The sequence below is a fragment of the Oligoflexia bacterium genome, from assembly GCA_034439615.1.
GTDB lineage: Bacteria > Bdellovibrionota > Bdellovibrionia > JABDDW01 > JABDDW01 > JAWXAT01.
The window spans coordinates 1-57,671 of record JAWXAT010000028.1 but is presented as its reverse complement, the minus strand read 5'-3'; the positions used below and the strand labels follow the sequence as shown (position 1 = coordinate 57,671).

At 39.0% G+C, this 57,671-nt stretch carries 53 protein-coding genes (1 of these 53 running past the window's edge); 37 read left to right on the top strand and 16 right to left on the bottom strand.

Features of this window, described 5'->3' with window-relative positions; translation table 11 throughout:
- The 4 genes from SGI74_06260 to SGI74_06245 all read left to right on the top strand — a co-directional run.
- On the top strand, window positions 1-2,048 hold the 3' portion of the coding sequence (locus tag SGI74_06260) for an AgmX/PglI C-terminal domain-containing protein (GenBank protein MDZ4677098.1). It extends 70 nt beyond the left edge of the window; only the last 2,048 of its 2,118 coding nucleotides appear in the window; its start codon lies off the left edge, out of view; its stop codon occupies window positions 2,046-2,048.
- A gap of 117 nt (window positions 2,049-2,165) precedes the next feature.
- Window positions 2,166-2,813, top strand: a complete 648-nt coding sequence (locus SGI74_06255) for a MotA/TolQ/ExbB proton channel family protein (protein ID MDZ4677097.1) — start codon at window positions 2,166-2,168, stop codon at window positions 2,811-2,813.
- 6 nt (window positions 2,814-2,819) lie between these two features.
- The gene (locus SGI74_06250) at window positions 2,820-3,272 is read left to right on the top strand and encodes a biopolymer transporter ExbD (GenBank protein MDZ4677096.1); all 453 of its coding nucleotides are present in this window, start codon (window positions 2,820-2,822) and stop codon (window positions 3,270-3,272) included.
- Between the two features lie 50 nt (window positions 3,273-3,322).
- Window positions 3,323-3,895, top strand: coding sequence for a biopolymer transporter ExbD (locus SGI74_06245; protein ID MDZ4677095.1), 573 nt, complete (start codon window positions 3,323-3,325; stop codon window positions 3,893-3,895).
- Window positions 3,896-4,237: 342 nt separating this feature from the next.
- On the opposite strand, the gene SGI74_06240 is transcribed toward SGI74_06245, so the two are convergent.
- From SGI74_06240 to SGI74_06215, 6 genes are all read right to left on the bottom strand, one after another.
- Window positions 4,238-4,828, bottom strand: a complete 591-nt coding sequence (locus tag SGI74_06240; GenBank protein ID MDZ4677094.1) for a transposase — start codon at window positions 4,826-4,828, stop codon at window positions 4,238-4,240.
- A 422-nt stretch (window positions 4,829-5,250) separates the two neighbouring features.
- Window positions 5,251-6,168, bottom strand: coding sequence for a hypothetical protein (locus SGI74_06235; protein ID MDZ4677093.1), 918 nt, complete (start codon window positions 6,166-6,168; stop codon window positions 5,251-5,253).
- A 332-nt stretch (window positions 6,169-6,500) separates the two neighbouring features.
- Window positions 6,501-7,010, bottom strand: a complete 510-nt coding sequence (locus SGI74_06230) for a hypothetical protein (protein ID MDZ4677092.1) — start codon at window positions 7,008-7,010, stop codon at window positions 6,501-6,503.
- Window positions 7,007-8,635, bottom strand: coding sequence for a hypothetical protein (locus SGI74_06225; protein MDZ4677091.1), 1,629 nt, complete (start codon window positions 8,633-8,635; stop codon window positions 7,007-7,009). The genes SGI74_06230 and SGI74_06225 overlap by 4 nt, the downstream gene beginning before the upstream one ends.
- A 245-nt stretch (window positions 8,636-8,880) precedes the next feature.
- On the bottom strand, window positions 8,881-9,357 hold the full coding sequence (locus SGI74_06220; protein MDZ4677090.1) for a hypothetical protein: 477 nt from the start codon (window positions 9,355-9,357) through the stop codon (window positions 8,881-8,883).
- Between the two features lie 76 nt (window positions 9,358-9,433).
- Window positions 9,434-10,642 carry a CCA tRNA nucleotidyltransferase gene (locus SGI74_06215; protein ID MDZ4677089.1) on the bottom strand — a complete coding sequence of 403 codons (1,209 nt, stop codon included), beginning with the start codon at window positions 10,640-10,642 and terminating at the stop codon, window positions 9,434-9,436.
- A gap of 15 nt (window positions 10,643-10,657) precedes the next feature.
- Between SGI74_06215 and queG the strand changes: the two genes are divergently transcribed.
- The 3 genes from queG (at window position 10,658) to SGI74_06200 (ending at window position 12,590) form a co-directional block, all read left to right on the top strand.
- On the top strand, window positions 10,658-11,620 hold the full coding sequence (gene queG / locus SGI74_06210; protein MDZ4677088.1) for a tRNA epoxyqueuosine(34) reductase QueG: 963 nt from the start codon (window positions 10,658-10,660) through the stop codon (window positions 11,618-11,620).
- 7 nt (window positions 11,621-11,627) lie between these two features.
- Entirely contained in the window at window positions 11,628-12,275 is a 648-nt protein-coding gene (locus SGI74_06205; protein ID MDZ4677087.1) for an MBL fold metallo-hydrolase, read from the top strand.
- Between the two features lie 66 nt (window positions 12,276-12,341).
- Window positions 12,342-12,590 (top strand): glutathione S-transferase N-terminal domain-containing protein, encoded by a 249-nt coding sequence (locus SGI74_06200; protein MDZ4677086.1) that lies wholly within the window; start codon window positions 12,342-12,344, stop codon window positions 12,588-12,590.
- Between the two features lie 49 nt (window positions 12,591-12,639).
- Here SGI74_06200 and SGI74_06195 read toward each other — a convergent pair whose 3' ends face one another.
- Window positions 12,640-13,719 (bottom strand): hypothetical protein, encoded by a 1,080-nt coding sequence (locus SGI74_06195; GenBank protein ID MDZ4677085.1) that lies wholly within the window; start codon window positions 13,717-13,719, stop codon window positions 12,640-12,642.
- Window positions 13,720-13,740: 21 nt separating this feature from the next.
- Between SGI74_06195 and SGI74_06190 the strand changes: the two genes are divergently transcribed.
- Window positions 13,741-15,057: an MFS transporter gene (locus SGI74_06190; protein ID MDZ4677084.1), complete on the top strand. Its 1,317-nt coding sequence runs from the start codon at window positions 13,741-13,743 to the stop codon at window positions 15,055-15,057.
- Window position 15,058: 1 nt separating this feature from the next.
- On the opposite strand, the gene SGI74_06185 is transcribed toward SGI74_06190, so the two are convergent.
- Window positions 15,059-15,523 carry an SRPBCC family protein gene (locus SGI74_06185; protein MDZ4677083.1) on the bottom strand — a complete coding sequence of 155 codons (465 nt, stop codon included), beginning with the start codon at window positions 15,521-15,523 and terminating at the stop codon, window positions 15,059-15,061.
- Complete coding sequence (locus SGI74_06180) at window positions 15,510-16,466, bottom strand: DMT family transporter (protein ID MDZ4677082.1); 957 nt, start codon at window positions 16,464-16,466, stop codon at window positions 15,510-15,512. The genes SGI74_06185 and SGI74_06180 overlap by 14 nt, the downstream gene beginning before the upstream one ends.
- A gap of 30 nt (window positions 16,467-16,496) precedes the next feature.
- On the opposite strand from SGI74_06180, the gene SGI74_06175 reads away from it, so the two are divergent.
- From SGI74_06175 to SGI74_06150, 6 genes are all read left to right on the top strand, one after another.
- On the top strand, window positions 16,497-17,321 hold the full coding sequence (locus SGI74_06175; protein MDZ4677081.1) for a squalene/phytoene synthase family protein: 825 nt from the start codon (window positions 16,497-16,499) through the stop codon (window positions 17,319-17,321).
- 12 nt (window positions 17,322-17,333) lie between these two features.
- The gene (locus tag SGI74_06170) at window positions 17,334-18,473 is read left to right on the top strand and encodes a hypothetical protein (protein MDZ4677080.1); all 1,140 of its coding nucleotides are present in this window, start codon (window positions 17,334-17,336) and stop codon (window positions 18,471-18,473) included.
- Entirely contained in the window at window positions 18,466-19,440 is a 975-nt protein-coding gene (locus SGI74_06165; GenBank protein MDZ4677079.1) for a formimidoylglutamase, read from the top strand. Before SGI74_06170 ends, SGI74_06165 begins: the two co-directional genes overlap by 8 nt.
- Before the next feature lie 98 nt (window positions 19,441-19,538).
- Window positions 19,539-21,362: a response regulator gene (locus SGI74_06160; protein ID MDZ4677078.1), complete on the top strand. Its 1,824-nt coding sequence runs from the start codon at window positions 19,539-19,541 to the stop codon at window positions 21,360-21,362.
- A gap of 180 nt (window positions 21,363-21,542) precedes the next feature.
- Window positions 21,543-23,624 carry a M48 family metalloprotease gene (locus tag SGI74_06155; GenBank protein MDZ4677077.1) on the top strand — a complete coding sequence of 694 codons (2,082 nt, stop codon included), beginning with the start codon at window positions 21,543-21,545 and terminating at the stop codon, window positions 23,622-23,624.
- Between the two features lie 54 nt (window positions 23,625-23,678).
- Window positions 23,679-25,838: an oligopeptide transporter, OPT family gene (locus SGI74_06150; GenBank protein ID MDZ4677076.1), complete on the top strand. Its 2,160-nt coding sequence runs from the start codon at window positions 23,679-23,681 to the stop codon at window positions 25,836-25,838.
- 5 nt (window positions 25,839-25,843) lie between these two features.
- Here the strand turns inward: SGI74_06150 and SGI74_06145 are convergent, their stop codons facing one another.
- Entirely contained in the window at window positions 25,844-26,293 is a 450-nt protein-coding gene (locus tag SGI74_06145) for a hypothetical protein (GenBank protein ID MDZ4677075.1), read from the bottom strand.
- 181 nt (window positions 26,294-26,474) lie between these two features.
- On the opposite strand from SGI74_06145, the gene SGI74_06140 reads away from it, so the two are divergent.
- From SGI74_06140 to SGI74_06130, 3 genes are all read left to right on the top strand, one after another.
- Window positions 26,475-27,791, top strand: a complete 1,317-nt coding sequence (locus SGI74_06140) for a cytochrome c biogenesis protein ResB (GenBank protein MDZ4677074.1) — start codon at window positions 26,475-26,477, stop codon at window positions 27,789-27,791.
- A 3-nt stretch (window positions 27,792-27,794) separates the two neighbouring features.
- Window positions 27,795-29,411 (top strand): cytochrome c biogenesis protein CcsA, encoded by a 1,617-nt coding sequence (gene ccsA, locus SGI74_06135; GenBank protein MDZ4677073.1) that lies wholly within the window; start codon window positions 27,795-27,797, stop codon window positions 29,409-29,411.
- Window positions 29,412-29,743: 332 nt separating this feature from the next.
- Window positions 29,744-30,706: an HNH endonuclease signature motif containing protein gene (locus SGI74_06130; GenBank protein ID MDZ4677072.1), complete on the top strand. Its 963-nt coding sequence runs from the start codon at window positions 29,744-29,746 to the stop codon at window positions 30,704-30,706.
- Between the two features lie 146 nt (window positions 30,707-30,852).
- Here the strand turns inward: SGI74_06130 and SGI74_06125 are convergent, their stop codons facing one another.
- On the bottom strand, window positions 30,853-31,122 hold the full coding sequence (locus SGI74_06125; protein MDZ4677071.1) for a hypothetical protein: 270 nt from the start codon (window positions 31,120-31,122) through the stop codon (window positions 30,853-30,855).
- Between the two features lie 66 nt (window positions 31,123-31,188).
- Here SGI74_06125 and SGI74_06120 point away from each other — a divergent pair, with 66 nt between their 5' ends.
- The 14 genes from SGI74_06120 (at window position 31,189) to SGI74_06055 (ending at window position 46,110) form a co-directional block, all read left to right on the top strand.
- Complete coding sequence (locus SGI74_06120; protein MDZ4677070.1) at window positions 31,189-31,719, top strand: cytochrome c3 family protein; 531 nt, start codon at window positions 31,189-31,191, stop codon at window positions 31,717-31,719.
- 14 nt (window positions 31,720-31,733) lie between these two features.
- On the top strand, window positions 31,734-34,814 hold the full coding sequence (locus tag SGI74_06115) for a TAT-variant-translocated molybdopterin oxidoreductase (GenBank protein ID MDZ4677069.1): 3,081 nt from the start codon (window positions 31,734-31,736) through the stop codon (window positions 34,812-34,814).
- Complete coding sequence (gene nrfD / locus SGI74_06110; GenBank protein MDZ4677068.1) at window positions 34,811-36,199, top strand: NrfD/PsrC family molybdoenzyme membrane anchor subunit; 1,389 nt, start codon at window positions 34,811-34,813, stop codon at window positions 36,197-36,199. The genes SGI74_06115 and nrfD overlap by 4 nt, the downstream gene beginning before the upstream one ends.
- A complete protein-coding gene (locus SGI74_06105) occupies window positions 36,192-36,713 on the top strand; it encodes a DUF3341 domain-containing protein (protein MDZ4677067.1) in 522 nt (173 codons plus the stop codon). The genes nrfD and SGI74_06105 overlap by 8 nt, the downstream gene beginning before the upstream one ends.
- Window positions 36,710-37,285: a cytochrome c gene (locus tag SGI74_06100; GenBank protein ID MDZ4677066.1), complete on the top strand. Its 576-nt coding sequence runs from the start codon at window positions 36,710-36,712 to the stop codon at window positions 37,283-37,285. Before SGI74_06105 ends, SGI74_06100 begins: the two co-directional genes overlap by 4 nt.
- Window positions 37,282-38,460, top strand: a complete 1,179-nt coding sequence (locus SGI74_06095; protein ID MDZ4677065.1) for a molybdopterin oxidoreductase — start codon at window positions 37,282-37,284, stop codon at window positions 38,458-38,460. Before SGI74_06100 ends, SGI74_06095 begins: the two co-directional genes overlap by 4 nt.
- Entirely contained in the window at window positions 38,457-39,419 is a 963-nt protein-coding gene (locus SGI74_06090; protein MDZ4677064.1) for a COX15/CtaA family protein, read from the top strand. Before SGI74_06095 ends, SGI74_06090 begins: the two co-directional genes overlap by 4 nt.
- Complete coding sequence (locus SGI74_06085) at window positions 39,391-40,272, top strand: heme o synthase (GenBank protein ID MDZ4677063.1); 882 nt, start codon at window positions 39,391-39,393, stop codon at window positions 40,270-40,272. Before SGI74_06090 ends, SGI74_06085 begins: the two co-directional genes overlap by 29 nt.
- Window positions 40,253-40,756 (top strand): hypothetical protein, encoded by a 504-nt coding sequence (locus tag SGI74_06080; GenBank protein ID MDZ4677062.1) that lies wholly within the window; start codon window positions 40,253-40,255, stop codon window positions 40,754-40,756. The genes SGI74_06085 and SGI74_06080 overlap by 20 nt, the downstream gene beginning before the upstream one ends.
- An 86-nt stretch (window positions 40,757-40,842) precedes the next feature.
- Window positions 40,843-41,757 (top strand): SCO family protein, encoded by a 915-nt coding sequence (locus tag SGI74_06075; GenBank protein ID MDZ4677061.1) that lies wholly within the window; start codon window positions 40,843-40,845, stop codon window positions 41,755-41,757.
- The gene (coxB, locus tag SGI74_06070; GenBank protein MDZ4677060.1) at window positions 41,757-42,713 is read left to right on the top strand and encodes a cytochrome c oxidase subunit II; all 957 of its coding nucleotides are present in this window, start codon (window positions 41,757-41,759) and stop codon (window positions 42,711-42,713) included. The genes SGI74_06075 and coxB overlap by 1 nt, the downstream gene beginning before the upstream one ends.
- Window positions 42,714-42,723: 10 nt before the next feature.
- Window positions 42,724-44,340 carry a cbb3-type cytochrome c oxidase subunit I gene (locus tag SGI74_06065; GenBank protein ID MDZ4677059.1) on the top strand — a complete coding sequence of 539 codons (1,617 nt, stop codon included), beginning with the start codon at window positions 42,724-42,726 and terminating at the stop codon, window positions 44,338-44,340.
- On the top strand, window positions 44,337-45,005 hold the full coding sequence (locus tag SGI74_06060; protein ID MDZ4677058.1) for a cytochrome c oxidase subunit 3 family protein: 669 nt from the start codon (window positions 44,337-44,339) through the stop codon (window positions 45,003-45,005). The genes SGI74_06065 and SGI74_06060 overlap by 4 nt, the downstream gene beginning before the upstream one ends.
- A gap of 4 nt (window positions 45,006-45,009) precedes the next feature.
- A complete protein-coding gene (locus SGI74_06055) occupies window positions 45,010-46,110 on the top strand; it encodes a c-type cytochrome (GenBank protein MDZ4677057.1) in 1,101 nt (366 codons plus the stop codon).
- 26 nt (window positions 46,111-46,136) lie between these two features.
- Here the strand turns inward: SGI74_06055 and SGI74_06050 are convergent, their stop codons facing one another.
- The gene (locus tag SGI74_06050) at window positions 46,137-47,195 is read right to left on the bottom strand and encodes a hypothetical protein (GenBank protein ID MDZ4677056.1); all 1,059 of its coding nucleotides are present in this window, start codon (window positions 47,193-47,195) and stop codon (window positions 46,137-46,139) included.
- A 252-nt stretch (window positions 47,196-47,447) separates the two neighbouring features.
- Between SGI74_06050 and SGI74_06045 the strand changes: the two genes are divergently transcribed.
- From SGI74_06045 to SGI74_06030, 4 genes are all read left to right on the top strand, one after another.
- Window positions 47,448-47,894, top strand: coding sequence for a plastocyanin/azurin family copper-binding protein (locus tag SGI74_06045; GenBank protein MDZ4677055.1), 447 nt, complete (start codon window positions 47,448-47,450; stop codon window positions 47,892-47,894).
- Between the two features lie 154 nt (window positions 47,895-48,048).
- Window positions 48,049-50,295, top strand: a complete 2,247-nt coding sequence (locus SGI74_06040; GenBank protein ID MDZ4677054.1) for a glutamine synthetase III — start codon at window positions 48,049-48,051, stop codon at window positions 50,293-50,295.
- A 125-nt stretch (window positions 50,296-50,420) separates the two neighbouring features.
- Complete coding sequence (locus SGI74_06035; GenBank protein MDZ4677053.1) at window positions 50,421-51,032, top strand: PilZ domain-containing protein; 612 nt, start codon at window positions 50,421-50,423, stop codon at window positions 51,030-51,032.
- A gap of 210 nt (window positions 51,033-51,242) precedes the next feature.
- Window positions 51,243-51,533, top strand: a complete 291-nt coding sequence (locus tag SGI74_06030) for an SWIB/MDM2 domain-containing protein (GenBank protein ID MDZ4677052.1) — start codon at window positions 51,243-51,245, stop codon at window positions 51,531-51,533.
- Window positions 51,534-51,643: 110 nt separating this feature from the next.
- On the opposite strand, the gene SGI74_06025 is transcribed toward SGI74_06030, so the two are convergent.
- Together SGI74_06025 and SGI74_06020 are read right to left on the bottom strand one after the other, a co-directional pair.
- Window positions 51,644-52,699: a transketolase C-terminal domain-containing protein gene (locus SGI74_06025; GenBank protein ID MDZ4677051.1), complete on the bottom strand. Its 1,056-nt coding sequence runs from the start codon at window positions 52,697-52,699 to the stop codon at window positions 51,644-51,646.
- A gap of 5 nt (window positions 52,700-52,704) precedes the next feature.
- Window positions 52,705-53,697 (bottom strand): thiamine pyrophosphate-dependent dehydrogenase E1 component subunit alpha, encoded by a 993-nt coding sequence (locus SGI74_06020; GenBank protein MDZ4677050.1) that lies wholly within the window; start codon window positions 53,695-53,697, stop codon window positions 52,705-52,707.
- 144 nt (window positions 53,698-53,841) lie between these two features.
- On the opposite strand from SGI74_06020, the gene SGI74_06015 reads away from it, so the two are divergent.
- Entirely contained in the window at window positions 53,842-54,894 is a 1,053-nt protein-coding gene (locus tag SGI74_06015) for a polysaccharide deacetylase family protein (protein MDZ4677049.1), read from the top strand.
- On the opposite strand, the gene SGI74_06010 is transcribed toward SGI74_06015, so the two are convergent.
- Together SGI74_06010 and SGI74_06005 are read right to left on the bottom strand one after the other, a co-directional pair.
- The gene (locus SGI74_06010) at window positions 54,891-55,565 is read right to left on the bottom strand and encodes a hypothetical protein (protein ID MDZ4677048.1); all 675 of its coding nucleotides are present in this window, start codon (window positions 55,563-55,565) and stop codon (window positions 54,891-54,893) included. The two genes, SGI74_06015 and SGI74_06010, sit on opposite strands and share 4 nt — an antisense overlap.
- A 66-nt stretch (window positions 55,566-55,631) precedes the next feature.
- A complete protein-coding gene (locus SGI74_06005; GenBank protein MDZ4677047.1) occupies window positions 55,632-57,296 on the bottom strand; it encodes a hypothetical protein in 1,665 nt (554 codons plus the stop codon).
- A 195-nt stretch (window positions 57,297-57,491) separates the two neighbouring features.
- Between SGI74_06005 and SGI74_06000 the strand changes: the two genes are divergently transcribed.
- A partial coding sequence (locus tag SGI74_06000; protein ID MDZ4677046.1) for a hypothetical protein occupies window positions 57,492-57,671 on the top strand: 180 nt, incomplete at its 3' end.

The window sequence follows — 57,671 nt, the reverse complement described above, 5'->3', positions numbered from 1 at the left end:
AACAAGTATTTACGCAATATCCAATTAGTTTCGGGCGAAGTAAAACACTTCAAGTTCCCCTTGAATTCAGTTTTATGTCACGTGTTCACTGTTCTATTTCTGAAGAAAATGGTGAGTGGTATGTTCTTGATCTTAAAAGTAGCAACGGCATCAGGGTTGATAGTCAGAAAGTTGAACGCCACGATTTCAAAAATGATTTCGCTTTTGAAATCGCAAGTCTTCGTATAACAGTTGAAGTGTTGCCATCAACAGGGCTGGAACTGCATGAAAAAAGTGTTGATACTGTTGCGACTTTGTTGACTGAAAAAAAACTAGATTTCAATAAGGCATTTGATGCCAGTAAACTTTTGCAAACCGAAAGACTATCAGAAGAAAAACCAATTTCAGTACCACAATCACCTAAGCTTAATGCCCCCATGACCCGTCCGAAATCAATTCAATTAGAGCCGAGAATAAATAGTGCCTCGATGAGTGTGGGTGGCCGTGGTGTTGTTCCATTGGTTGGCATTCAAAATAATCACAAGCCTATCATCCCTCCAGAAGATCCATCTATTTTAACGGGGATGTTCGCGCCTGTTTCAACCAGAGATTTTTTACCTGACTTAACTGAGTACCACAGCGGTTTGTCTCAAGCGCGTGTACGAAGTGTTGAAGCTGTTATTATTTGGCATGATTTAGTTTATGATGTGAAGGAATTTGATGTAGGCGAAACAATTATTGTAGGGCCTGCTACACAAAGTAATTTACCACTTCCACTTTTACGCGAACCATGGCCGCTCGCCCGTGTAGCCAATGATTTCATTCAATTTACTATCCCCCAAGGAATCAATGTTTCACTCAATAGAGGTCATGAGGCCATTGCCATGGGTGATCTTGTTAGTACGGGGCAGCTGCGCGCAACGGGTTTTGGAAATACATTAAGAGCTGCGAATCATGAAATCGTACATGTAGATTTCGGACATGGGCTCAAAGTTCATCTGCGTTTTGTACCAGCATCAACGCCACTGGTAGCAAAAAGGATCTCTGATGCTGAAACTGCGGTAAAACAAGCTGTTGTTACTTCCGGTATTCTACATGCCGCATTGGTTGCCATGCTCATATTTGCGAATCCTCCACAGCTACCTGCTCCAAAACTAAAAAATGTACCTGAACGTTTTGCAAGATTATTGGTTGAAAAACCAAAGCCAACGCCAACGCCGAAACCGGAAAAACCAAAACCGACTCCCCCACCAAAAAAAGAAATTGCTAAGAAAAAACCTGAGCCTAAAAAAATAGTTAAAAAAGTGGAACCAAAACCTAAACCCATTTTAATTCCTGAACCAAAAAAAGTTGTAGTGAAGGTTCCTCAAAAACAAATACCACTTCCGAAAGTTATGGCTAATACGAATAAGTATCCAATCAAGGTCAATAAACCGCCTCCACCTGAACCACCTCCTGTAAAAGTTGAATCCCTTGGTGCGCTAGCAGCGCTTGGTGCAATATCAAACGCGCCTCAAGTGCGAGTGCCTGCTAATATTAATATCAATCAAAATGCTGGCGGCCCTACAAAAGTTAATACAAGTAATTTTGCAGGCACACTTCCTTCTACTCACGGCAATATACCTACGGGTGGTGGCTCAGTGAAAACAAAAGGCTTCGGTGTGGGTAGTGGTGAAGGTTATGGCGTGCAAGGTCTTAAAGGCAAAGCTGGTGCACGCAGTGTGGCCGGTGTTGTTGTGGGCGAACCAAAGCTTGCACAAAATGCAAAATATGAAGGACTAACTCGTGCCCAAGTATTAGCAGTAGTTAATAAATATCTCACCGAAGTTCAGCATTGTTATGAGCGAAGCCTACTGATGGATCCAAACCTTGCAGGGCGTATGGAATTTGAATGGGATATTTCATCTAGTGGGAGTGTAAGTTCTGTGCGCGTAAAACGCAGTACTGTCAACCAAGGCGACGCACTTGCTGAATGTGTAAAAGGGGTATTCACAAGTATGAAATTCCCATCAGCTAAAAATGGTCAAACGACAACTCCAGTCATCGGTTTTCCCTTCGGGCGACTCTAAGATTACAATCACTTAAGTCTAGTTTTTGCACTTTAGTCTAAAGTCCTTTGTCTAAATCCAGACTTTTTTTGTAATATTAAATCGTTCACACATCGATGAGCCAAGGGGGCAGGCACAATGTTAAGTTCAGCAGCAGAAGCGTTTCATCACGGTGGATTTTTCATGTGGCCGATCTTAGGAGTTTCACTCATTGGACTTGCTGTCACGATTGAAAGATTCATGTATCTCACCGGAGCTGGTACAGTTAAAAAAGATGATTTTTTAAACCGTATCAATCAATTTATTTTACAGGGTAATCTCGAGCGCGCCATTGCCGTTTGCTCTCAAGCATCGAGTCCAATTACAAAAATTGTAAAAGCAGGTTTGATGGCTGTAGCAAGTAATAAAGATGCTGAAGAAGTTCAAACAGCCATGGATGCTGTGGCTCTTCGTGAAATTCCTCGAATTGAAAAACGAACAAGTTTGTTAGCTATGTTTTCAAATCTTTCCACCTTAATCGGGTTACTCGGAACCATCGTTGGTCTTATCGGCGCCTTTGGTGCTGTAGCTAATGTGAGTCCAAGTGAAAAGGCCGGCTTGCTTGCAAAAGCAATCGCTGAAGCAATGAATTGTACAGCGTTCGGACTCATCGTAGCTATTCCACTTTTAGGTATTTACGGATATCTACAGTCAAAAGCTCAAGATCTTGTTGATGATATTCATGAGGCCGCAGTGGCTACCTTGAATTTTATCTTGGCCAACAGAGATAAATTCACAAGGAGATAATTCTAGATGAGTGCAGGTGGTCTTGGCGGTGGAAAAAAGGGTGTTAGCGCTGATTTAAATTTAGTTCCATTTATTGACTTATTTTCAACGTTGATTTGTTTTTTATTGATAACTGCCGTTTGGCAACAAATTGCAGTACTTTCAACTCAAGGCTCAGCCCCAACAGATAATGTGAACAATACTGCTTTGCCTGATAAAAAAGTCGATCTCAGTGTTTCGCTCTTTTTAGATCATCTTCTTATTGGTGAAGGATCGGCAAACGTAAAAATCCCACACAATACTGGCAATCCAGATTACGAAGCACTTAAGAAAAAACTTGCTGAGTGGAAACTAAAATATCCCAACCGATCTGATTTGGTTTTAAATACTGATAGTCAAGCCCCCTATAAACATTTGATCCATTTAATGGACACCATGACCAGTGAGCTATTTGGAGAAGTTTCAATTAATACGAACTAAGGCCGTGTTTTAGAGAAGTTTCAATTAATACGAACTAAGGCTGTGTTAGAGTGCAAAAAAAGCTCATCATCAAACCGGGTTATCATTTGCGTCCGAAGTACGATCTTCACGAATTACGTGAGAGGCGAAATACCAATCATAAAGCCAATGTCGTAGCTGATCTTCCCTTGACCAGCATGATCGATATGTTTACAGTCTTAGTAATTTTTTTATTAATGAATTTTTCTGCAACGGGTGAAGTATTTTATATCCAAAAAAATCTCAAGATTCCTCAAGCGAACTACGGAAAGCCATTGCAAAGTGCTCCGCTCATTACGATAACCGCATCTAGCGTAATTTTAGAAACTGAAAAAGTGGGAGACAACCCAATCTATCTTGAAGAAAAAGATCAAAATTTACCAAAACTAGCCAACGCCTTAAAACAGATTCGAATTATCGAAGAAACAATTCATCCCGGCCAACCATTTTCTGGCAGTGTAAACATTCAAGCAGATGAAAGCACCCCACTCGTTTACATAAAGCGAGTCATGCAAACCTGTATCAGCGAAGGTTGGGTCGGAATCAACTTCGCCGTCAATGCAGACGGAGCAGGAAGCCCTCTAACACCTGAATCAACGAATTAAAGGCTGATCCTCCCCCGGTACTGCGTTTTACGCGCGCAGAACTTACACTCCCACTATACGAAGTTCAAATCGATTGATTGTGAATTCCCCTTCTTTCTTCTACTTTTTCTTTCGTATTCTTCGAGCTAATCCTCCCCCGGTTTTCTTATTCTTCGATCTGATCTGAACTGATCTGATTTGGCTTGGCTTCTTTTTTACTACTACTTGCCTCTCTTTCTCATCCCTTCAGTTCTCGGCCTTTTCTTCTCTGCCTTCATTCTTTCTCACCTCTTTCATCTTCCTGCGGTCCCTTCTTTTTTTCAACTTCCTCTGTCTTCATTCTTTCTCACCACTTCAGCTGCGTTAGCCATCGTAAATTCGATTTTGTTGCAACCAATCATCGATTAAAAAATTAATTTTAACGCGACCTAATGCCTGTGATCGCGGTGGAATGATTCCCCACCCTTCCAATGCGTTTTTCCAGATGTAGTTCGCCGTATTCTTAAATTGGTGCATGCTTAGAATCATTTTTGTATATGCGAGTGAATTCCAAAATTTTCCTTTTGCATAGCCTCTGCGAGCATTCATCACATGTCTAGCAATAAGCCCTGTTATGGTTCTTAGAAATTTTTGAAACGCTTTCTTAGATGGGGCCTTAAGTAAAACGTGCAAATGGTTGCCAGAATTTGCAAATTTATGAATGTTAATCATATTCTTCGCTGCTGAAGAATATATGAGTCGTGAAATTGTATTTTCGTTACGTTTCTTGAGCATCGACCACTGACCATGAGCCTTTGTCGATCTTAAAACAAGATGAATTGCTTTTTTTGAATTAAACGGCCGATAAAGTTTACGTTTGCCAATACGTGTAGACCCTCCATGTTCTACCCTGTCATTAAAATCAGCAAAAGTTTTAGTTTTTTCAAATGTGAGTTGCTTCAAGATTTTCTTCATAAATTGTTATTTCGCCTCAAATATTTACAATATGTATCTTGATCTATGAATTATACGACCTTTAATCAACCTTGGATAACACGACCCTGAATTACCCCTTTCGAGTTGTTCGCATACTATTAGAATTTTTACGGAAATCAATAAAAACAGTGGGGCAATGTCATATTATGTGAATTGTAGAAATCATGTAATTGAAGGGTAATCAAATCGTTGCAGTATAGAAATCATGTAATTGAAGGGTAATCAAATCGTTGCAGTATAGAAATCATGTAATTGAAGGGTAATCAAATCGTTGCAGTATCACAATTTGCTCGTAAGCTGTGGGGGAAACCGGAAACTAAACGTGGCGTACTCTGGCGTTATTCAGCGAGCTTGCTGTACCCCAGAAGGTTCCCTGTGTTCTCTGCCATTCCCTGTGTTCTCTAATTTGCTCGTGAGCTGGAGGCAGTACCAGTAGCAGATGTTTTGGCAGTAATTATGTCGGTTGTAGTGTCAGATGACTTGATAAAATAATTTTTCGCCAATTTACATTCACTAATTACAAAATTTTGAGCTGCTAATTCTTTATAACGTTTTCTTGCCAATGAGTTTGGCTGAACGGTGATTCTGTTACTCACTGTTAGATCAGCATCCCAGAGAAAAAGATCTTCAATGACAAAACGAGCGTCTAAATTACAAAGGTCGTCATAGGGATACTTGTCGAAAAGAGTTTGTTTGATCTTTGCTACAGATGTTGGACTTGAAAAGAACTGGCTTACGAAATAATCGTAATCCTGTGTAGCAAGAAGCACGTTGGCCAATTTTGCAACATCTGAATTTTTGAATTTTTCTAAATTTCCAGGCATTCTACGATTAAGTTCTTCTGATTTCAATTTTGCTTCAAGGCGCTTTTTTTCAGCAATTAAACGTCGCCCCTCGGGAGTTAAATAATCTTTCACATAGTATAAGCCTCCAGCAATGACGCCAGTTGCAACAGCTGCTGCGGCAAGAGGTTTGATCGAGGAACTTCTTGCTTGTCTAACAAGTTCTTGCATTTTACCCATCAAAGTGTGATCTCGGCTTATATATTTTTTATAAAAGCTTGCCCCATTTAATGACTTTTGAGCATTTGCTATTTTTTCTAATGGGATGTTTTGTCTTAATGAGCTGTTCATGTTGGGAGAAGTATTTTTTGTATCAAGGCCAATTTCAACTTCTTTTATAAATGCCGCGATTTTATTCGGAGCAACACCTTCTGACGCTAAAGTAGTACGCAAATTCATAAGTGCCCGAACGCGTTCAATAGAGTATGTGGGAGTATCATCTACTAAATCTGCAATTGTTTTGGTTTCGTCATTCATTGCCAGGCTATTGACTGATATTGTCAGAACACAAAACATACTGAAAACTTTTAATGTGCTCAGAGATTTTGACAATACGCCTGACCTTAATAATGCGGTACCCGATCTTAACCATGCATATTTTCTAAATTTTGGTAGTTCTATCAAAGTAACAACATCGGTTTTCATATAACTCCCACTTCAATCAAATTCAGGCGTACTGGCATTCGTATGTTTGAGTATGTTCTGTAGATTCAAATTGCGAAATCTAGACCACGCATAAGGCAGTACAATTACACTCACCACATCTCTGTGCTTAGAGTAAAATCAGGTGTCTAAAGTTTAGACAGGCTCTAATAGCGACGGCGGGCTTTAGGTACAGGTAGTTCTTGAAGCATTTCTTCTCGAAAACTTGTGCGAAATTTTATAAAATTTTTCATTTCATTTTTTTGACGAGCAAGAATCATGAGGCGATCATCGTTATGCAGCTCGCCTTTGATCATCATATCATCTAGATCAAGTCGAGCCTTTGTTTGTGCATGAGCTGATTCCAACGGTAGAATAAACAAGATCAAGAGCACGAACACAGTCTTGCCAATAAACTTGCTCTGGGACATTCCTAATGTTTTGAGAAATCTAACACCTGATATGAGGGCTTTTTTAACAGAATTGTAAGACAAAAATGTTTTGTTGACCTTCATAGCTTTGCTGGTCTTCATGGTTTTGCTGGTCTTCATGGCTTTGCTGGTCTTCATGGTTTTGCTGGTCTTCATGGCTTTGCTGGTCTTCATGGTTTTGCTGGTCTTCATGGTTTTGCTGGTCTTCATGGCTTTGCTGGTCTTCATGGTTTTGCTGGTCTTCATGGCTTTGCTGGCTCCGGTATTTGATAAAGTGTAAAAGTACCATCACGTACTTGAAGCCCACTGTCACGGCCCAATCGTTTTATTGTACCAGGGTTTCCACTCAAAGTTTGAACGCTGTACGCATAATAACCAGCACCTGTAGGGTCTTTTTCAAGACTTTGAATGTAATAAATTAGTACTGTATTATCCCACTCTTTATGCGCATACAAAGGCCCTAGTGAGTTTTGTGCACTAACAGACTTAGTGTGAAATAATTTAAGATTATCTTGTTTAAATCGATAACAACTTTGACCCTGATCATTATATTTATCAAACTCAATACGTGTGTCGTACATCTCTGTTGGTGCCATATTGTAATCATAAAATAAGGGATTACGATGTTGGGTGATTTGCTCACCCGCATTCACGGGTTCACCATCATAGCTTTTAAAAACATTAAACATATCAAGTGCTGATGAACGATTTTTAAGCATAAGATACTCAATACCATCGATAAACCAATCGAAATCAGTATCAGGATTTTTCGCATCAGCTCGGTTTAATTTTGTTCCAGTGGGATGCTCATTATACATGTAGAGCTCTTCACATGCTGTTAGAAGATCAAAGTCTTCATCAGTGCGATCATAACAAACAGGTAAAGACCCTCCAGTTACTTTGGAAATATAATGGAAATAATCTCCGTACCCGTCACCTTTTGAAAAGCGATTTTGTGGATCTGTTTTTGTTGTATAGGTTTCGTCATCATCACATAAACCATCGGCATCTGAATCAAGTGAAATTCTTTTTTTATCTAAACAAACTGCACTGTTTAGATTGTAGACTAAAATCTTATTCACCTGATAGGTGTCTGCGTGCGCACCTGCATTATTGAGCAAATCATCGATTTCAAAATCAGGCATTGCATTGGTATCAACGAATTTACCGTGTCCATGTTCTGCCATTTGTTTTAAACCATCGGCAGTTGCCGGGTCAAAAGCACCATAATAGGCAGTGCTGAAAGTTATTTTTCCCGGAATCGTATTCACGAGATCATCAACATCGCTAAAAGCATCAGCCCCTGCAGGGCCTTCAGCTCCATAATCAGTTGGTCGACCGTCAGAAACGAAAAATACAACATAGTTATGAGTTTCATTTGGGTGAAGTGCTTGGTCATTGATGATGGCTTTTTTAGTTAATGCAATTGCAGCACGATAAGGTGTTAGGTCGTTGTCAGGGCCACGTTGAAGTGCCAAAGCATTATTCATAGCCGCAATGTTATTTGGTACTCCAACAAATGTAGGATTTTGATCATTGCCGTCATTAATAAATGCAGTGGCTGAACTACCAGCAAAGGCAATGTAGCCCCAGGCAATATTAGGATTATCACGTCTCGGACTACTAGCGGGGCTGTTAAAAAAACGTTCGATGTTATCAGCGCGTTTTGCATTGCCGGGGTCTGTGTCCACGTTACTACCTGATTTATCAATGACGAACATGAATTTTGTTATGCCATTACTAATTTGTGGCGCTTGAGTACAAAAATAGCCCTCACTTTTAACTGATGCGGCTTGAATTTGTTTGGCAAGTCTTGCATCACTGCAACCAAATGCGAAACCAACACTTACCACGAATACGAGATACTTCATTATTACCCCCGTTTGAATGAACTTCCCCTTTCTTAAAGTAAAGCAATGGCCATGCCCAAAAGACCATGGTCTGTAAAGTTAAATTCAGATTAAATTCAATGTGATAACAGCGCTAGATAGAGGTCTATATTAAGAAAATTTGTATAATTAGAATATTTTGTATTTAAATTAAACGCTTTTCATAAACTTTATTTGAGACACAAAACTTGGGAAGTTTTATTCGAAGCACTTTTTTGAGCAAAACTTTATTCCAGGCACTTTTCTAGTGAATTTCCATGATATTTAATCAGTAAAGAAAACTCATTTTTTGGTTCGATAAGTGGAATATCAGTGAGTAGTTTTTCATTCTCTTGAAGTATATCGAGAAACAATTGTTTTTCATAAAGTACGTAATCAGTTTTTAATTCTTTGTTGGCTTTAAATTTAGCCCGTACTGCATCGACGCGCATTCGCTTAAATCTAACTTCTTCAAGTGCGTTATACTCGCCTGTTTGGTCATCTTTTTTTAATTTCAAGAGGGTATAGGATAAGACTTCAAAATCTTTATTATTGCCTGAGTAAACAAATCCGCAATTTATAGAGGGTGCAATGGGTTTTATAATCAAAAAAACATCACCGGTTTTTTTGCCCGCGTTAAAACCTTGGGGCACAGGGCTTTGAAAGCATGAAATATTCAATGCTAATAACGCAATTAGGCTAAATATTTTAGTCTGATAATGCACAAGTTCCTCTTTAATTTATTAAATCAAGTATGCGAGATCGATATCAAATCAGCAATAGAAAATATTTCAGGAATGCTCAATTATCAGGCGGTTTAACTATTAAATTCTGCTTTATCCAGGTGAGGATCTCCCCTTTATGAGTAAACTCATTCTCAAGTTGCGCATCAAATGCCTTTTGAAGTGATTCACCTAAGGTTTTTCCTGGTTTTAAGCCCAAAGACATCAAATCAGCCGCCTCAATAAGAGGTTTGGGAAGTATACGATTCGCTTTCACGTATTGAAGTATTTCAGGTTGAATCTTATTTTGAATATCTAAAAACTTGATTGCAGTTTCAGTTCTATTTTCAGCAGCGGTTTTCTTTTTATCTGGTGTATTTAATCGATCAAAAATAAGCAGACTCGTCGCAATTTCTAGAGTTGTCGCAATGCTTTGTGCTTTTTCATTAGAAAATTTAAGTCGTTTAAATATTTTAGCATGATCATCAGCATTTTGAATCAAAGAGAATAAAAATAACCAACCTAGAATTACTTGGTCAGAATCACCTGTAGTGTTTTTCAAATAATCGACGATCTTAGAGTCATATATGAGTTCAGGAAATATAACGTCTAACAAACCAGAATCTTGTAAAAGCTCAAGGCCTCGATCTGGTCTTATTCCGGAAAGTAACTTTTCTAATTCATCACTTATGCGTTCCCAACTCACTGTTGTTATAGTTTGTGAAAATTTTGTGATGACGTCATAAGTAGACTTATCTAATTGAAAATCAAGCTGGGACACAAAACGAACTGCCCGTATGATTCTTAATTTATCTTCTAAAAAACGATCTTCAGGTAACCCAACTGTTCTAATGATTCGTGACTTTAGATCAACCATTCCATTTACAAAGTCATGAACTTCACCTTCAAAAATATCGTAAAAAAGTGCGTTTATAGTAAAATCACGACGTTTAGCATCTTCTTGAGGTGTCGCTAGTTCAACTGAATCAGGGCGCCGCCCGTCGGTATATGAACCATCTTTTCTAAATGTTGCGACTTCAATATCTCCTGAAGCCTCAATGACTCTAATCACCCCAAAGGCTTTACCAACATCAACTGTCTTATTGAAGAAACTTTCGACTTTTTTAGGCCGAGCATTTGTTGCGATATCAAAGTCTTTGGGCATGATGCCTAAAAGCCCATCTCGTACACATCCGCCTGCAAGCCAGGCCGTATAGCCATTTCCATGCAGCTTGGTACAGATTTTTTTCACATCATTCCATTGAGGGTGTTTTTTAAAGATTTCCATATTATAGACTATTTTATGAATGCTCTTGATGAAATGTCCATCTCTACAGCTGACCAGATCAAAATTCTGGGTCGTAAATACTTTGATGAAGTAGCCTTCACGTCAGCTACACGCCCTTCAACGATGGATTATTACGAAAAATGGATTGCTGAGGGGCAACATGGGTCAATGAGCTATTTGGCCAGGCATCAAGAGAGAAAATCAAACCCACAGCTTTTACTTCATAATGCAAAATCTTGGATTTCATTTATTCTCAACTATGACACTCAAGAACCGCTGAGTATTGATCTCAAAGACGAGTTTAAAAAAGATAAAAAAGGCTGGATCGCACGTTACGCTCGAGGCACTGACTATCATTTTGAAATTGAGGCTAGGCATCAAAAATTAATAAGTGAACTAAAAATGATGTATCCAACTCATGGGTTTTTAAGCTGCGTTGATACAAAAGCAGTGCTTGAACGTGACGTTGCCCAAAGATCAGGGCTTGGTTGGATAGGCAAAAACACATGTCTCATCAATCAAGAATTTGGAAGTTTTGTTTTCTTAAGTGAAATCCTCACAACCCTTTCATTGCCACAAGATAAGCCAGTGATGGATCATTGCGGAACTTGCACAAAATGTTTAGATGCCTGCCCCACAAAAGCTTTAGTGGCTCCTCACAAACTTGACGCCAAAAAATGCATTAGTTATTGGACAATTGAAGTTAACGAAGAACCTCCAAAAGAATTGTCAAAAAATTTTGGTACGAATTTTTTTGGCTGTGATATTTGCCAAGATGTCTGCCCGTGGAATCAAAAATCAAGAAGAACCCAACAGCTTTCACCGCAAAAAGAATCGGGATTAATTGATTTAAGATCATTACTTAAAACAACGGATAGCGATTTAAAAAAAGATGTCCAAAATACTTCATTAAATCGAGCCAAACCCCCACATCTTAAGCGAAATGCTTTTACTGTTTTAGAAAATTTAGAAGGATAATAAACTTATGTTACGCGCAAATATTCATTCATTACTCATTGGGCCTGAGAAAAACTTTTGTTATCTCATTTACTGTTCTAAAACAAATACAGCGGCCCTTGTTGATTCAGCGTTTGAATTTGATCGTGTCATAAAATGGGTGAATAGCTTTAACCCGCAACATCCTCCAGAAATCAAATATCTCATTGCTACACACGGCCACTCAGATCACGCTGGAGGGTTTCCTGAAATGCTAAAAATACTTCCTAATGCCAAAGTAGTAGCCCATGAATTTGAAAAACAAAGGTTACAAAGTGCTCAAATTCCTCTTCATAAACCTTTAAAAGATCACGAAGAATTTCAAGTTGGTGAAATATTGGTGCGTGCCCTTCATACACCAGGGCATACAGAAGGTGGATGTTGTTATCTTATTGATGATCAACTTTTAAGTGGTGATACCCTTTTTGTTGGGCAATGTGGGAGAACTGATTTGCCCGGAGGCAGTGATAGTGATTTATTTTTAAGTCTGCAAAAACTTAAAAAATTACCAGCCACCACCCGAGTTTTTCCGGGGCATGACTATGGCGTAACACCCACATCAACAATTGAGATTGAAATGCTAAAAAACCCAACTTTAATTGCAAAGTCGTTACAAGACTTTATAGCACTTCCTTAAATTTTTTTATCGCCTACCAATAATATTCTCCTTGCCAACTGCAAGTTACATGTACACATTAAGCCTATGAAACTTGAACTCTATCATTTCGAATCATGTCCATATTGCAAACGAGTTATTAAGGCCATTAATGAATTAGGGCTCAAAGATAAGATCGCGATGTATGATACGTTAGAAGACCCAGCTGCAGGAGACAGGCTTTTAGCCATTAATGATGATGAGCAAGTACCCTGCTTAGTTGTCGATGGCAAACCCATGCTTGAATCTGATGAAATCATCGCTTGGCTTAAAGAGAATAAATCTAATATTGGCTAACTGGGTTCTTTTCCTATATTGACCTTATCTCAGGTGAAATTACTAAAATTTAAACAATCTTCACCGCTCTAAAAACTTCTGTAGATGTATCAGATAAAACTTCTGAATGACCCCACCGGCACATATAACCACTGGGCTTACCGTTTAGAAAAAACATTCCGTATTCAGTGGGTTTGTCTTCATACAATGGTAGATTAATTCTTTGTTGTGCGATCCAGGGTCTTTTAGCTTCGGTTTCAGCGAGTACTTGAAGCAGACAATTTTTCCAGCGGTCATCTGGCAAATCGATACCTCGAATAACTGACTGACCAGAAAAGCTTAAAGCCCCTTTGAGAACCCATTTTTCTTTTTCATTTTGCATTTTTTTAACTAGGTTCATATCGATAATCTGAGTTTCAGGGCAATGTTTTGGTTTCACAAAACTTGGCCAAGCTTTACTCATACCCACATCACTAGACCACCCGCCAAGTGTAGTTACATTTTGAGCTTTCCAATCATCAAGCATCGCCTTTGCCCTTGCAGGTTGGCTTCTTAATTGCCAGCTCAAGACACGTCGATAAATAATCGCATTGTTCTTCCAGCTTTTAAGTTTGGGGTCAGCACGATGACAAGAGATGCGTTGTTTCCAGCGCTCAATAAGATCATCTTGCTCCCAAGAAGTATTAAGATGTGGAAAATCTGCTAAAACCACTTCTTTTGCTTGAGGCTTATGCTCTAAAAGTGCGTCTAGAAGTTTATCTGACAATCCATGATTAGGGTTTTCTTCAGGTTTTAAGCCCGCAGCCTCTGCAACCCATTCTGTGGTGTTATAACCGCTTGTTCCGTCGGTATTGAGCTCAATGATATTAAGATTGGTACCATCAAATAAAAAATCAAACCGCGCAAAAGGTATGTGAAGACCTAAAGGAGTTGGCCTAGGGTCTAGGTCGCCAGGTAAACCCAGTTGCACCAAAGTTTTTTTATCTTTTAAAGCTTGAGTCGTAAAATCTTCAACTTGTTTGAGAATTTCAGTTAAAGATGTTTCAATAAATAAAGAGGCCTCCTTAGTCAAAATCACAGGTTTTAGAGAATAAGGAATTGGTTTTCCCCCATAAATCGGAACACTTTTTGGAGTCAGTTTTTGCGTCATCAATCTTCCTATAAAGCTAGGGTGAAAAGCTTAGTCTATTCGATTTATGATGGGTTTTTCTACAGTTGTATGGTGGGTTTTAGCGAAACTTACTTTTCTGCCTACGCACTTTTTTTGGGGGCTAATAATTTCCAAATCGGCCTGTTAACGAGTGTTCCGCCCTTTTTAGCCGGTATTTCTCAATTTGCTACGGTGTCACTTGAAAAACGAATTGCGTCTAGAAGAAACATCGTATGTTTTGGCGTTTTCACTCAACTCATAACACTTATACCCCTCTTTTTAGCCTATTATTTTACTAGTTTACGACTAGAAATTTACATTCTACTTGTATGTCTTTACTTCGCTTCCAACGCCATTATCGGCCCCGTTTGGAACAGCTGGATGGGCGATTTAGTCACCCCACAACAACGTGGTCTCTACTTTGGTAGACGAAATCGAATCGTCACTATCGGCACTTTTGGTTCAATGACGGTTGCAGGCTTTATACTTCGTTATTTTAAAGAGCAATCAAAGGAGCTAGAAGGCTTTGCCATACTTTTTGCTCTAGCCCTTGGTTCAAGAATAATTAGTTTAATTTATCTCACAAAAAAGAATGACCCTCCACATCATGAACCAGCAGCACACCCTCAAGGCTTTTTTAAATTTTTAAAAGATCTGCCAAAGCAAAATTTTGGAATGCTTATACTCTACATGTGCATGCTTAATTTGGCAGTGTTTGTGTCAGCTGCTTATTTTACGCCACTCATGATTCGTGAGTATAAAATCGATTACCTCACTTACACAGCAATTATTAGCGCCACTGCACTTACAAAATTTATCACATTCCCCTTTTGGGGTGAGATGTGTGACAAACTCGGTGCACGAAAAATTCTAAATATCTGCGGCACACTCATGGCTTTTAACTTAATCCCATGGCTTATCACTCAAAAACCAATTTATTTATTCTTATCACAAGCATTCACAGGATTTGTTTGGGCGGGATATGAAATATCAACTTTCATTTTTTTACTCGACGCAACTAAGCCCAATGAACGTACACAAATTACAAGTTATCTAAATATCTTAGTCGCAAGTTTTGGATTATTAGGCGGTCTTATTGGGGCTGCGATTTTTCAGTGGCACCCACAAAGCATGAATCCATTTATTATAGTTTTCATCATTAGTGGAATATTACGCATTTTAGCACTTCTACTCTTTGGGCAAAAACTTGAAGAAGTGAGAGTTATTGCTCCGGTGAAAGCTAGTGAAGTTTTCTTAAAAGCCACTGGGTTTAAATCTGCAATGGGAATGACATCAAAGCTTGTGGTTTATGGAAAAAGAAAAACTAAGAAAAAATAATCTATTTATTTTTTTTATTTTTCACTTGAGTTAAAAGCTCTAATGTTTTTGCATGCCGAGATTCAAAAAGTTTTTGGAGTTCTCTTTTAATAAATAAATCGTCAGCCAATTTACCAAGTATGCCAAAAGCTAAATCATACTCAATAAGTTCCGTAAGCAATGTACCATGCCCATGATCTTCAAATTTATGTGTATGAACCCAAAGTGAGAATGGCCCGTGACTTTGTCTGTCACGAAAAAGCTCATTTTGAATCAACTCTTCAATGACAACTCCCCAAATTACAGAAATGCCAAATCGAGAGATCCGCATTTCATATTCGATACCTTTTTTAAGTTTAGTTATGGGGGATGTGGCTTCGATTTTAAAATCGACCATAATTTTTGAGAGATTTTCAGGGTCGGTGGAAAACTCAAAAACATCGGCTCGTGGAAACGGAAGTACAGATGAAAACTCAAAGTGGGCCATGAACAATTATCTCCTTCGATTTATGTGTCTTAATAAGCCAAGACTCGGGAATGATACTAGTTAAAAAAACAATTAAAGCGCCAACTGCTTCTTGAGTACCCATTTTTTCACCGATGAACAAAAATGCAAACATAATAGCAAAGGGCGCCTCAAGTGCAAAAATCAATGCGGCCTTAAGTGACCCAATGGTTTTTTGACATATAATTTGCATTGTAAACCCAAAACATGTTGAAAACACGACGGTTACAAAAAGTGCCAATAGGGGTTCTTGTGACCAACTTAGAATGTTCCAGACATCTTCAGTTTTATGAGAACTCCATAAAGAAATTCCACCAGCACATATCGCACACCAAATAAATTGCCAAATCCCTAAGTTAATACTGTCGGCCTCACGCCTTGAATAATACTCAACCGCCAAAATATGAAGTGCACAGATAAGGGCTGTAAGTATTGTCCAGGCATCACCTGTGTTTATTGTATTAAACCAATCAAAAAAACCTGTGACGAGATTCTCACCCTGTGTAAGCACATAGAGTCCAAAAAGTGCAAAAATCATTACCAGGGTTTGTTTAAAAGTTATTTTTTGTTTCCATATAATCCATGCAATAAGGGGCGTTAAAGGAACATACAGTGCCGTGATAAAACCTGATCTTCCAGCAGTTGTATATTGAAGGCCCAAGGTTTGTGTCCAGATAGCCCCAAAAAGTAAACCTCCTACAACTGCACCCGCTCTCATGACAGGGGGCTTACTTGCTAAAAGGCGTTTAGGAAACATCATGGCAATTAAAATTACGGAACATAAAAACCGCCACCATAAAAACGGCCAAATACCTACCTGCATTGTGGCCGTTTTAACCAAGAAAAAGCTCGCCCCCCAAGCCATTGTGGCCACAAACAAGCCTAAAATAGAAAGATATTGAACCTTCGTACTTTTACTTGGCAAAACAATGCCTCCATAGATTAAAAATAATAAATGAACTCAATAGATTATAAACATAGCCATCAAGTCTGCAGTAAAATAACGCAGCATTATTCTAAATCATTTTACTATCTATTTAGGTTTTTGCCCGAAGCAAAACGTCAGGCCCTCTACGCAACTCACGCATTCACCATGATTACTACCCATGGTATGAAAAACACCCACACACCTGGGCAAAAACAAATGCACTTTAAAAAATGCGAAGATATCATCAAACGAGCCTATAAACATGATCGTAAGTATTTTAATCACGCCATAGAACCTGCCCTTGAGCAGGCGATTTCGCGTTATGAAATTCCAGAAAAATTTTTCAATGATTTTCTAACTGGGGTTCATTTAAGCGAATATTTTAAGCAGCCTCTAGAAGAAATTAATCTCATCGAATACTGTCATTATGCCAAAGGCTGCATTACCCAAATTTATTCAATGATTTTAGCTCATGACCAAGTACCACTGCATGAAGCTGATAGTTTAGGAATCGCTCTTGAGCTTTCGCGAATTGCAGCTCAAATTAACTTAGATCAAAAAGCAAACAAAACTTATGTTCCACAAACTTGGCTTGAAAACGGACAAGTTACCTCAAAGACTTTAGATAAGGTCGTGCAAACTGCTGAGAATTTCAATGCAGTTGCTTGGCGCGGTATTAACTTATTGGAAAAAGATGGAAGTCAATACGCAGCTACTGTGGTTTCATTAACTACGGCTCGAATTTTAAGGAAAATTAAAAATAAGGGTTCAGCAGTACTTGAGAAAACGCAACAACTGACTTTTTTTGAAAAAATGCTCATTCTACCAAAGTCATTAAGTTGTAAACCCTAGGGGGCATAATTTGTGATCATAAAATCTGTTGAACGAGTTTTAAAAGAAGTTTTTGATAACCCCACGGCTCCGTACCGCGAAAACTGGGTTTTGCAATACGTTGAAAAAGAACTGAATCGATTAAAAGTTCCGTATTTTATCGATAAATGGGGAAACATCATCGCTGGAGTTTCAAAACCCCAAACGCTTAAAAAATCTAAAAAAGTTGCCTTGATGGCACACACTGATCATCCTGGTTTTCATTTGATAAAAAAAATCACCAAGACTCAGTGGCGCGCCCAGTGGTTTGGAGGCGTTCCTCCAAAAACTCATAATGCAAAAGTCGCGATTTACAATCCACTTTTGCCTAATAAAGTTTTTTATGGAAAAATTTTATCAAAAAAATTTGAAGGCCAAAAAAAAGATACTTTTAAAATTCAACTTACTAATGCAAAAAATCAAGTTGACGATACTTGTTTTGGGGCATTTGCATTTCCTGGTTTTCAACAAAAAAAACACCGCGTATTTTCAAGAGCAGCAGATGATCTAGCTGGTGTTACAATTATTTTAGCAACTTTTGCTCGACTTAATTCATCACAGCGTAAAAATATTTTAGGTGTTTTTACTAGAGCTGAAGAAACAGGTTTTAAAGGTGCCCTTGGAATCATTTACCAAAACATTCTCGGTCATGAAAACACGGTAATCTCACTAGAGGCAAGTCGACAACTTGAAGGTGCGAGAATTGGAAGTGGGCCCGTCATTAGACTTGGTGATAAAAGAACATTGTTTGACAACCGCGTGACAAGTCTTTTGGATCTTGCGTGCACAGAACTTAAAAAAATTAATCCCAAGATAAATTTTCAAAGACGCATTATGAACGGAGGAACTTGCGAAGCAACTGCATTTAACCTTCATCATATCAAAGCGGCAGGAATCGCGGTCCCGTTAGGTAACTATCACAATCAAAGAGCAAACCTAAAACCAGGCGCTGAATTCATTGATATACGCGATGTTTTAGGTGCAGTAGAAATATGCGTGCAATTTTACAAAAACTTAGAGAAAAAAATCGATCCAATGAGAGATTTTATTAATGCTATGGCATCAGGGTTTAAAAATGACCGACCTCTTTTGTCTCAAAAAATAAAATTTAACAAAAGAGGCAATGATGTCTGATTTAGATATTATTTCTTGGTTTGAAAAATCACAAGACACCCTCTTTGTTTCTAAAAATGACAAACATGATTTACGCGTCAGCGATTGCACTGAGCATTTCACTAAAACAGCTACTCTCAATGAGGCCTCTGTCATACTTGGATACCCTGACGAGGAAGGCATAAAACTAAATGGAGGCAGACTCGGTGCAGCCCTTGCACCAATAGAAATCAGACGTGTACTTTATAAAATGACTCAAAGTATTTCATCATCCAAAACATTGCGTTTACTTGATTTAGGCGATCTTAAAAACACAAATAGTTTAAAAGAAAATCATGAACGTGCACGTAAAACTGTATCTGAGCTTTTAAAAAAAGAAGCTCGCGTGATCACTCTAGGAGGAGGTCATGATTACGGATTTTCTGATATGGCCGCATTTTGCGAACACACAATTTCCCAAGGCTTACGCCCTTTAGTTTTAAATTTTGATGCCCATTTAGATGTCAGACCCGATACATTAGGGTTTAATAGCGGCACACCTTTTTATCGATTACTCAATGAATTTCATAAACAAATAGATTTTTACGAAATCGGAATTCAAGATTGGTGTAATTCTCGAGATCATCTGAAATGGGCAAAAGAAAAAAATGCAAAAATAATCACGCTAGATGATATTTTAAACAGTGGGAAATCACTCTTAGAATTTATCTCAGCTGAAACTTTTAAAGTTATCACACCCGACCATCGACTAGCAGTGAGTATTGATATCGATGGTTTTAAATCTTCCGATGCACCAGGAGCTAGCCAAGTCTTTCCGACAGGCATCGATGCAAATCAGTTTTTGATTCTTTGGCAAAGTCTTATATCCCTTTATAAGCCCACTGTTGTTGGCATTTATGAAGTCTCCCCGCCACTTGATAGCTCCTTGAAAACTACTCAGCTTGCCGCACTTCTGATTCATCAATTTCTTTACCGATCGATCAAATAACTATTTAAAATAATCATTTAAATAGTTCGCATAAAGTATAGAAATCGCCAGTAAAAGCCGAAAAATGATTGAGCACCTTTTGGGCTTAAGGAACACACGTGTCTGACACCGCAAAAAACAATCAAGAGACTAATCAAGATGGAGTGAAATCTCTAAAAGAATCGCAACAAGTACGTATTTTGATAGTCATCAACAATTCAAAAATTCTCAGCGGAGGAGTCTCTTTTCTTAAGCGTCGTGGTTATCAAGTAATTGTGGTTAATCATATTGTTGAGGCACTTAAAAAAATTCAAACAACTAAACCACATGTAGTACTTATTAGTTGGAATTTAAAACTCACTGATATTCAAAAAGCTTACAAACTCTTTACACAAAAGTTTAAACTCATTTGTATTTCTTTTGCAGAAGATAATAATAACCGAACAGCTAATACCCTCATGAGTAGCGGTATTGAAAACACACTCCTAGCTCCAGTAAGTGGCCCCGGGATCCACATGCGCGTACAATCACTTTTACGTGCCAAAAAATCAGCCGAAGACAAGCTTAATAAAGCGACAGCTAGTGCAGCTTCAAAAGCCGCAGCATTGGCTAACAGTGCATCATCAAAATCTACACCAATTACTAATAATGAGAATCCCATTGAAATTCATAATGTAGATGTGCCGCCCGATACCGTGTGGGAAAAAGCAATAGATGGTTCATCAAGCCCTGATCAATGTCACATGTGGCGAGGAACAAGTACAAATCAAGACAATTCAAAAGATGTATATTATTTTAAAGGTGCTCAAATACCCGTTTATAACAAAGAATCAAAATCTTGGGATGGGATAGATAACGATACTTCCATTATGAAGCAAGGTGACTTGAGTGCGCAATCGTTAGTAGCATTACAAAGTTCGACTATCATTACCGAAGATTCATCCCCCGTTGATCTTAATTTAGGTAAAGATATTGAATCACTTAAGAATGAATTATTCGACGCATCTAAAACTGAAGATGAAGAATCTATTGAGCTGAGTCCTGTATTTGCACCGCTAACAGCTGATCGAAATGATGACATAGACCCGTCAGTACTAAACGAATTTTCAGATAACACCAACGCGACAGACGCTGAAGTAAATCCAGACTTTAACGAAGTTTCTGATTTTGAAGAAAATACTGAAGCAAATAATCTTAATGATACAAATGAGAGATCGCCTCAAACAAAAAAATATTTTAAAAATGATACGGTAAGTAATGTTCAAACTTATGTTACCAAAGAAAAACAATCGATTCTTGTTCAATCAGTTAGAGATTCCTTTGATCTTTACGCGATCGCTACCAGTGTAATCCCCATAGAAATAGGGCTATTCACAAATATATTAGCAATTCAAATTAAGACATCTCGCTACAGAGGCTACCTTATATTTTTCTCAGCCACTGACAAACCCAATCAAGAATGGGTAGAGCAAGTATTTAAACTTATCCAAACAAAAATGAAAGACTATGGTGAACCCATCAAGCCTGCAGTTACCATGCAATTTGCTGTACCAGCTATTGATTTTGTAAAATGGCGTGAAGGTGAAGCAGAATTTATTATCACAGCAACTCATAAAGCCGATAAATATGCAGTAGCTTTTTTACCTATTTCAGAAATTCCCATTGCAACTGATAATAACAATTCAAAGGTAGACAGCATTTCACTTGGCTCGTATATCGTCGGAGATTCAGAACTACTTTTTGATCTTTATCTCCATTTACCAAAAAATGATAAATTCATTTTGTATTTAAAGAAAAACGACATTATCACACAAAATAATCTCTCAAAGCTTTTGAAATTTGGAATTAAAACTGTCTATGTTAAACACGAAGAACGCCATCTTTTCTTCGCCTATTGCGCACGAAATAGAATCATCTCTTCAACCAAGCACATCGAAAGCTAAGAATTATTTACAATTGTAATAAAAATTACAGATACAGCTAGCGACACAAGATCTCATCTATCTCGTTAATTTCTTAAATAATCTGTAGGCATGTACTTTGCTATCTATATATACGTTAAACGAGCAGAGCTGGGGAAAATCCTGGTCGTACACATCACCAGAATTACGAGGGGGAAGTTAATGTTATCATTCATAATCCTATTATCTCTCACTGTTAACGCATCAGAAGTAATACAAAAAAATCCAAACCATACCCCAACTAAAATTCTAGAAACATTAATGGAGTCTCCACAATTAGGTGTTGTTTATACACAAGCTCAAATGTCTCTCTTAAGAACAGATACTGACGTCATCATGCATAATGCGCTTAATAATAATCCAATTCTGGAAAAAGTAATCCCACTACTTGAAACACTCGCTACTGATAGCATTAAAGACGCAATCAATGAAGGCCTCCTAGATATGCATGAGGCTACTGACACTGTTTATTCAGAGATTCGAAAAATGACAGTAGATACAGCTAGATCATTTGGTTACAGCGAAAAACAAATTAAAAATATGCGCGTATACGTAGCCCCAGGTGCCATAAATGCCTACACCATGGCTTTTTCTAAAGATCAATCTGTGGTTGTTGTCTTCACTGGATTAAACAATTCTGCATCACCTGCTAAATTAAAATCAGTTATCGGCCACGAATTAGGTCACATCGTCAGCGAACACGTACTCCAAAGAATTAAAATGGTAGCAATGAACATGCTTCTCATGAAGCTCTTCGTTGACAATGAAGCTGGGGATGTATCTCAATTTGAAAACTTAAGGGCTAGCAATCGCGAAAAAAATAAAAACGCTATGGATATTTACTGGAAGCGTGCATTTGAAACTCTTGAATTAGATGAAAAACCCCAAGCTTCTGCACAAGTTAATAGTATCCAGAAACTAAAAAGAAATTTATTCATCAAAGCTTTTGAGCAAATGTCTCAAGAATTAGATGCTGCAGCTGAAAAGAACCCTGAATTCGCAAATAGTTTAATTAACGACTATTTAGATGCTGTAATTACCTGTTTAGAAAGAATGGAAGTTCCAGAAAGAATTGTAGATTTTTACATTAGTCTCAAAATTAATTTAGACAATCCTGCTCTTAAAATTGATGCCAATTTTTTCACCGAACATCTTTTACTAACTTTAGCAGCCATGAGTCGTGAGCAAGAGACAAGCTCTGATCGCTTTGGTTTAACTGTCCCTGGGATCACTGCCAAAGACGCCGCAGCAATGTTTTTAGATTTCGCTGGAGCTGAACAAAAAGCAGAACTTGATAATCTTATAAAAGCAGCACAAGCCGCTGTAAATGAATTTTACACAAAAAACCCAGAGGCTAAAAGATTAGAAATCATTGGCGGAAATGCCAGGGCAAGCCACCCAAATGCAAAAATCAGAGCACTCAATGATATTTATTACGGCCGATCAGTTGATATTATTGCTATTAAGAATCCTTTTTTACGTCTGATCGTTTTACATGACGAAATCAGTAGACAAGAAAATAGTATCCGACTTGGTCTTAAATCGATGAATGAAGAATTTAGTAAACTAGATATGAAATTGCAAAACCAAATAAGTGATCACATTAAAACTAAACAATCAGGCCTTCAAACATCGATGACTGATTTAGCAACAACACGAATGTATTTATCGTTTGCTATAGTAAAATCAATTAATGAAACTTCTGACATTGATAAAAATCAATACCTTCGTGACGCTCTTGACTTTTACTTAGCGCAAAAACAAGTTTTGCTAAATCAAAGAACACATGAACTTAAAATAATTAAATCTGTTAAAAAGAAAGCTCAAATTCTTCAAGGGTATCAATCACGCCTCACTGCTCTAAAAGAAAACCCTCTAGTACTAGCCATTGGTTTGGGCTTAGAAAAAAATAAAAATTTAAATGCTAAACCAGAAATTCTAGGGTCGGTAGTTGAAAAGCTTCTTTTAATTACACAACCAAATACAACCTTACCCGTGGTAGTCGCCGCTCGTGAAAATTTAAGACAACTTATACCCGTTGTTGACCAAGCGTATGAAGATTTAACAATAAGTCAAAATCCTCCAATTGAAAGCGCAACTTCGGGCATGGCCGATAGATATGAAAAGCCTGTTAAGAAATCGCCTCCTCAAGCCCCAGTGGCTAAAGATCAAACGCTTAAAAAACTCAAAAAATTTGATTTGGGCTTTAGTCATTGTGCAATTAAATTGAAAGCTTTGAAATAATCAGGCAGATTCCATCCTACTTAGAGCAATTCGCTTTAATTGGAGGTTTTTTTAGTGTCACAGTCAGAAGTCACAGAGCATAAGCCCTATATTTCAGATAGTAAAAATATACCCGAACTCACATTACTACCGATCTTAATTGGTGTGGTTTTAGGTATAATCTTTGGAGCTTCTTCTCTTTATTTAGCTCTTAAAGTCGGCATGACTGTGAGTGCATCGATTCCTGTAGCTGTTCTCTCAATTACAATATTTAGAGCGATTTCAAAGGCGTTTGGAATACGTCGCGCGACTATTTTAGAAAATAACATCGTAATGACAACAGGTTCAGCAGGTGAATCCATAGCATTTGGTGTGGCAGTTACCATGCCAGCACTTTTGATTCTTGGTTATAATATGGAAATCACACGCATCATGTTGGTCTCAATTCTTGGAGGTCTACTTGGTGTACTAATGATGATTCCACTTCGTTGGGCACTCATTGTTCGTGGACATAAAGAATTAGTTTACCCCGAAGGTACCGCTTGCGCTGAAGTTTTGATTGTTGGCGAAGAGGGTGGCACAAGTGCAAAAACTGTTTTCACAGGTTTTTTCTTAGGCTTATTTTATAAAATTGCAAACGTCGGAATGAAACTCTGGAAAGATGTCCCAGAAAAAACACTCACCTGGTATAAGGGTTCATCTTTTGCCACAGAAGTTTCACCTGAATTATTAGGCGTTGGATACATCATTGGCCCTCGCATTGCCTGCATCATGGTGGCAGGTGGAATATTATCATCTTTTGTATTATCCCCTGCAATTGTTCTATTTGGCAGTGGGCTTACAACTCCCCTTTACCCTGCCACAAAACTAATATCTGAAATGTCTGTTCATGAAATCTGGCGTTCCTACGTTTTATACATCGGCGCAGGTGCAGTGGCTGCAGGTGGAATCATTAGTCTCTTTCAAAGTTTGCCAGTAATCGTTAGATCTTTTGGCGCAGGATTAAAGTCTTTAAAAAAATCAGGTGTAAAAACAACTTCAACTCGACGTACTGAGCTTGATATCCCAATGAATGTCGTTTTAGGAGGAGTATTACTTCTTGTTTTGGCGATATGGGCAGCTCCTGCACTAAAAGTGAATCTTTTAGGTGCCCTTTTAATTGTGGTATTTGGTTTTTTATTTGTTACGGTTTCTTCTCGACTCACAGGTGAAATTGGTTCTTCTTCAAATCCAATTTCAGGCATGACTGTAGCAACATTACTTTTGACATGTCTTATTTTTGTTATGATCGGTTGGGTTGGTGTTGATTACCGTGTGACAGCTTTAAGTATTGCTGCCATCGTATGTATCGCAGCCTCTAATGGTGGAACCACTTCCCAAGATTTAAAAACAGGTTACCTGGTAGGTGCCACACCAAGAGCACAACAAATTGGTTTACTTATTGGAGCCCTTACTTCAGCTATTGTTATTGGTTACACTCTTTTACTTCTCAATGATGCCTCAACTATTTATGCAAAAAAGAGTTTCCCTGGTCAGCAATTTAATATCTCAGAACTTCCCACACTTGAAAAAGTTGGTGGGCCTGAAGGCAAAAACGATTCAAATGAATATCACGTTCTACAATTGCCTGAACCACGTGGCGAAGTCCCTGCCGGAAAATATCTTGTCGATGGTTCTGGTCAAATAGTTTACTTAGTTGACCCAGGCATTAATGGAGTTTTGCAAAAACGTGATGATGGAACTTCTGTTCAAAAATATGAAGCTCCAAAAGCACGCCTTATGTCTTTAATTATTGATGGAATTTTAACTCAAAAACTCCCCTGGAGCTTAGTACTTCTGGGCGTATTTATCGCCGTTGTATTAGAATTCTGCGGCATCGCCTCACTCCCCTTTGCAGTGGGTGTGTATTTACCACTTGCCGCCTCAGCTCCAATTTTCTTTGGTGGTTTTGTGCGATGGCTCGTAGATAAAATGGGTAAACGTAAAGCTGCTAAAGACTCAGAAAGCCAAGCCGGCATTTTACTTTCATCAGGACTCATCGCCGGGGGCTCAATTGCAGGTATCGGTATAGCTATTTTATCGCTCAATGAAAATTGGACGTCTTCACTTGATATGAGTAAGGTTTTACCAGGTCTTGCCTCAAGTGATGGCCTCGCCTATTTGATATTCTTTTCACTGATGGGTTTTGTCTATTTGGTTGGTAGAGAGAAGATCTTAAAGCCAGGAAGAAAGTAAACTAATCAGTCTTCGTTTGATTCTTCTGAAGAATCATCGCTAGCGGGATATGACACATCATCTGAGTCTTGGTCTGGTAAAAGATCAACTAAGCATTGACGCCAATACTCAGGTGCATCATCTCTAAAATCAACGGCACAGATAAAATCACCTTTGCCAATGGGTTTAGTGCGCGTCACTACACCCTCAATATAGGTGTCCATGATTTCAATGGTAAAACCAATGCTCGCTTGATGGATACATGAAAAAGTTAATGTTGAACGTAAAGAAACTGCTGCAACATCTCCTCGTTTTACGTGCAATAAAAGACCGGTGTGACTCACATCAACAATGCTTGCGCGATTGAAATAGACCTCACCAGTAGAAATGTCTTTTACATTTACGGCAAAAGTCTCAGTAACGGTTTTACGATCTGTATGCACCCTACGGCTCTGGGCAGTTGTCTTCTTCTTCATACATGTCTCTTTTCGGCTTTATTAAAGCTTTACTTTAATAAAAGCTAGACCTAGGCTTAGGCCCATTTTTAGTGCTTTCTATGAACCCACAGTTGTGCTTAAGTTAGTGAAAACACCTATGAAAAAACTTGGTCATTACATTTTTGATTTCCTCTCCTCAATCAAACTCGCGGTCATAATCATGATCACGTTAGCCGCTATATTAGCCTATGGAACCTTCTATGAGGCTGAGCACGGCACAGCCCAAGCGCAAAGAGTAATCTATAAAAGCTGGTTTATGAGTTTAGAACTTTGCTTACTCATCATCAATCTCACTTGCGCTGCAATTGATCGCATGCCCTGGAAGAAAAACCACGTAGGTTTTGTCATTACCCACTCAGGTATAATCACCCTACTTTTGGGCTCCTTTATTACTCAACAAAAAGGGCTTGATGGGTCACTGCCCCTTTCAATATCAGAAACCGCTGATAGCTTTATGGTGCCTGAAGCTGAATTTCAGGTGTATCAGAGTTTTGATGGACGACCTTTCGCACTACTTTTACAAAGCCCGGTTGATTTTGATCGTAAAACGCCTGAGAAAAATGACTACACTTTTAAACTTGTTGATGACGATGTTATTAAAGTGACTCGCTACATTGCCAAAGCCGTAAGACGCATTGAAGTAAAAGCCTCAGAGAGTAAAGCCTCAATGCCTGCTGTTTTATTTAAGCTCTATAATGAACGCGTAAACGTCAATGAATGGCTTGGCCTTGATAATCAAATTCCACCATTTTATGATTTGGGCCCGGCCACTGTTTCATTTATCAAAGGAAATGAACCAAAACCTGAAGTAGGAAAAAATCAAATTCTACTTGTTCAAGATCCAAAAACTTTAAGCTTACGTTACACAATTTATTCAATGAGACAAGTAAAGCCAGTAGCTTCTGGAATTGTTGAACCCGGAAAAGATTACGACACAGGCTGGATGAATCTAAAATTCAAAGTCGAAAAATATTTCCCCAGTGCTGAGGTTGATGCTGGATTCGTAGATGCAGAACGTGGAAATGAAAACCATACCCAAGCCATTGAAGCTCAAATCGGAAATAAAAAATCTTGGTTTGAACTAGGTAATCCCCATGAAATAAAAGGTGCTCAAACAAAATACTGGGTTAACTTCACCCATCGAAAATTTAATCTAGGTTTTCAACTCAATTTGAAAAAATTTAAATTAGCGACCTATGGTGGAAGTCATTTACCCATGAGCTACGAAAGTACTGTCTTGGTTGATTCAAAACAAGAAATAGTGATCTCAATGAATGAACCCCTTCATAATAAAGACTTCACCCTTTATCAATCAAGCTATGAACTCAATGAACGTGGCGAGCCCACAGTCTCCGTATTCTCGGTGAACTATGACCCAGGGCGCAGGATTAAATACTTAGGTTCCATTTGTATATGCCTAGGCATTATGATCATGTTTTACTGGAAACCTCGTTGGACCAGAAAAAAGAAAGTTTAAACAATGAAACTTAAACACATTATTTTTAGTACACTTCTTTTGCTAACACCTCAAAGCCAAGCTCTTGATGTTACTGAATTTGAATCTTTACCCATTCAAGATGGTGGAAGAGTTAAACCCTTTGATACATTTGCAAAAGAAAACGTTCAACTCATCACAGGCACTCAAAAATACGAAGGCAAAAACGCTACTGAACTTGTAATGGCATGGCTGTTTTTCCCAGATCAATGGCTTAACCAAAAATTTATTCAAATAAAACATCTCCAGCTTAAAAAAGATTTAGATATGCCTGAGACCCAGAGCTATTTGAGCCCTCAGGATGTAATTAAAAACACAAAGCTTCCGAATATTTTTACAGAGCTAATGCATCTTCAAAAAGAAAAGAAAAAATTAGACAATTATTATACAGCCGTTAATCGACTTAATAATCAATTACAATCCTATCAAGAAATCATTGCAGGAAGAAACATCAGGCTTGTTCCTCAAGCATTGAGCCCTGATTGGCTCCCCATCTCTGATATCAAAGGTGAGCTGCAACAAGCATTTAATAATATTGCTAATAATTATTACGCAGCCATCGCTAAAAAAGACGACACACTTTTTGTAAATGCTGTTAAAGAATTTGCACAAGCTACAAAACTACAAGCTCCTCAGAGTTACCCTCAATATTCAGAAATAAAAATGGAGCTTATCTACAACAAATATCATCCCTTTCGAATCGCATATATTTTCTATTTACTCGCAATCGCAGCATTTACTTATTCTTTAAGTTCAACCAAGAAAGCCCCCTGGTATTTTGCTCTAGCACTTTGTTTTGCCGGAACCCTCGTACACATTTTTGGCTTTGCATTAAGATGCTGGATCGCTGGCCGCCCCCCTGTTTCAAATATGTATGAATCAGTTATTTGGGTTGCTCTAGGTTGCATAGTCATAGGTGTGATTTTTGAATTAATTTACAAAAGAAAATACATCGGCCTTGCTGCTAGTGCCATGGCAACACTTTGCCTGATCATTGGAGATGCCGCACCTGCTGTTTTAGATCAAAGCATTAGGCCTCTAGAGCCCGTACTTCGCAGTAATTACTGGCTTACGATACATGTGTTAACTATTACTTTAAGTTATGCAGCCTTTGCCTTAGCCACAGGAATCGGAAACATTGCTTTAAGTTATTATGTTCGGGGAGTTGAAACTCAGAACAAAGAAAAAATAAATGCCCTAAGCTTGTATGTTTATCGATCCATTCAAGTTGGAGTATTACTGCTCACAGCGGGTACTATCTTAGGTGGAGTTTGGGCTGATTATTCTTGGGGCCGTTTTTGGGGTTGGGATCCAAAAGAAACTTGGGCACTCATTGCTGATCTCTTTTATCTCGCTGTTTTACACGGCCGTTTTTCTGGTTGGCTCAAAGCCTTTGGCACTATCGCTGCTTCAGTTGTCGCATTTTCTGGAGTCATCATGGCATGGTACGGAGTAAATTTCGTGTTAGGCGTTGGCCTTCATAGCTATGGTTTTGGCGGTGGCGGCGTAGGTTACGTCGGATCAGTCCTTGCGGTTCAACTTTTGTATGTAGCAATAGCAGGCTATCAGCATCGAAAAGTTTTGAAAAAAGCGAAGACCTGAGTGCTGCAGAAACACTGCTTAGCTTTTCGCAAACCTCACTTCAAAATTAATTTATATTCACAATACTTATCACCCAAAGTTAAATGATAATTATTTCGATTTATTTGAATTATAATTTGACACGCTTTTCGCAGTAATTCTGAAAATTCATTTCACTTTCGAAACTTAACCAAACTAGCACTTGAGACGTTCTAATATTACACTAGCTGTGTTTTAACTCTTTATTTTTTGAGGGGAAGCAATTTATTTTTTAGAACTCACTCACCCCTTTTAAATGCGAAAAATTTGATTCTAAAAAGCTGCGTTATAAATCTCATTCAAATGGGGGTTTTATGGATCTTAAAAAATTATCTGACTTTGAATTAGAAACCGAACTCAAATCTGCTGTGCGAGAAGAAAATCTCGCACAAACAAAAGTGCTTCATCTGTTAGATGAAGCCGAAAGGCGAAGACTTTACTCCAAAGAATACTCCTCTCTTCATGCCTATTGCGTGAAGACATTAAAATATACAGAGGGAGCTGCGCAGAGGCGAGTCGACACCATGCGAGCAATGAAACTTATCCCTGAAATTGAAATCAAAATTTTATCAGGTGAACTCAATCTTTCATCCGTTGCCCAAGCCCAAACCTTTTTTAGACATGAAAAGAAATCTGGAAAACCATATTCCTTAGATCAAAAAATTGGGCTCCTTGCAAAGCTTGAAAATAAATCCACTCGTGAATGCATTCAGACTTTAGTTGCTATTTCTCCAAATTCCATACCTCAAGAAAAAAGACGTGTACTTACGAAAGATAAGACTGAATTAAAAGTTGTGCTCGACGAAGTGGTACTAGAAAAACTCGATAAGCTAAAAGCGCTCATGAGTCATAAAAATCCCAATATGACAGATAGTGAACTGATTAATGAATTGGCGGATATTGCGCTCAAAAAATTCGATCCCGCGCTAAAACCAATCAAAGCAAAAAAAGAAAATAAAAAACCAGAAAATCTTAACGCACCACCACCTCCGGCGCCGGAGGTTCGAACCCAAAATGACATACCAAATTCTAATATGAGTATTAGTCGATATATCCCGCAACAACTTAAAATCTTCGTTTGGCAAAGAGACAAAGGTAAATGTACATACCCCAAGTGCGAGTCACGTTATTTTTTAGAGTACGATCATATTTCACCCATTGTTCTTGGTGGAAAAACTTGCGCTGAAAACTTACGACTTCTTTGCAAAGCTCATAATCAGAGGGCTGCTATCAATAGCTTTGGATTTAAACATATGAACAAATTTATCAATGCTTAGGAATTAAGATCGTAAAACTCGCGGATCTTTCACAGCTGATCAGTTCAACGACAACGATAACACATTCAAACTAACGCGCAGCATTAGCCACTGTTATACCCATATACCCAACAAACCGAAATTAGCGTAAAACAAAACCGACTGATTTAGTCAGACTTCTTTATATTTGAAATACCAGTTGAGACATCTTCTGATGACATTGAAGTTTCACGCATAAAATCCACCAAAGCCTTACCAGATAATGGAATCAGCTGTTTGAATAAATTCCTGCGCGCAATTTTTTTCTCTCCATTATCCTTCTCCGGCTGATTTTTTACTTCCAATACCGGTCGCTCAGCCATGAGATCTCGTCTCATATTTTCTCGGCTGATCGATCGTGCAGGAATAATTTTGATTTCATCTTTATCTTGTGCCATGTTTCTCATATATAAATTAAGTACTCGGTTCTAACAACAGTAGAAATAAGGGCTTAAGTAACATCTATGGCACCGAACAGTCCCATTACGTCGAAAATCATCGTCGCTGTCCTCGTCTTGTGCTTTATTGTTGGTGGTTTTGTTTTCGCAATCTCACCAGCAAAAAACCAAGGCTATGCGCCAGCCCAACCGCTTCCATTCAGTCACAAGACCCATGCAGGCAAATATCAAATTCCCTGTATGTATTGTCACGTTTCTGTAGAGAAATCACGGCATGCCACAGTCCCTGCCATGAACGTCTGCATGAACTGTCACAAAATGGTCAAGACCGATAGCCCCCACATTAAGAAGCTCACGGAAAGCTATGAACAAGGAAAACCAATTCCTTGGATCAAAGTGCATGATCTTCCTGAATTTACTTACTTCAACCACAAACGTCATATTGCCCGTGGTGTGAAGTGCCAAACATGTCATGGTGAAGTTCAAAATATGGACACAGTTAAGCAATACGCACCATTAACCATGGGCTGGTGTGTGAATTGTCACAGACAACCTCAATACAACGCACCCACCTCGTGCGACACATGTCATCGGTAGGAGACAAAACGAAAATGGAACAACACACCGAACGCAAATACTGGGGAAGTCTCGAAGAATACCACAACGAGCCTGGCTTTATTGAGAAAGCGAATCAAGAATTTACATCCTCACCCATTAGAGACGGCGTAACTGAAGAAACTGACGGTACAAGCCGTCGTGATTTTATGAAACTCATGGCTGCAAGTACTGCCCTTGCAAGTACCGCTTGTTATCAAAAACCCATGCATAAAATTTTGCCCTACGTTAATCAGCCAGAAGAAGTCACATTTGGTGTTGCAAATTACTACGCATCCACATGTGGTGAGTGCTCAACAGGTTGTGGCACATTAGTAAAAACTCGCGAAGGACGCCCCATAAAAATTGAAGGAAACCCTGATCACCCCATTAATAAAGGTGGTTTGTGTGCTCGCGGCCAAGCTTCAATTTTAAATCTCTATGATCCTGACCGCCTGCGATCACCCTCAGAACTTCAGCGCGGTTCACTTGCAACTTCAGCTGGTCAATGGGACGCAATCGATAGAAAAATTTCTGATAAATTAAAAGCAATAAAAAATGGTTCAGGTCGCGTGCGTATTTTATCAAGCACAATTAATAGCCCTTCTACCAATAAGCTCATTGAAGAATTTTTAAGTGGTTTTAAAAATGGCGAACTCGTTTCGTATGACCCTATTAATTTAGATAACGTGATCGCAAGCCAAGAACTCAGTTACGGAACAAAAATTCTTCCTCGTTATCGTTTTGATGAAGCTTCAGTCATTGTTTCTATTGATGGCGATTTTTTAGGAACATTGATTTCACCAGTGGAATTCACTAAGCAATTTTCTAAAAATAGAAAAGTAGATGCGAACCATAAAAAAATGGCCAAACTCATCGTATTTGAATCAACAATGAGTTTAACAGGCACAAACTCTGATGAACGCACACCCATTCGCCCAACAGACGGAGCACACGTTGCCCTTGCCCTTGCATATGAATTAATTATTAATCTTAAAGCAGCCTCTGCTGACGCATCTGTTGTTGAAGCGCTTAAGAATTATAGCCCTGAGAGTGTCGCAATGGCTTGTGGATTTAACGTTTCAAGCATTAAAAAAGCTGCCCTTGCACTTTCAAAGGCTAAAGGTAAATCACTTGTCATTTCAGGTTCACCACAGAGTCAAACTGAGAACGCATTAAGCTTACAAGTAGCGGTAGATCTTTTAAATTCAATATTACAAAATGACGGCGTCACCGTAGATTACAATATATCCCCCTCACTGCAAGCTAAGGGAAGTTTTTCAGAAGTTAAAAAACTTGTAAAAGAAATGAACGCAGGAAGCGTAGATGCACTATTTATCTACAATTCAAATCCAGCTTATAATTTGCCTCAAGAATTAGGTTTTTTAGCAGCAGCGAAAAAAGTGGGTTTAGTTGTAAGTTTTAGCTCTCACATTGATGAATCAGCCGTACTTGCTGATTTTATCTGCCCTGATAATCATAAACTTGAAAGCTGGGGCGATGCTCAAGCACAAAAGGGTGTATATAGTCTTACTCAACCCACAATTAGACCGATTTATAATACAAGATCATTTGAAGATTCACTTTTAGCCTTTAATAAAATGGGTGCTCTTGGCATTGGCAAACTTGTTAGTTATCAAGATTTTCATGCTTATGTACAAACCAACTGGCGTGAAACTGTTTTTAAAGAAGTTGGTACATCTGTGGGTTTTGAAATTTTTTGGGAAAGTGCACTTCGAGACGGTGTTGTTGATATGGTTGCTAAGAACAGCAATCGCAGTAAAAATTCATCTGCTCGTAGTTTTAAATCTTCAGCTCTGACTTCAAATTTGCCAAAGGCAATTAGCGCCAATGGTTTTGAAATTGCTCTTTATTCAAAAGTTTCAATGTATGACGGCGCCACCAGCAATAATCCTTGGCTCCAAGAAATGCCTGATCCAGTTTCAAGAATCACGTGGGACAACTACGCTTCAGTTTCACCTCAAGCGGCTGAAGAAATGCATCTTGTTCTAGGCGATATTGTTAAACTCACAATCGGTGATAAAACCATTGAACTACCTGCACATGTACAACCCGGTCTTCACAATAAAGTAATTGCCGTGGCCCTTGGTTACGGTCGTGAAAATGCAGGCCTTGTGGGAAGTAAAATTGGTAAAAATATGTTTGCTTTAACAATGAGCAAAGACTTGCCCGTTTTGTCAGGTCATAAAGTGGCTTTGAAAAAAACCGGCGCAAAACATTTAATCGCCATTGTTCAAGAACAGAGCAGCCTGCAAGGTCGCCCCCATGTTAAAGAAGCAACGCTTAAAAAATACCAAGAAAAATCAAATGCAGGTAACGAGCATCATGAGAAATTGACCACCGTTTGGTCAGGCCATGAATACAAAGGCTATCGCTGGGCAATGGCTATTGATCTGAACTCATGCACGGGCTGCGGAGCTTGCGTCATTGGCTGCCAATCTGAAAACAATGTTCCTGTCGTCGGAAAAGAAAACGTCTCACGGGGCAGAATCATGCATTGGATCAGAGTGGATCGTTATTACACAGGCACACCTGATAACCCACAAACTGTGCATCAGCTCATGCTTTGTCAGCACTGTGAAAACGCACCTTGTGAAACAGTTTGCCCGGTTATAGCAACCGCGCATTCTGATGAAGGTCTTAATCAACAAATTTATAATCGCTGTGTAGGAACACGTTACTGCGCTAACAATTGCCCTTATAAAGTTAGAAGATTTAATTGGTTTGATTATAACTACTCAGGTCAGACGCGCTACCCAATGACACTTGCACAAAATCCAGAGGTTACGATTCGTAGCCGTGGAGTCATGGAAAAATGTACGTTTTGCATTCAACGAATCACCGAAGTTAAAAACACAGCAAAAGATATGAGCCGATCTGTAAAAGATGGTGAACTTAAAACTGCTTGTCAACAAAGCTGCCCAGCAGATGCTATCGTGTTTGGTAACATTAATGACAGCACGAGTCTTGTGACCTTAGCCGCAAAAGACCCACGTGGTTATCATGTGCTTGAAGAACTCAACACAAGGCCCTCAGTCACGTACATGACCAAGATTAGAAACGTGGAGCAACTATGAGTACAAGCTTAAGCGGGTCAGTTGTTCTTGATCGTGAGCCACTCGTTAGTGGCGGTAAAACCATGGCCGACGTCAACGATGACGTTGCAAGACCTTTAGAAAGTTTTCCGACAAAAAAATGGTATGTAGCATTTGGATTAGCACTTACAGCACTTGTCGGTGGTTTTTCATGTATTGGGTATGTCATCTATAATGGTCTTGGAAATTTAGGAATTCAAAATACAGTTGATTGGGGTGTGTTCATCATCAATTTCGTATTTTGGATTGGCATAGGTCACGCTGGAACCCTTATCTCTGCAATTTTATTTTTGTTCAGACAAAAATGGCGCACAGCTGTTAATCGATCTGCAGAAGCCATGACGATCTTTGCAGTTATGACGGCAGGTATTTTTCCGTTGATTCACGTGGGGCGCCCATGGCTTGCGTTTTGGCTGTTTCCATACCCAAATGACCGTGGTCCACTATGGGTGAACTTTCGATCACCTCTGCTTTGGGACGTCTTTGCTGTATCAACTTACCTCACTATTTCAGCTGTATTTTGGTATGTGGGTTTGATTCCAGATTTAGCTTCGATTCGTGATAGAGCAAAAAACAAATGGCGAAAACTTGCTTACGGAACCCTCAGTTTAGGGTGGCGCGGAAGTAACCGTCACTGGTCTCATTACGAAACAGCATACTTACTCTTAGCAGGACTCTCTACACCGCTCGTACTTTCAGTTCATACCATCGTAAGTTTTGACTTTGCCGTTTCACTCTTACCAGGTTGGCATACAACGATATTTCCACCTTACTTTGTTGCAGGCGCTATTTTTTCAGGCTTTGCAATGGTTGTTACACTTCTAGTAATTTCACGGGAAGTTTTTAATCTTCAAGACTACATAACCGTAAGTCATCTTGAAGCTATGAATAAAATAATTCTACTGACAGGTACTATAGTTGGTTATGCTTATGCGTCTGAATTTTTCATGGCATGGTATAGTGGTAATCCCTACGAGAGATTTATTTTTATTCAAAGAGCCATGGGGCCCTATGCTTGGTCGTATTGGACAATGATAACTTGTAACGTTTTATGGCCACAACTTTTTTGGATAAAGCGTTTTAGAAGAAGTATTAAACTCATGTTTATCATCTCAATCTTAGTAAATATCGGAATGTGGTATGAGCGATTTGTAATCGTAGTCACTTCACTAAACTCTGATTTCTTACCCTCTTCATGGCGATATTATCGACCCACCATGTGGGATTGGGGTGTTACCATCGGTAGTTTTGGTTTGTTTTTCACATTGTTCTTACTTTTCTGCCGTCTGCTTCCAGTGATTGCGATGTCAGAGATCAAAGGTGTTATGCACGTAGGACGTGGAAAAACGGAGGATCACCATGGGTAAATCATTAGGCGTTATCGCCGTTTTTAAAAATGAAAGTGACATCATGAAAGCAGCGCGCGCTGCTCGTGAACAAAAGAAATATAAAAAATACGATGTTTTTACTCCCTACCCTGTTCACGGTATGGACGATGCCATGGGTCTTAAAAGATCTTTTCTCCCGTGGGTTACTTTTTTCGCAGGTGCAACAGGCTTTTGCTCAGCGGTTGCACTCCAAGGTTGGACCTCTGCAGTTGATTGGCCAATCAATATCGGTGGTAAGCCCTTTTTCTCACTTCCAGCATTTGTACCCATTATATTTGAACTCACTGTATTGTTTGCTGGATTAGCAACTGTTGGAGCCTTATTTTTTATTTGCGGCTTACCAAACTTAAAAGCAAAGATTTTGCATCCAGATATTACAAAAGATAAATTTGTACTTTTTGTACCTTCAAACGAAGAATCATTTAACGAAAATGACGTCACTCAATTTTTAAAGGGATTACATCCTGAAGAAGTGACAGTGGTGAGCGAATGATAAAAATAATTACTGTTTCTATTTTAGCTTTCGCACTTATTGCATGCGAAAAAACAAAGCCTGAGTGGGAATTCATGCCTGATATGTACAGCAGCACCCATTTCAAAGCTCAAAAAGAAGATCTAAACTCAAAAGACGGAGCCGCAGCTCGTGTGCCTCCTGCCGGTACAATTCCAAGAGGTTTTCAGCCTTATCATTTTGCTGCAAACGAAGGCGATAAAGCAGGGCGCACTCTCATAAATCCATTAGTGAGAACAAAACAAGTTCTTGAACGCGGCCAAAAAGTATTTAACACATATTGTATTGTCTGCCATGGCGCAAAAGGAGATGGGCAAGGATCAGTTGTTCCACCTTATCCACGTCCACCAACACTGCTTAGTGATAAAATTCAAAAATGGCCCGACGGACATATTTTTCACGTCATCACCCGTGGACAAAATTTGATGCCCAGTTATGCCGTACAAGTTGCACCTGAAGATCGTTGGGCTGTTGCACATTATATTCGTGCCCTGCAACGCGCTGCAAATCCTCAACCTGAAGACTTGCCAGCCAGTGGAGATCAGAAAAAATGAAAACGCTCAATGTGAGTACCAAGTTTAAAAATATTTGTGGCGCTTTCATTGCCATTGGAGTTCTTAGCTTTGCTGTCGCCTATTTTAGAGACCCCAATCGCGCTTGGCACGGCTACATCATGAATTACTATTTTTTCTTATGCCTTGGGCTTGGCGGATGTTTTTTTTCAGCGACTCAACATTTAACTAATGCAGGTTGGAGCGCCACAGTTAGACGCATACCTGAGTCTTTTTATTCTTGGCTACCGGCTGCTGCGATTTTATTTTTACCGGTTTTATTTGGCAGCAGTCATGTTTATGAATGGCTTCAACATCACGCGCCACATGGCGAAGGTGGAGAACATCACGCCCAACTTCTTCATATGAAACAAGCTTACTTAAATCTTCCTTTTTTTATTATTCGCGTAGCTCTTTTATTTGCTGTTTGGTATTTCGTAGGCGGAAAACTTATTCGAAACTCTCTTAAACAAGATCAAACTGGAGATATTGAACTCACTCGTCAAAATGTGAAATATTCTGCTATTTTTATTCCTTTATTTGCACTCCTCTTCACTTTTGTCAGTGTTGATTTAATCATGTCGTTAGATCCACTTTGGTATAGCACCATGTTTGGTGTACGCTGTTTTGCCACTTTATTTTTAACCACTCTGGCAATGACCAACGTTGTACTGATCAAAATGAAGCGCCTTGGATATTTCGGCAACACTGTTAATGAAAATCACATTCAAAACACAGGGCTTTTGATGTTCGCGTTTGTCGTATTTTACGCATACATCGCATTTTGTGAGTTCATGCTCATTTGGTATGCAAACATGCCAGAAGAAACCTCTTATTATCTCAAACGCTATGAGGGCGGCTGGTGTATTGTCGCTTATAGTATTATCTTTTTAAAATTCGTCGTGCCATTTCTTGGACTTCTTCCACGTGAAGCTAAACGCGATGCAAATCGAAATATTAAATTTGCATATCTCATCTTAGTAGCTAACTGGATTGATATTTTCTGGATGGTCATGCCGAATTACTCAGCTAAACCGTTTGTTCCAGTTTTTGAAATTGGAATCTTCTTAGGTTTCTTGGGCTTATTTGGATTACAAGTTACAAACTTTTTAAGTCGTAATCCCATTCAACCCCAAAAAGATCCTAGGGTGCATGAGGCATTGCACTTACATCAATGAGCACATTAGAAGTTTCAGATAAAAACATTGAAAGTCAAACCGGCAACACAAAAAGTTCTATTTCGTGGCTTCTTAAACTTTTATCAGTTTTAATATTTTTTCTCATCGCAGTTGGTGGACTCGTCAGAAATTTAGACGCAGGTCTTGCTTGCCCAGATTGGCCACTATGTCATGATAAAATTATTCCTCATTTTGATGTTCAGATTTTTGCAGAATATTTTCACCGTGTTTTTGCTGGCCTCATTAGTCTATTAACACTTTTTATTTCGATTTTAATCGCCAAAGACAAGCGCCTACGCTCGATGCTCGGCCAACTTTCACTACTTGCTTTGACCTTACTTATAAGCCAAGTAATTTTAGGCGGCCTCACGGTCTTAAAACTTTTAAAATCAGAAATTGTTACTCTTCATTTAGCGGCAGGGACTCTTTATTTTCTGATTGTTCTCATAATGACCTTACGCGCTCACCGCTTTGGTGATCAGCCTCATTTGTTCACCATTGCTCGCGATCGTAAACGCGAAGATCCCTCAGGAACTTGGCGTATCGCAATAGGTGCAAGTATTGCCGTATATATTCAGATTATTTTAGGTGGCATGGTTGCCAGTAACTACGCAGGTGTTGCTTGCCCTGACTTTCCAACATGTCATGGAATGTGGTGGCCAGGGCTAGATGGAATCATAGGAATTCAGATCCTTCACAGACTAGGTGCTCTATTCACTTTTATCATTGTCTTAGGTTTTGCTTATAAATCGCTGAAAAACACAGAATTACCTAAACATATTCATAATAAAACCATTGGCGTAGTTGCACTTCTGATTATTCAGATCTCTCTCGGTATTGGGAATGTGCTTTTTCTTCTACCCGTAGCTTTAAGCGTTGCCCATTTAGTAGTTGCTGAAGCCCTCTTTGCCCTGATAGTGATGTGCACATATGAAATCCGTCATTTCCAGCTACGTTAATCTAACCAAACCAACAATCGTATTGCTTTTTAGCCTTACGGGTTTAACCGCCATGGTTGTTGAGGGCAGTTTACTTTCCGATCCATTAAAATTATTTTTGGTTTTTATGGGCATTACACTTACAGCGTGCTCAGCGAATGCCTTAAATATGTACTTTGACCGTGACATCGACGAGATCATGACTCGAACACGTAAAAGACGATCTCTTCCCCTTAAAAAAATTAAGCCCATTCATGCTCTTTGGTTTGGATTAATTTTAGGTGCCGTTGCCACGGGTTTACTTCTCTGGATCGCAAACCCTCTCTCAGCAATATTAGGCGTATTTACCATTGTATTTTATGTTGGAATTTACACCCTCTATCTCAAAAGACGCACTCCCTATAACATCGTAATTGGTGGAGCAGCTGGTGCCACAGCTCCTCTTATGGGCTGGGCTGCTGCAACAGGTCAAATTTCATTTCTCGCTTGGATTTTATTTCTCATTATCTTTATGTGGACACCTCCACATTTTTGGGCCTTAGCACTTGTGATGAAAGAAGATTATAAAAACGCTAAAGTCCCCATGCTGCCGGTAGTTGCCGGGGATAATAGAACAAGATTAGAGATCCTTATTTATTCAATATTACTCATTCCACTTACACTTTTGCCTGTTTTAGTTAATGCTGGTGGGCTCACATATTTGATTGGAAGTTTACTCTTAGGAATCGCTTTTATCCGTCAAGCCATCGTGCTTTATCAAAAAAAGACTGACAAATCAGCCTACGCTTTATTTGGATATTCAATAGTCTATCTATTAGCTCTTTTTGTTTTACTTATTATCGGATCTTTAACACATGGCCCCACAACAGTATAAAAATCTATGGATACTCATTTTTTGTATAAGTTCATTTTTGAGCTGTTCTACGTCTTTACCCAAATTTGATACGCGCTTTAATCAACTCCAAGCACAAATGCCTGTTGAGAAAGTTTCACAACTCTTAGGCGAACCAGATTTAAGAGAACTAAATAATGGTGTTGAATCTTGGAATTATAACCAACTTGATGGCCGCTATGTTCAATTTAAAGAGGGTAAAGTAACTGCTTTTGGCCGTGGAGTCATACAAGCAGCAAGATTGGCTACTCCGGAAAGCTCACCTAGCTTAAATCCGACTCCTTTTGTCGCAAAAGGAATTGGTCTTACTTGCAGTAACAACCTAGACTGCCAAAGCAAGAATTGCCATTTTAAAAAATGTTCAGGACCCAACAATTGTAACGTCGATATCGGGAACATCTGCGCAACAAATAACGACTGCTGTTCAGGGTTTTGTGACTTTGGATTCTGTCGAAAAAAGAAGTAATTTTTTTGACACTGACACTTCATTCTAATAGTGTTTACTTGATCTTACATAATAATCATAAACCGAGGTTTTGAAGAAATAGCATCATGTTACGTGTGCAACCGAAGGTGAAAAAACGACATCTGATACCCGTTTGCTCTCAAGCATTGATGGTTGTGCTTTTATCTTTTTCTACTGCCTATTCAGACTTCGGTAAAAATGAAATCGGACATACAAAATTAACAGCTGACAAATTACCTAACGAACTTAAAGACATCGGAATAGACGAACATCGCGGTCAAAATATTGATCTCAACCTCACCTTCCAAGATGAATCAGGAAAATCAGTTCAACTTAAAAGTTATTTCACTCCCCAAAAACCAGTGCTTTTAGCACTTGTGTATTTTGGATGTCCTAATATTTGCACTTTTGTTTTAAATGGCATCACTGACTCACTTAAAAAAGTAGATCTTAAGCCTGGCGAAAAATTTGAAGTTATAGCTGTCAGCATTGATCCCTCTGAAACTCCTCAACTTGCGAGCGAGAAAAAAAAGGCCTATCTTAAAGAATATGGAATTGCTGGAACTGAATCAGGATGGCATTTTTTAGTTGGCAAACAACCCCAGATCACAGCCCTCACTCAACAAATTGGATTTCGTTACAAATGGGTTGAAGAGACAAAACAATTCGCACACGGCTCTGCCATTTTTTTACTCACCCCAGAAGGTAAAATATCTAGATACCTCTACGGAATTCAGTATCAACCACGTGATGTGAAAATGGCCTTACTTGAAGCTAGTAACGGAAAAATCGGTACATTTGTTGACCGCATCATGTTGTTTTGCTTTTATTATGACGTTACTACAAAAAAGTATGTTCTGCTCGCATCTCGAATCATGACCGGCGGAGGAATACTCACATTATTATTATTTGGGATTTTTCTAGGAAGATTATGGTCAAGAGAACGAAAACAAAAAGCCCGTTCGTTAGAAATAGTTAGCGCACAAAAGGGGTCACCGTAATGATGGATTTTATTCGTCAGCTGAAATTTTATCTTCCCCAATCGTCTACGATGGCACCGAAGATAGATCTGCTATACGATTTTATTTATTGGGCTAGCGTATTTATGCTCGTGCCCACAATTGCAGCCATGCTTTATTTTGGCTGGAAATACCGAAAAACAAATCATGATCGTGAAGTTCCCTACATTGAAGGTCACCCTTTATTTGAATGGGTTGTGTCAGCTGTTTTGGGTGCCATTTTTCTCGTAATTTTTATTTGGGGTCTTATTGGCTTTAATGAAATTTACGCAATTCCAGATAATGCCTATGAAATCAGTGTCACTGGTAAACAATGGATGTGGGAGTTTACTTATCAAAATGGTAAAACTACAACCAATGATCTCTATATTCCTAAAGGCATGCCCGTAAAACTCATTATGGGCTCACCTGATGTTTTGCATTCATTTTACGTTCCCAATTTTAGACTCAAACAAGACATCGTACCTGGTATGTACACAACACTTTGGTTTGAAGCTCCCGATGTAGGGGAACATGAAATCATGTGTACAGAGTATTGCGGTACCGCTCATTCAAATATGCTAGGAAAAGTAATTGTTTTAGAACAAGAACAATTCAAAGCTTGGCTCAGGGGTGTTGATCCGCAAAAAGTTAATATTTCAGATCTTGGTAAAAAACTTTTTGAAAAAAGAAATTGCGTCGCTTGTCATTCAGTCAATGGCACTGAATCAAAAGCTGGCCCCGCTTTAAATGCGGTCTATAACAAAAAAGTTCAGCTCGCTACAGGTGAAACGGTAACGGCTGATGAAAATTATTTACGTAATTCAATATTAAATCCTGCGGGTCAAGTAGTTAAGGGGTTTCGCCCAGTGATGCCTACTTTTCAAGGCTTACTTAATGAAGGTGAAATCAATGCAATTGTGGCTTATTTAAAAACATTAAGCCCAGTATCAAAATAGGGAGTCAACGATGTCTAGCCAAGTAAGTGGTGGTGAAATAAATTATCTTAATGCAGAAAAAGGCATTAAGTCGTGGCTCTATACCTTAGATCATAAACGCATCGGCATTATGTATCTATTTACGACTTTGTTTTTCTTCGCTTGTGGTGGCATTTTCGCTCTACTCATTAGAATTGAGCATCTCACACCTACCAAGACAATCATGGACCCTAATCAATACAATATCGCATTCACTCTTCATGGCGCGATAATGGTCTTTATGTTTATCATTCCAAACGTGCCTGCAGCTTTTGGAAACTTTTTACTTCCGATTATGATCGGCGCAAAAGACGTCGCATTTCCGAGATTAAATTTACTAAGTTATTATATTTTATGGGCTGGAGCACTACTTGCAGTTATATCAATCGTCGCTGGCGGAGTAGACACGGGTTGGACCTTCTACACACCTTACAGTATTCGCACAAGTACAGCGGTCATACTTATGGCCACAGGTGTGTTTGTCATGGGTTTCTCCTCTATTTTAACAGGGTTAAATTTTATTGCGACTGTTCATAAAATGAGAGCTCCTGGTTTAACATTTCATAAGTTGCCTTTATTTATCTGGGGCATTTACGCAACAGCAATCATTCAAGTTATCGCAACACCCGTTATTGCATTAACCGTTATACTTCTTGTAATGGAACGTGTGTTTGGTATTGGTTTTTTTGACCCTACACTTGGTGGGGATCCAATTTTGTTTCAGCATTTCTTTTGGTTTTATTCTCATCCTGCTGTTTACATTATGATTGTTCCAGGAATGGCTATTATTTCAGAAATTATTCCTGCATTTTCTAAAAAAACAATTTTTGGCTACAAGCCAATTGCGTATTCAAGTTTAGCTATCGCTTTTGCTAGTTTTATTGTTTGGGGTCACCATATGTTCGTAAGTGGCCAATCTTATTTAGCCAGCATGCTCTTCTCAGTTGCGACAATCATCATTGGTGTACCCACAGCAATTAAGATCATCAACTGGGTTGTAACCATGTACAAAGGCCAAGTCTCTTGGGATACACCCATGCTCTACGCCATGTGTTTTATCTTCATGTTTTCAATTGGCGGTTTGACAGGCCTTTTTCACATAGCACTTTCAGTTTCAGTACATCTCCATGACACATACTTTGTAGTGGCCCATTTTCATTACGTCATGATGGGTGGCACAGTCATGGCGATGTTTGGTGGCCTTTACTACTGGTGGCCTAAGATGTTTGGGGTCATGTATAATGAGAAATTAGGTCGCATAAGTGCAGCAATCATGTTTATCGGTTTTAACGTAACGTTTGGTTCGCAATTTATTTTAGGTAATCTAGGCATGCCACGACGTTATTTTGATTACATGCCAAGATATCAACCACTTCACATTGTCTCAACAGTAGGTTCTTGGTTTATCGCCTTAAGCTTCTTACTCACGATGGGAATTTTATTTTATTCACTAAAACGTGGAAAAAAGGCACCGATGAATCCATGGGGAGCAAAATCTCTTGAATGGACAATTTCATCACCTCCTCCAACTGAAAATTTTATTTCTGATCCAATCATTACAGAACCCTATCCGTATGGAACACCACCAGCACATGGAGGACATTCATGAGTTCTGACGAACACAAGCCTCATGTCGTTGAGGGAACAAATCACGTTATTCCTCATCACTTTCAAAGTGCATTTCATGAATTTGACGCTTCAAAATTTGGAATGTGGCTATTTCTAGTCACAGAGGTTTTGACATTTGGCGTTTTATTTGTGGCTTATGTAATGTTTCGAGCACTTAACCCTGAGATGTTTCACGAAGCCAGTCTCCATTTAAATAAATGGCTTGGTGGCTTAAATACGATCGTTTTACTTTTGAGCAGTCTCACGATGGCAAAAGCTGTAGGGTATGTTCAGCGTAATAATCGTAAACGTGCGGTGCAAATGCTCTGGATCACCTTGGCGTGTGCGGCCACTTTTATGGTGGTAAAATATTTTGAGTATTCACATAAATTTCACGAAGGTCTTTTAACTGCAAAATATTTTACGTTTAAAGGCTTTGAATCAGCTAATCCGGGTTTATTTTTCTCACTCTATTTTATGATGACGGGTCTTCACGGAATTCACGTCACTATTGGTATGGGTATTATCGCTTGGGTTTTGTGGCGCACAAGGCGAGGCGATTTTAACGAGAATTATTTTACACCGGTTGAATTAACCGCATTATTTTGGCATTTAGTAGACTTAATTTGGATTTATTTGTTCCCACTACTTTATCTGATTGGATGAGATCATGAGCGACAATCATAATCATGACGAACATAAACACCATGTAACACCATTTCCCTTATATCATAAGGTCTTTGCAGGACTTATAGGCCTTACGATATTAACAGTTGTAACATCTTTGTTTGATTTTGGAATGTTTAACATGGTTGTCGCAATGGGCATTGCGACACTTAAAGCAGGTCTTGTCATAGCGATTTTCATGCAGCTCAAATATGACAACCTATTTAACAAAGTCACTTTTTTATGTTCGTTTGTTTTTCTAGCGATTTTTATTATCATCACTGCAAGTGATCTTTTATTCAGACCCAATGTAGCTCCACTACAAATAGACACAAGTGCAAATGCGGCTGCTGTAGCAGGGCCTGATGTTCTCAATAAACTAAGAATTTCTACTCCAGATCAAATAGCAAAAGGCAAAACACTCTATGCTGTTCAATGTGCTACTTGTCACGGAGCTAACGGTCAAGGTGATGGAGCCGCTGCTGCTGCACTGAATCCAAAACCACGTGATTTCACTAGTGGCATTTGGAAATTTGGCGCATCCCCCACACGTGTGTTTACGACAATTACTAAAGGATCCCCCGGCACAGGCATGGCTGCATATGCGGGTTTATCTGCTGAAGATCGTTATGCACTCGTTCACTACGTGCGTAGTCTATCTCCAAAAACTCCAGCTGATACAGATGAAGATTTAAAAGCGGCCGGCCTTTTAGGCGGCTCAAGTGTTGTTGAGAAAGTTCAACAAACAGCTCACATTGATGTTGTATTAGAAAACATGGCAGAGCGTGATCAGGTTCCATTTCCTGAGCAAGAAGTAAGAAGCCCAAATCACCCAGGGGCAAAGATATTTAGCCAGCAATGCGCTCAGTGCCACGGCTTAAGTGCAATGGGTGCACCTGTGGTTAATATTGGCCTTAACCCACCTGTGCAGTTTATTTCTAAAAGCTGGGTAGATGCACAAGGTTCTTGGGTTGGAGATCGTGGAGCATTTGTAAATGTAGTCTCTCACGGTTTTCCAGGTAGCGGGATGCCAGGAATGTCAAATTTCTCAAATCAAGAGTGGTCAGATCTTCACGCCTATGTGAAACTTTTGACGACAAAATAAAGCAAAAGCATTACTTTAGATTATTTTTAAATCGGAAGATCCAGCATTGTCTGGGTAAATTCAATGCTTTTAGCTTTATATTGTTTAAGTAGTTTTTGAAATTCAGAGACCTTATTTTTTGGAATTTGTCCTTTTATTTTTAAATTAGCGGCAACTGATTTATCAATAAACTCAAAATATGTAGATAGCCGCAATACAAAATGCCTAAGCTCTAAGCTCGCCAACTGTTTTTGAAAAAAAGCTAATCTTAATAAAAAATCTTTTTTACTAATAGCTTTTGCTTCTATCTCTTTATATGAATCAGCTTTTATTGATTTGATTTTTATTAATTCTTTTTGAGTGTTATCAATAAATCGTTTAAACATATTTAAATCATAGCTAACCTCTAATAAATATTCAGAGACACTATAGTCATAGATACGCGCACGAGAAATTATCTCTCGAACAACTTCATCAGAGTCTCTTTTATCAACATTTAGATCACGCCCATTATGCTCTACTTCGTTAGTTAAACTTTTTAAAATTCCAGCAATTTCTTTTTCTGACACTTTCATTTCTGATTCATTTGCACTAATTAATTTAACTGTTTGATGAATTTCACTGTAGAGATACCCCGATCTATGAAAATCAGGCTCAATGGTCGCATGAGGTATAAGATGTTTAACTTTATTATATGATTCATTTAAAGAATCCATATGAGCATTAAAACCATCAAGTTCTAGGGCTAAACCTATATATCTACTAAACTCAAGTTCTGCCTGAGCATTCAGTAATTCAATATTATATTCTCTTTCACTTTGATTTGGTTTTATGCCGAAACTTGTCAAAGAAAACAGTCTTTGATCAAGATGCAGCTCATTACGTCGCATAATGATTGGCTTATGATTTTTATGAAGTATCTCTGCATTTGATAAATACATCTCTTGAATTTCTTTAAATTTATAGAGCTGTGCTTTATCAGAATTTAATACTTCAAATATAAAAATACAAAATTTGTTTTTAATTCCAGCCTGAGACTTTGGCGAAGCCAGCATTGTAATTAAGGTTATAAGTATTACTAAAATTGACAACACTACTGATGGCACAAATGCTCCTAATACTGCTAACCGGCTAACTGTATGTTTAGGATTAGTAGCAACCCCAATGCCACTGCTTTGTGTATTAGCTAGGCCTTTACTACATTTGAAGGCTATTTTTTAGATTTAGCAGTCATTTTTTTTTGACACTATGACTTAAAGGGGAACTATTTTACACTGCGTGACACTGTGACACTGTTGACTTGTCCCTTTTGCCGACATAAATAAGACATAGCAATTCATTTTCAAAGAGGACTTTTTATGCAAAAAATCACACTTATATTAATTACTTTTTTGGCCATTACTTCATGTACAAAAAAATCAGATAATAACGCAGCTAACAGCATCAATAATACCCCAACACTTTCTGTAATCGGCGAATCCATGCAGTTTGATAAAACAGAACTCACCGTAAAAGCTGGCGAAAAAGTAACACTTATTTTTAAAAACCCTTCAACGACACTTGAACATAATTGGCTGCTCACACAAAAAGGTAAAGAGAATGATATTGGTCTTGCTGGAATCAAAGTCGGCAAGGCAAAACAATTTGTTCCTGATGATCCAGCAGTTCTAGCCCACACCCGCTTAGTAGAACCCGGTGGCCAAGACACCATCACCTTCACAGCCCCTCCGGCTGGTGATTACCCCTACATTTGTACTAATGCAGGACATCACATGGTGATGAAAGGGATCCTTCATTCAAAATAAAATATTCACCACTTGACCTCAAAAGCCAGCCTCGACATACTTAGCTCAAGAAGATTTCATTTCTAAGAGTGGTAATTCTTAGAGATGTAAAGACGTTAAACTGATTTCTTAGAGTTTTTGATTCTATGAGATCTCAACTGAAAGGATACCTCCTATGGAGACCACTGGCCTTGGCCCTGAATCCTCGCCCTCATCGGAACGTTTCACAGCACTTAAATCAGCAATAAATTCACCACAAAGAAAGATTGAAAAGATGACCTCTGCTAATGGTAAACCGGCACCCATATCGGAATACTTTGGTATAAACACATTTGGCCTTGCTCACATGCGCGAAAAACTTCCAAAAGATGCATATCAAGGTTTACTTGCCACACTTGATAAAGGCAAAAAACTTCAAAAAGAAACAGCTGAATCAATCGCCACAGCCATTAAAGAATGGGCCGTAAGTAAAGGGGCAACTCACTTTTGCCACTGGTTTCAACCCATGACTGGCCTCACAGCTGAAAAACATGATGCGTTTATAACCATTCAATACAATCATCACTCAGAACTAAGAGTCATTGAGCGTTTCACTGGGGGGCAACTTATTCAAGGTGAACCTGATGCCTCAAGTTTTCCTTCTGGCGGAATGAGATCCACATTTGAAGCTCGAGGTTATACGGCCTGGGATCCCAGCTCTCCATTATTTATCATCGAAGATGAAGGCGGAAAAACACTTTGTATTCCTACTGTGTTTGTCGGTTACCACGGCCAAGCTTTAGATAATAAAACTCCACTTTTAAGATCAGTTGAAGCCCTATCAAATGAAGCTTGTGAGTTTTTAAAGCTCATTGGCGATGTCGATGTTAAACGCATCACTGCAACTTTGGGCGCTGAACAAGAATATTTTCTCATAGATAAAAACTATGTCGCTCTCAGACCCGATCTTATCATGACAGGTCGCACACTTTTAGGCTCCCCTTCAACACGTGGTCAACAACTTGAAGATCATTATTTCGGATCAATCCCACGTCGAATTTTAAATTTCATGCAAGAAGCTGAGTTTGAACTTTATAAATTAGGGATCCCCATTAAGACCCGTCACAATGAAGTTGCTCCCGCCCAATATGAATTAGCTCCCATATTTGAAGACGTAAATATCTCAACAGACCACAATCTTTTAAGTATGGAAGTTATCAGACGAACTGCTCTTCGCCATGGCCTTGTGTGTTTACTGCATGAAAAACCTTTTGCCGGAATCAACGGATCAGGAAAACACAATAACTGGTCAATGAGTAATGACAAGGGTGAGAACTTGCTTGAACCAGGAATCACACCTCACCAAAACTTAAGATTTTTAGCCGTATTATCGATTATACTTAAAGCGGTTAATGATAATTCAGCTGTAATTAGAGCCTCCATTGCTACCCCGGGTAATGATCACAGACTCGGTGCAAATGAAGCGCCGCCAGCGATTATTTCTGTGTTCTTAGGCAGTTTACTTGGTGAAATTTTAGATAGCATTGAAGCTGGTGAAGTTGCTCAAGCCACTGAAAGTCAACTCATCGATCTAGGTGTGAGTAAAGTTCCTAATATTTCTAAAGACTATACTGATCGTAATCGCACCAGCCCCTTTGCATTCACGGGGAATAAATTTGAATTTAGAGCCGTTGGTTCCTCTGCGAACGTGGCCGTACCGATGTCTATTCTCAACGCCGCGGTTGCGCAGTCATTTAAAGAAGCAAGCAGTCGTTTAAAAGAGCTGCTTAAGAAAAAACCAACTCGTGACGAAGCGGTCATGGAGATGATCAGAGAGTATGTTAAAGAAACAAAAAACATCCGCTTTGAAGGAAATGGTTACTCTGAAGAATGGCGTAAAGAAGCTAAAAAACGGGGCCTTCCAATTTTGAATACTTCAGCTGAAGCGCTTGAAGTCTTTAAAGACACAAAAGCCACAGCTTTTTTATCAGAACAAAAAGTGCTCTCAACAGAAGAGATCGCAAGTCGTTATCATATTGCTGTTGAAAGATACGTGAAGACTCTTGAGATTGAGCTTATGACATTAAGTGAACTCACAACGAGTCATGTGATTCCAGCAATTGAGAAACAACTGAGACAGCTTCAAGCCACTAACTCAGCTATTACCAATGCGTCTTTAAAAAAGGTCCATTCAGAACGTCTAAAAACTTTAGAACATGTTTTTGAAGAAGTTTTAACGGGCCTTGATGATTTAGAAGCACTCATCACTAAAAGCCGTGAAGGCCATGATGAATCACAAAAGATGAAATTTATCGCAACCAACGCAGTTCCAAGTGCGGCTAAACTGCGCGATGCCTGTGATCATGCAGAGCGCTTAGTTGCTGATGAATTATGGCCACTTCCGAAGTACCGCGAAATGTTATTTACCAGCGCTTTATCATAATCATTTGAAAAGACATGATAGGCAGAATCTTTTAGATTCTGCCTATTTTTTAGTCATTTTTTAAAACATTCATACTTTTAGTTTTACGACCTTGGTACCGAAAAGCCTAGTAGAAGAGGTAATTCATGGGTACACCGGTTTTAAAAACAAGTAGAAGAGCTGCGAGACGCTATCGATACGCTCGCAAAGAACACAAGATCATCCGCTTTGCTTCACCTCGAAACAAACGAATCAGTACCACTCAAATCTTTGATATTTCAGAATCAGGTGTGTCATTTACAACTGCAATTAAAATTGCGCCTCGTATTGGTGAAATTATAAAAATGGATTTCTCTCCAATGCCAGGATACCAAATCGCATGTACAGGGCGTGTAGCTCGCATCGAGGAACCAACTCAAAATGCCCACTGGGCAAAGTTTCCCGATACCGTAAAAGTAGGCGTGTCATTTTTAAACATGCCTCTAGCCTATCGACGCACGTTAGCACAAAGCCTTAGGAGCGCATTTCAAAATCTTGAATCACAAAAGCACTCGCGTAACCCATTTTTTAATTTTAACATCAGGCAAACCTGGCTTTACCAAAATTTTGCCTCGGTAATTATTAGCTTCGTACTTTTAGGTGGACTTGCTTGGGGAACGTATTACATCTTAACAATGATTGATATTAAACGCCCGCGACAGAAAGCTGACTGGGCTGAAGGCTTTTTTAATAAAGTAATTGAGAAACAAAATCGCTAAAAAAGTACCAAAATCTGATTTCCTCTCGAGAAAAAGTCAATTCCCCTCGTAAAAACCAGTCATTTTGGTCATTTTCCCTCGGAAATACCTCGAGAAACACAATTTTATGCTTGCACGACGTCCGATAAGGCTGTTTCATAGTAGATGCAAAATAAGAATAATTAACCGCGGCGTCCTTATTACTCGGACGTCAATAAAAGGAGCTCAAAAATGGCTGCTAAGAAAAAAGTTGCAAAGAAGCCCGTAAAAAGAAAAGCTGGCGGAGCGTTCATGAAACCATTAACACCCAGCTCATTATTAGCTGAAGTTGTTGGTTCAAAAGACCTTCCCCGCACTGAAGTTGTTAAAAAATTGTGGGTATACATCAAAAAGCACGGCCTACAAGATGCAAAAAACCGTCGCATGATCAATGCTGATGAGAACTTGAAGCCTATTTTTGGCGGCAAAAAACAAGTAAGCATGTTTGAAATGACCAAATATGTAAGCAAACACCTCAGCTGATTTAACTCTTAAAGATAGAGTTTATAAAAGCCGCACATTGTGCGGCTTTTTATTTTGTAGATTACTTTAAGTGATACTGAACTTCACCTTTGAATAATTACTTTAATATTTCAAGGAACTTCTGTGAGTAATTCTTTAAGCTCATGAATCACATGATGAAGTTGAGGCACACTATTATCTTCTAAGACTGGGTGTAAACCAATTCCTGGAAGATGTTTCCCCGCAATCACTCTTGGCTTGGCATCAAGATGATAAAATAATTCTTCTACAGTACGTCGTAAAAGATGTTCACCAAAATTTGAAATTTCTGTGTCTTCATTTACAAATATAACTCGTCTTGTTTTCATGACAGAATTTTTAATCATTTGCCAATCGTACGGGTACAATGACCTTAGATCTATCACTTCAACGCTATGGCCTTGGGAACTAAGCTCCTCAGCTGCTTGCATGCAAACAGGTAATAACCTACCCCAACTCACTACAGTTGCGTGATCACCCGTTCGTGTGATTTTACCTTGCCCAATGGGCACACTAAAATCAGTAACCTTTGGCCATTGTGGTTTCCATTTTGATCGATCTCCTAATGGAGCATCTATCATGTTTTTAAGATCTTTTTCATTTTCAGGTTCACCAGGTATAAGCTCATCACCTCTCACACGTAAAAGTGCTTTGGGTTTAAGAAACAATACCGGATTATTTTCTTTCATCGCAGAAATCAAAAGACCATAGGCATCAAGACTATTTGAGGGCATGACAATTTTCCAACCAGGAAGTCGCGTTGCCCAAGAATCAAAACTATGACTATGATAGAGTGAACCTCGAATACCAGAACCCACAGGCGTCATAACAGTCATAGCAATAGGAAACTGACCATAAGTTGCCCAGCAGGTGTTTCCACCAATTTTTAAAAGATCAATGGTATTAAAAATATAATCGCAAAACTGAATCTCAGCAACACACCGACTCCCCGCCATCGCAAGGCCAATAGCCATGCCGATGATTCCACGTTCATCGAGTGGAGTATTCCAGGTGGTTTTTAAACCTTGGGTTGCAGTAAAAACACCACCCAATGGAGGGCCTACGTCTTGGCCAAAAATGTTTTTAACACCGAGATTTTCTTCACCGTAGTGGAGCGCCATTCGAATTGCTTGTGCCATGTTTGCCATAAGCTTTAAAATTTTCTCCAATCAGCGTTTTCGTTATCTGCATAAACATATTCCCAAATTGACTCAGCCGTAGGCGCAGGTTCTGTTCGAGCCTGGTTAAGTGCCTTCATGCTTTCATCTTGATACTTATCCCAGATTTCTTTGATTTTACTTTCAGTTAGCAGTTTTTGTTTAACTAGTTTTTGCTCTAAAATTTTAATGCAATCTGCTTCTTGAGTAACAAAATTGGCTCCAGATGCAGATGAATGACCATACAGTCTTGATACATTTGCTTGAAGTAAATAGGGCTTTTTTTCTTTTCTAATATATGCAAATGCCTCGCTCAAAGCATTCCAAGATTCTTCAACATCGTTACCATCAATAACGGCAGTTTTTATTCCAAAAGCTTTTCCACGATCGGCGATATTTTTTTCACCATGTTGGCCTTCATAGGGTGTTGAAATACCCCAATGATTATCTTGCACTAGGATGAGCATTGGAAGTTCCTCTAGAGGCCGACTCGCCCAAACTAGACACGATGCGAAATCAGATTCTGCGGTTCCAGCGTCTCCACCGGTTACCACAGTAATACCACTACCCCCATGTTGTTTTTGTGCAAGGGCAGTCCCTAAGGCAATGGAATATTGAACTTCAATGGGTGATGAAATGGGTGCAACGTTCCACTCTGGAATCGCATAGTGATTGCAAAAATTGCGACCATGAGAAGATTTATCGGTCGCAAGGTTTTTCATCATCCTAACGGAGTCAATCATTTCTAATCCCATTGCAATAAGCACTGGGGTTGATCGGTAATGCCCATGAAACCAGTCATAATCAAGGCCTTGCCCCTTTTTAAGAAGCATGCCCAGAGTTACGTCAAAAGCTTCCTGACCGGGTCCGCCGATCCAGAAAAACCCTTCACCTGATTTATAAATTTTAATAAGGCGTTCTTCTAAAACACGCGATTTGACCATGAGTTCATAGATCTCAAGCAAAGGTGGTTTTCTAGCGACGGCCATTTTTACTCTCCCTATAAGTCGATAACGGCCTATTATGTCGCGATTTAGGTTGATGTCAATGCTCTAAGAAGTCACAGACCATTTCACTTGCAAGACTAGTAATTTTGCTATTAGTTCACCCTGGGTAAGTCAATCGGGGGATCCATGAAATTTCTTTTAAGCTTTTTTAGCCTTATACTTTTAAACAACACAGCTTTTGCTGAGCCGACATACTTACCCGAAACAGAAGTCATTTCAGCAGAAGTAAACGCCATGAGAGATCTCGTTGATGCCCACATCATCACTGGAAATGCAAAAGCTCTTCATGAAGGGTTACTTGACCTCTATGCACTTAAAAAGGCAGAAAGAAATGGTGATTATGCGCAGGTAAAGCGAATACTCAAGGGCCGCGATCGCGCCTGTTTTAATGATCAAGAACTCAACTATTACGCAACGAACGAACTCACAGGAAAAGAACTTCAAACTAAAGAAGTTGTTTTAACATTTGATGATGGCCCCCACCCTACCCTTACTATTGCGATGGCTAATCTTTTAGAACGAAATCGTATTGACGGGACTTTTTTTCAAGTTGGAAGAAATATAAAAGCATACCCTCATGTAAGCCAAGAACTTCACTCCAGGGGATTTCTTTTAGCAAATCATAGCTGGAGTCATCAAAACTTTAAAAATCTCAGTGATGCTTCTATCAATGCTCAAATTGATAACACCCAAAATATTTTATTATCAGTAATGGGTGGCATAGATTCACTTAATCAGTTTTATCGAAATCATTTTGCCCAAGGTTTTGATCTTAATCGAGTACTACAGGCTCCTGAATTTCTTAGAACACCTTATGGTTCTAGAGACAAACGCGTACTTGATCTAATTTTAGCAAATACTGTTAGCCAGACATGTCGAGGTTCTGAGTGTAGACCAAATCGCCTTAATCACGCCATGTGGCTTATTGATTCACTTGATTGGTCTGATAAAAATCCAGTGAGTATTACAAATCGTGTTTTTAAACAATTAGGTATGTACGGAAATCGTGGGATAATTTTATTTCATGAGATACATCCCCAAACCTATAAAGCCTTAGAAATTATAATTCCAAGACTCATAGTTGAAGGCTATCGCATCGTCACAATCTATGATGCTCTTAAAGCTCAAAAAATGACACGAATTGATCCACCAGGAAGTATTAGACTCAGAGCACTTTAATTTTCCAGCATCTGTCTTAGACGACAACTTTGTGTTTGATTGGCTTTACCTAAACGTGAGGCTGCTTCAATAATGGCAAGCCTTACTTCAGGTGCTACGCCATTAAGACCCCAAAATTCATTAACAATGGCTGTAGCATTTGAAGCTTTGCAACCACTGTAGGCAAGGAGCATTCCAAAGAGTGTGGGACCTCGGTGTTTCATTCCATTGCAGCCAACTGAAATGTAGCGATGTTTTTGGGCACATGTCACAAAATTATTCATCCCTTGATCAAAAAGTGGAGCTGCTAAACTCATGTATTGAGAAATTATTTGCTCAGAAGCCTGACTACTTGGATGTGGCAAATATTTATAATTAAAATTCCACCATGCAAAAACATTTCCGCGATTCACATACCAAGTACAATAACCTTCTTGATCACTTGCTGTAGAATTTTGCATTGCAAGATTTTTAACGCTATTTGCACTTGAAACCCCGATTGCAAGACCCGCTAAAGTTACTTGCCCTACTTTAAAAACATGAGCACGCAAAATTCTATCTGTAATAGGTTTTTCGAGTGATCTAAAAACTTGAGGTGTACAATAGGCCGGCTCATTCTCACCACATACTTGAGCCTGAGTGTTTGAAGAAATCAAACCAGACATGATAATTATCAAACTCAATAGCTTCATAACGCCCCCTCATTAATTTAGTAAGCATAATACTAATGAGCTACTAATTTCCAAGCTAGTAAATAATCAAATTCCTGCTGGAACCATTATAGGGATGAGCATCGGCTCAAGATGTCGGGCCGCATCAGAAGTAATGGGCATTTGATCTTGAATTTTTGATTGTTCAAGTTTTGGAAGTTTTTCTTTTTGACGCCGTCTATAATCTTCATAAGCGCCAGTCCATTTATTATATCCAAGATATCCAGCCGATTGATCAATCACTACAAATGCGTATCCAAGAAGTCTGAATTTACTATTGCCTGTTTGCTTAGCGAGTTCTTTAGCATGTTGTCTTACGACCCCATCTGCTAAAGTTTGACCGTTGCCAATGGTAGTTTCCCAAAGAGTATCCCCTGCGATACGGCCTGGATCACTTTCTTTTTTAATCCAAATATTAGTTGCAACAGAATTACCCATAGATAAGAAAAAGCAAGTGACGTAGCTTTTCATATTTCTACCCATGCTTGTATGAACAACCGTCTGCATATTTGTTTCTGAAAACATAAATAATAGATTTTGTCTCATCTCACGATTATTCCAAATATTCTGAGCGATCTTAAATGGATTTGGGTCTTTGATTTCATCCCAATGATCTTGAGCCTCAATCGCCGTTTGAATAGAAAAATTAAAAGCTACGTAACCTTTGTCTGCCCACCAAGCTTGCAGAACTTTTGCGGTGACTTGTCTTGCGATGATGGCTTGATTATATAAATGTACACGTTTAAGTGTAGAAATAGTTGCTCCGCGAGTGGCAGCATAACGAGCAACAATAGCTTGTCCTGATTTTATGCGTGCTAAACGTGCTGCAGCTTGCTCTCGTGCTAAATTAACACTGGCATAATATGCAGCACAACGTGAATAAAGCGCTCGACCGGTTGAAGTTTTTAAAAGCGGTGCCATTGCGATTATGGACATTTTAGAAAAAACAGGTTTTAAAACAGGGCCTAGTAGCGAAATACTTTTAAGAATTACTCCACCAAGAAATTGAAAACTCATATCTCCTGCAACACCCTTATAGGCATCGGGCAATCCAATATTTGAAATATCATCAGCGATGGCCATCCATTCGTTTGAAATGGCTTGATATAATGCTAACTGCTCATGGCCATCAATTTTTTCTTCTTTTATTAAATTTGCAACGCGTTTTTCTAGGCTTAATACATTAAGCTGTCTTGCTAAAAGACCGTCTTTAAAACCTGAATTCAATGAGTCTGAGATAAAAGCAATTGAAGGAATAGAATCAAAAACTAATTGCGTCATACTTCGATTATGAATTCCTAATTCATGCATTAACGAAAAAGCCGCATCCCAACCGTCTTTTCTTTTAGAAACACGATCAATTGATTTTGATGTTCCTGATGATTGCGAGGGGAAATAAGTTGTCCAGCTGGTGACTGAGAATGGGACGTCATTTACAGTTAACGGAAACCAAGTGTCCATGAAACCATCAAAATCAAGGTCTCGCCCGATCAAAACTGAAATGTGTGTGTCCATTAAAAGAGTTCGAGATTCTTCTAACTCATAACGAAGTTGACGTTCACTATTTCCATGAGTGTAACTTTCAAAAATTTTAAATGTGAGACGCTCTTTAGCGCCTGATAAGATATGAGTGGCAATCAATTTCTCAGGGCCCGCACCAACACCAAGCTTCTCACCTGGAGACGCTGTGTGCGCAAGTGCTTGCACTGACAACTGTAGACAAAATAAACTAATAAGCAAAAGTTTCAAAATACGTACCTCAGTTTGTGACAATGCCAATAAGAGCAAAGTACAGACCTAGCTTAAAAGAAAACAACGCCCCTTCCGCAGGGTAAGGCTCGATAATAATTACGTGCTGTGACTATTTACGGCGGTTCCAACTTGAGGATTTGGTCGTGGCACTGGTGAGTGGTGCGTGTTTTTGGTGTTGGTGTTGGTGTTGGTGTTGGTGTTGGTTTTGGTGTTGGTGTTGGTGTTGGTTTTGGTGTTGGTGTTGGTTTTGGTGTTGGTGTTGGTGTTGGTGTTGGTGTTGGTGTTGGTGTTGGTGTTGGTGTTGGTGTTGGTGTTGGTGTTGGTGTTGGTGTTGGG

Coding starts and splice junctions, on each gene's coding strand:
- SGI74_06255 (MDZ4677097.1), top strand. CDS start 2,166: ATGTTAAGTTCAGCAGCAGAAGCGTTTCATCACGGTGGATTTTTCATG.
- SGI74_06250 (MDZ4677096.1), top strand. CDS start 2,820: ATGAGTGCAGGTGGTCTTGGCGGTGGAAAAAAGGGTGTTAGCGCTGAT.
- SGI74_06240 (MDZ4677094.1), bottom strand. CDS start 4,828: ATGAAGAAAATCTTGAAGCAACTCACATTTGAAAAAACTAAAACTTTT.
- SGI74_06235 (MDZ4677093.1), bottom strand. CDS start 6,168: ATGAATGACGAAACCAAAACAATTGCAGATTTAGTAGATGATACTCCC.
- SGI74_06230 (MDZ4677092.1), bottom strand. CDS start 7,010: ATGAAGACCAGCAAAACCATGAAGACCAGCAAAGCCATGAAGACCAGC.
- SGI74_06225 (MDZ4677091.1), bottom strand. CDS start 8,635: ATGAAGTATCTCGTATTCGTGGTAAGTGTTGGTTTCGCATTTGGTTGC.
- SGI74_06215 (MDZ4677089.1), bottom strand. CDS start 10,642: ATGGAAATCTTTAAAAAACACCCTCAATGGAATGATGTGAAAAAAATC.
- queG (MDZ4677088.1), top strand. CDS start 10,658: ATGAATGCTCTTGATGAAATGTCCATCTCTACAGCTGACCAGATCAAA.
- SGI74_06205 (MDZ4677087.1), top strand. CDS start 11,628: ATGTTACGCGCAAATATTCATTCATTACTCATTGGGCCTGAGAAAAAC.
- SGI74_06200 (MDZ4677086.1), top strand. CDS start 12,342: ATGAAACTTGAACTCTATCATTTCGAATCATGTCCATATTGCAAACGA.
- SGI74_06195 (MDZ4677085.1), bottom strand. CDS start 13,719: ATGACGCAAAAACTGACTCCAAAAAGTGTTCCGATTTATGGGGGAAAA.
- SGI74_06185 (MDZ4677083.1), bottom strand. CDS start 15,523: ATGGCCCACTTTGAGTTTTCATCTGTACTTCCGTTTCCACGAGCCGAT.
- SGI74_06175 (MDZ4677081.1), top strand. CDS start 16,497: ATGAACTCAATAGATTATAAACATAGCCATCAAGTCTGCAGTAAAATA.
- SGI74_06165 (MDZ4677079.1), top strand. CDS start 18,466: ATGTCTGATTTAGATATTATTTCTTGGTTTGAAAAATCACAAGACACC.
- SGI74_06155 (MDZ4677077.1), top strand. CDS start 21,543: ATGTTATCATTCATAATCCTATTATCTCTCACTGTTAACGCATCAGAA.
- SGI74_06145 (MDZ4677075.1), bottom strand. CDS start 26,293: ATGAAGAAGAAGACAACTGCCCAGAGCCGTAGGGTGCATACAGATCGT.
- SGI74_06140 (MDZ4677074.1), top strand. CDS start 26,475: ATGATCACGTTAGCCGCTATATTAGCCTATGGAACCTTCTATGAGGCT.
- ccsA (MDZ4677073.1), top strand. CDS start 27,795: ATGAAACTTAAACACATTATTTTTAGTACACTTCTTTTGCTAACACCT.
- SGI74_06130 (MDZ4677072.1), top strand. CDS start 29,744: ATGGATCTTAAAAAATTATCTGACTTTGAATTAGAAACCGAACTCAAA.
- SGI74_06125 (MDZ4677071.1), bottom strand. CDS start 31,122: ATGGCACAAGATAAAGATGAAATCAAAATTATTCCTGCACGATCGATC.
- SGI74_06120 (MDZ4677070.1), top strand. CDS start 31,189: ATGGCACCGAACAGTCCCATTACGTCGAAAATCATCGTCGCTGTCCTC.
- SGI74_06115 (MDZ4677069.1), top strand. CDS start 31,734: ATGGAACAACACACCGAACGCAAATACTGGGGAAGTCTCGAAGAATAC.
- nrfD (MDZ4677068.1), top strand. CDS start 34,811: ATGAGTACAAGCTTAAGCGGGTCAGTTGTTCTTGATCGTGAGCCACTC.
- SGI74_06105 (MDZ4677067.1), top strand. CDS start 36,192: ATGGGTAAATCATTAGGCGTTATCGCCGTTTTTAAAAATGAAAGTGAC.
- SGI74_06100 (MDZ4677066.1), top strand. CDS start 36,710: ATGATAAAAATAATTACTGTTTCTATTTTAGCTTTCGCACTTATTGCA.
- SGI74_06095 (MDZ4677065.1), top strand. CDS start 37,282: ATGAAAACGCTCAATGTGAGTACCAAGTTTAAAAATATTTGTGGCGCT.
- SGI74_06090 (MDZ4677064.1), top strand. CDS start 38,457: ATGAGCACATTAGAAGTTTCAGATAAAAACATTGAAAGTCAAACCGGC.
- SGI74_06085 (MDZ4677063.1), top strand. CDS start 39,391: ATGAAATCCGTCATTTCCAGCTACGTTAATCTAACCAAACCAACAATC.
- SGI74_06080 (MDZ4677062.1), top strand. CDS start 40,253: ATGGCCCCACAACAGTATAAAAATCTATGGATACTCATTTTTTGTATA.
- SGI74_06075 (MDZ4677061.1), top strand. CDS start 40,843: ATGTTACGTGTGCAACCGAAGGTGAAAAAACGACATCTGATACCCGTT.
- coxB (MDZ4677060.1), top strand. CDS start 41,757: ATGATGGATTTTATTCGTCAGCTGAAATTTTATCTTCCCCAATCGTCT.
- SGI74_06065 (MDZ4677059.1), top strand. CDS start 42,724: ATGTCTAGCCAAGTAAGTGGTGGTGAAATAAATTATCTTAATGCAGAA.
- SGI74_06060 (MDZ4677058.1), top strand. CDS start 44,337: ATGAGTTCTGACGAACACAAGCCTCATGTCGTTGAGGGAACAAATCAC.
- SGI74_06055 (MDZ4677057.1), top strand. CDS start 45,010: ATGAGCGACAATCATAATCATGACGAACATAAACACCATGTAACACCA.
- SGI74_06045 (MDZ4677055.1), top strand. CDS start 47,448: ATGCAAAAAATCACACTTATATTAATTACTTTTTTGGCCATTACTTCA.
- SGI74_06040 (MDZ4677054.1), top strand. CDS start 48,049: ATGGAGACCACTGGCCTTGGCCCTGAATCCTCGCCCTCATCGGAACGT.
- SGI74_06035 (MDZ4677053.1), top strand. CDS start 50,421: ATGGGTACACCGGTTTTAAAAACAAGTAGAAGAGCTGCGAGACGCTAT.
- SGI74_06030 (MDZ4677052.1), top strand. CDS start 51,243: ATGGCTGCTAAGAAAAAAGTTGCAAAGAAGCCCGTAAAAAGAAAAGCT.
- SGI74_06025 (MDZ4677051.1), bottom strand. CDS start 52,699: ATGGCAAACATGGCACAAGCAATTCGAATGGCGCTCCACTACGGTGAA.
- SGI74_06020 (MDZ4677050.1), bottom strand. CDS start 53,697: ATGGCCGTCGCTAGAAAACCACCTTTGCTTGAGATCTATGAACTCATG.
- SGI74_06015 (MDZ4677049.1), top strand. CDS start 53,842: ATGAAATTTCTTTTAAGCTTTTTTAGCCTTATACTTTTAAACAACACA.
- SGI74_06010 (MDZ4677048.1), bottom strand. CDS start 55,565: ATGAAGCTATTGAGTTTGATAATTATCATGTCTGGTTTGATTTCTTCA.